This window comes from Ruminococcus sp. AM43-6 (assembly GCF_003461785.1).
Classification (GTDB): domain Bacteria; phylum Bacillota; class Clostridia; order Oscillospirales; family Ruminococcaceae; genus Hominimerdicola; species Hominimerdicola aceti.
Genome location: NZ_QTXU01000002.1, coordinates 173,015 through 230,685, shown reverse-complemented (window position 1 = coordinate 230,685; position 57,671 = coordinate 173,015). Strand labels below are relative to the sequence as shown.

Below are 57,671 nucleotides of genomic sequence, written 5' to 3'. Positions count from 1 at the left end.
AACGTAAGAGTTCGCACCGTCTGCGAATACTGTACTGATCTTCTCGCTCGCACTCTTATAGCCGTCAACGACAGTATTCATGGTCTTGCTTCTGCTTGAAGGATCCTTCTTTGAATAGTCAGAAACAAGCTTTGTTGAATAATCACCGAAGCCGATAGAAGTGAGCTTTTCATCAGTATAGCTCTCGAGCATTTCTGTGAACACATTTGAGTACTTGTTTGGTGTGAGCAGAGCAGGTGAAACTCCCTTTTCTGCAACACCGAAGGCTGGGCTGTATGATGACTGTCTTGAATAAGCATTTGAAACTCTGATAGCTGTGCTTGTAAGAGTCATATATCCCCATGAACCACTGTCCATCTTGAAGTTGTTCATTGAAGGAACGATCTTCATATTATCGTCCTTTGAGATAAGCTTATCAAATGCGCTTGAACCGCCAAGCTTGCCGGACGGAGATACCTCTGTGGATATCTTGTTCTTAATAGAATCATTTGTCCAGTCGTTATAGTTGACAGTTATGTTGTCAACTCCGCCGTCCTTGAGGATATCAAGTATGTCGGAAGCCTGATCGAAGCCAGTGATCTCTGTTTTAAGATTGAATGGGATACCAAGAATAGAAGTATCCTTCATAACGCCGCCATAAAGGTCAACGTAAAGATCGCTCTTATTTGCCTGAGCCTTAGCTGTAAGACCCTTATTATTGATAAGGTAGTTTCTGTAGACCTCAGCGCAGTCGGCGTAGTTAAGATCCTCGCCGTTATCTGAATCAACAGGATAATAACGAACTCCAAATCTCTCGGTCTTTATTCCGTTCTTCTCGAACACTGTGATCTTGTTTGAATTATCACCGCTCATGAAGAATGAGTCTGAGCTTCTTGTTTCAAACTCGAAGTAACAAGTGTTGTAAGCCTGCTTTTCCTGTCCGCATACCTGAGCGTGAGCATAAACGTTTGACTCACCGTCAGAAGCAACGCAAACAAGTCCGGATGAACCGCTTACTGTTGCAAGGACCGGCATATAAGCCTGCTGAGTGATTCTTGGAGCTGTTATTGGAACAGCTGTATAATCTCTGCCGAATACCTGCTGATTATAGTCAGCGTACTCGGTCTTGCCGTTGTTGTAGTTTATTACAGCACCGCTTCCGTCAGGAACTATCATATAGCCTGTCGCAGTTGAATCAGCAGCGCCGAAGTTAGGGCAGAACTCGATCTTTGTAAGCACCTTTCCGTCTACCTGAGAAGTGTTTTTCTCCTCGATCTCATCTGAATCGCAGTAAACATAGAGGTTATCGTCCTCAAGAACATAGTGTATCTTGAGCTTCACACCATCAGAAACGTAGTTATATGTAGCAACAACGCCGTCTGAATTTTTCTCCCATTTTACTTTTGCCTTGTTGGAGTAAACCGGAGCAGGGGACTCTGTTCTCTTTTCCTGTCTAAGGTCACCGACTCTGATAGCGGCACTTGCAGCGATCTGCTTTCTCTGGGCATTTTTCATTGCTGTGCCCTTAACTGTGTCGATAATTGTCTGGTCAGCCTGAACATTTATAGGCGAAGTCCACCAATACTTACCTGAAGCCTTTACATAAAGACAAAGTCTTTCGTTTTCTTCGTCAAGATAAAGAGCTATCTTGTCGTTCTCTGTTATCTTTTCGCACATTGCAAGAGCTTCTTCGTCAGTTATAGGCTGAACCTCGTCGTCCTTGCTTGCTGTAGTAGTTGTTTTCTCATCGGCTGCTGAGTCTTCAGCAGCTTTATCGCTGCTTTCATCGGCAGTAGCTGCTGCGTCGGAAGCGTCAGCTGAGCTTGTATCATCAGCCGCTGAATCGACACTGCTGTCAGTATCCTTTACTGCGGCGCTTGAATCAGCCTGGCTTGAACTCTCGTCAGTGGAAGAAACCACCATTGACCCCAGAGGCATCAGCATTGTAAGGCAGATAGCAAAGACAACTGCTTTCTTGTAACTTTTGTTATGCATTTATTATTTACACCACCGTTTCTGTTTTAGCCTCTGATTCTGTACATGATCTCAGTATAAACTGAGTAACCGAATACATATACCTGCTGGAACAATGAAAGGAGAAGTATCGCAAGGAACAATATAAGAAGCATTGCGAAGATCGTACCAATAATTGAAGCAAGTGTTTTTCCGAATGAATACTGGTGAACGGCTCTCATTGCCTGCACCATAAGGATAACAGACCAGCCGATGCCAAGATACTGGATAGCTGTGATCCAGATCGACTCGTCCTGTACCAGAACGTTTGAAAAGATCACTGCGATAAATGTGCAAACGATGTAAGGAACAAGAGAATATGCAGAATAGATGCAGATCTTTTTAAGTGTACCTTCACCGTCGAGAAGTGTGCATATTGCCCAGTTGCCGAGTACCCATGTGAAGAAGTAAACTACAGACTGAACGATAAGCGGAACAACGTTGAATACTTTAACGTAGCTGTCATTGAACTGAAAGCCTGTGAGCTGTCTGTCAACGACCATTGCAATAAAGAGGAAGAGAACTATTATCATAGAGATCTTTATAGAACCCTGCTTTTTCCACCTAAGGTCTTCAAAGCCCTCAACAGGGTGGAAAACGCAATGCTTGAGCCAACCTACCGGAGTAAATTCATACATATCAGTTTCCCTCCTTCTTTTTGCGCTTGATGAGCTTTATGCCCTTTTTCTTGAGAACTGCTTTTACGATGAGCAGAGCGATCAAAACGATAATAACTACCATTATCACTGTGAAGTTATCTCTGAGCCATTCTTCTCTTGCATATTTGAATGCCTTATCGTAATCGTCCTGATCGTAAGCTGTCTTGAAGTAATCCAGAGCCTTTGTATACTCGCCGTCGTTAAGGCAAGCCTTACCAAGTCCGACATAAGCCATTGCATAGCCGCCGTCTCTCTTTATAACTTCTTCCCAGTCAGCTCTTGCGTCTGAGTATCTACCCTCGTCATAGAGGAGAACTGCTCTGTGAACGACATTACCGAAAGTTGTTTCAGTATAAACTGTGATATCGTTCTTTGTTCCGTCAAGGATATAGACCTCGTTACCTCTTGCCTCGATAGCGTTTGGTCCAAGGAAGCTTCCTGCTTGATCGGATGTGGAGTTCTTTGTACCAAAGATACAAAGGAGGTTGCAAAGCTTATCATACTGGAACACTCTGCCGTTTTCATAGTCAAGAACATTTATTGTTCCGTTGTCTGAAACACAGATATCTGTGAGTCTGCACTTATAAGTTTTGTTTGTTGTTGAATCATACTCTGAAGCAACATCACCGAATGAATACTTGTCGCCGACTGCGTTATCCCAGATGTTATAACCTGCTGGGTTAAGCTTCTTAACGGCGTCGGTCGTAGTATTTGCAGCCTCAGTTACAGTGTAGATAAATCCGTCTGCGTCGATATCGAAGTTTGCATACTCGACCGGAACGTTTCTTGTCATTGCTGAGATCTGCTCGTTTGAAGCGATCTTTCTCCACAGCTTCTGAGCAATGACAGCGGCGGTTACCTCAACACGGTTAGCACCGTAGAAGCCCTGGAACTCGCCGTCCTTATTGAACTGAACAGAACCTGTGTTTACTGACTTACAAACAACGTAGATGTTCTCTGCCTTATCTGCAAGTATCTTTGAAGGGTTGAATGTTTCGGAATCATAAAGCTTTGTGTCAGGCTTTGTGTATTCCTGCACCAGAGTCATCTCTGTGCCTGACTCAACAGTGCATTTAACAGCCCTTGAATTGTCTGTATCTGCAATGTAAACATAAAGCTTATCATCAAAGATGCTCTTTTTGACATATATGCCGTTAGGATTAAGGAAGGTCGATCTTCCGTCCTCGCCCACAGATATTTCTGTAGAGCCTGTGAATCCGGTATAACAGCCTGTTACCTTAAGATCAGTATCAAGACGGAGTATTCTGTTGTTGCCTGAATCGCACACCCAGAAAGTATCGTTGTCCTGATCGTAAAAGAGGTCTTTTGCATCTGAGAGCTTTGCAGGAGCGTCATCGCTTATATAAAGCGGGTCGCTCGGATCTGAAAGCCTGTCAAGACCCATATCTGCACCTGTTACAGTCTTTTCTACACGGTAGGCACTCTGCGATGGGATCGCATCGTCCCAATAGTCGTAGTTATAGGCTGTATAAGGCTCATCTGCGAAAGCAGTCACGGTCATGGTCAGCGCCAGACCTGCTGCAAGTGCCGCAGAGATCATTCGTTTTAGAGAGATTTTATTTCTCGACACTACTTATCACCTTTTTTCCTTTTCTATAATCTAAGTTCAAATTAATCCTTCATACCTGAGTTAGCCATTGTTTCCATGACGTTGCCCTGAGCTACAAGGAATACGATCAGTGGTGGTATCAGAAGTACAACTGCTGCGGCAAATGTAACGCCCTGACGAGCAAGACCTGCTGCTGTGATCTGCTGTACAACTGTAGGTAGTGTTTTGAGCTGCTCGGAGTAGATAAGTGCTCCGCCCTGAATGTTCCATGCTCCCTGGAAAGCGAAGATGATAAGTGTCATCAAAGCTGGCTTTGAGTTTGGAACGACGATCTGCCAACAGATCCTGAACAGACCTGCGCCGTCCACCTTAGCCGCTTCCACCATGGAGTCGTGGATGGTTGTCATGCTCTGACGCATGAGGTAAAGACCCATTGATGTTGAAATGCTTGGGAGGATCAATGCCCAGTATGTATCGATCATATGGAGCTTAGCCATTACGAGGAACTGCATGATCCATGTTGCATTTGAGGAGAACAGGAGGGCAATAACGATGATCTGGTTAATGACCTTGTTTCCCGGGAATTTACACTTTGCAAGAACGAATGCTGCGCAGCAGCAAACGAAAAGGTTGCAGATACAAATTACTATTGTAATAAAGAAGCTGTTGAAGATATATCTTGACAGCGGTACCTGCCATGAGCTTGCGGCTACCTTGAACATATCTGAGAAGTTGTTGGTAGTCGGATTCAGTACATAAAGCTTTGGAGGGAATACGAAAAGTTCCTCAACAGGCTTCATAGACTGGATAACTGAGTAATACAGCGGGAACACCATGAATGCACCAAGGAGACAGAGGAATACGAAAATAACTATATCTCCGCCAAGAGAACCATTGACTCTCGCCTTTTTCTCTTTGACCTTCAGCTTTTCAATAGACTGCTGCTTTTTTCTTTTTCTAGCCATTTTATATACTCCCCTCCTTTAGTCAAGATACTTGCCTAAGAGCCAGTTGATACCCTTATTGGCAAGGAGCATTGCAGCGAACAATACGAAACATATTGCTGACGCATAACCCATTTCGTAACGAATGTTACCATAGTCTGTTGCGTGGTTCATGATCGTGTGAGCTGCATAGTCTGTTGAAGGCAGACCTACGAGGTTCTGACCAACAACGCCGACTGTGAATGATGCTGAGATCTGGATAACAGCAGCGAACAGAAGCTGTGGTCCCATTGAAGGGATAGTGATGTAGAAAAGCTCCTGCCATCTGTTCTTGATACCCTCGATAGCACCTGCTTCGTACATTGACTTATCAATGTTCTGGAAGCCTGCACGGATAGCAAGGAAGCCTGCACCCATTGACATCCAAAGCTGAACGATGATAACAACTGTAAGGATATAGTTTGTATCTGTGAGCCACTGTGCAGGTTCGTTCAGGATACCCAGATCGATAAGCACAGCGTTCAGGTAACCGTAGGAGTCACCTGACAGGATAAGCTGCCAGGTAACATATACGGAAGTTGTCATAGAAGGTGCATAGAACACGAATGTGAAGAAGGTTTTGAGGAATGCGTTCATCTCGTTTATCAGCCAAGCGATGATAAAGCTGAGGATATAAGAGAACGGTCCTGTGAATATCGCAAAGATAAGAGTGTTTCTTACTGCGATAAGGAATACGTCGTCGTTAAGGAACAGCGTATAGAAATTTGAAAGTCCTACGAACTTAGGAGTTTCGATCATGTTAAAGTTTGTAAAGCCCATTGGCAGCGACATTACGACAGGCACTACCGTGAAGATAATGAACAAAGACATGAAAGGCAGGAGCATTGCATAGCAAGCCTTGTTGGTTTTCATCATGTGCCATGTGTACTTCCACTTGCCCTGTTTTATCATAGGCGCTTCAGGATTGGTTTTGGCCATTAGTTACTCCCCTTTCATTAATTGTCGTACAGACCAAGATCTTCAAGCTTACGAGTGATCTCGTCATTGATATCCTTATTGTACCAGAACAGTGTATCACGAGCGTTGTCGTAGTCATTAACTACAGCTCTGAATGCGTTCATAACGTTTCTTGTTACACCGTAAGATGCAGGAATGATTGGGATCTCTACCTGTGAATTAAGCTGGTCAAGAAGAAGATTTACTTCTGAAGTTGTCCAAGACAACTGCTGAAGAGCTTCTTCGTTAGCTGTTGCATATCTACCCATTGTACCAAGGATAGACTCGATGTTGTTACCGTACTTGACCTGAGCGTCAGTTGAGGTGAACCACTTGATGAAGTCCCAAGCGCCCTCCTGATCTGCTGCCTTTGTGAAGATAATAGCACCTGAACCATTGGAGTTTGCTGCGTGGTTGATAGTTCCGTCTTCCTGAACGGTACCTGGAACCGGCTGGAATCCCCAGCAGCCCTTGATCTCAGGAGCGGCTACAGAAAGCTGGTTGTAGAATGTGTAGTTCTGGATAACTACTGGCATATCACCTGTTCTGAAACGTGTGAATGCATCATATGTCTGCTGGAAGCTGTATGTTGTATAGAACTTTGTCCAAGTATCGAAAGCGTTTACGGCTTCCTGAGTATCGAATGTTGTCTTTGTCTGCTCTTCGTTGTAGTAGTTAAGACCCTGCTGGAGAAGGAGCATAGCGAATGTGTTACCAGGCTCTGTGATAGCAGATACCTGAGTTGTTCCGCCTGTGCTTGTCATTACAGGGAGGATAAGACCAACTTCAAGGTAGTTTCTCTGAAGTGTTGGCAGACAGTTAAGAAGTCCGTCCCAAGTATTAAGATCTGTTGCCGGGTCGATATCGTACTCGCTGAGGATATCAGAACGATAGAACAGCATCGGGAAGGACTGGTCACATGGAAGACCGTATGTACCTCCGTTGTACTGATAAAGAACAGTAGCGTCGTCTGCAAAACGTGTCTTTACCTCGTCAAAGTCGCTGAATGTGGTGAGATCTGTAAGAACGCCACGGGCTGCAAGCTGGATAGGGAAGTCGCCGCCCATGAAGAGAGCGAGGTCAGGACCCTTGCCTGCAAATGTAGCCTCAACGATACCGCCCTGAACGAGCTTAAGATTGATCTTTGTTTTAGCTGTTGGATTGTATTCACTTGAAATGAGCTGCTGAAGAGCCTCAGCGTTATCACGACCGAGCATTACCCAGCACTCCATAGCGCTTTCGTCCTCATCGGACAGTGCGTTGTAGTCCTCGAAGAATGAACCGATAAAGCCCTTGAAGCCGAAGCCAAGTGATCCAAAGAATGACTTGTCACATGAAGTGAAATCCTGATCGGAAGTAACTACCTCGATCATATCAACTTCAAGAGGCTGCTCACGATACTGGTTTACGAAAGAAGAAACTGATGTGATGTTATCCTTGATCTGTGACATCATCTCAGGGATAAGGTCAGGCTTCTTTATACACTTATCAAGAACGATAGCCATTTTCTCAAGAGTTTCAGCCTCAGTTCCGCCTGAACCTGAAAGCTTCTCGATCTCAGCCTTCTTATCTCTCAATGTCTTAGCATATTCCTTGAAATCAGGAACGATAGAAGGGATGGCTGTGTCGATCATGTAGTTGTTGTATTCATCAGGATCAGGACCTGTGATCTGTCTGATCTGTCTATAGTAGCTGTTTATGTTATAAACAAGCTCGTCCAGATCGCCCATGATCTCACCGATCTCACCAGGAACTGCTTCCAGAGAAATAGTGTTTGTGCCTGCCTGGAGGTAGAAATAAAGATCGTCGCCATTTTCAGACTTTGGCGTTGTGATGCTCCAGTCTGTATCATAGTAGAACTTTATCTGATTAGCTTCAAGGCAAGGTACTTCGCCATTGACATAAAGTCGTCTGTTGGAGTACATACCTCTCATCTGATCCTGTCTGCCTCTTATACCTATCTTATAGTAGCCGGCCTTGTCAACGTTGAACTCCCATGTTACTGTCTGAGTTGACTGCGTCCAGCTTCCTGAACCAATAGTATTATATCTTGTTTTAGTAGGGCTTGAGCCGTTTGCGCTAGATGTGAGATAAGAGCTCTTATCTGATGTAGGATAAAGAGTTCTTGATGACTTGTAGGCAGCAGTTTCACCCTCAAGAGTGATCTTCTGTCCCTGAGCCTGCGTCAGATCGCTGTCTGATGGTGCTGTGTAGGCAGCAGGTGCTTCATACTGATAGAAAGTAAAGCTCTTGACAGCAAACTCAGCCTTTTCAGATTCAAATGTTATCGTATGTTCGCCTGCCTCCATATAGAACTCCAACGGCTCGTTAAAAAGTCCGTCGATGTCCTCCAGAGGAGTTTCCTGCCAGCATGGAGTCGATACCTGTCCAGGACGGATATCGTTCTGTCTTGAATCCTGTTTGATCTCAGATTCGTTGATCCATCTCTTGCTCAGCGTGATTCTTGACGCTGTTGCATATGGGCTTTCGCCGTCGATAAGCAACGAAAACTCAACGTCGTTTGTGTTGCTTTCAAGTGCCTCATATATCATCTTGATATTGTAGACGCCTGTTTCAGGAATGTTCACCGTCCAAGAAACTGAACCCTCCTGATTTGCCCACTGCATAACATCATTCTCTCCATCTACTGTAGTTACAGTGATCTGAGCGTCTGTTACTGAAGCAGGATCGTAATCCTTTCCCAAGACCTCGACTGTCTGGTCAGGTCTTGCAGCGTCGGCATACTTCTTTACATAGTTAGTATAAGAAGTCTGACGGATCGAATCGGTACCCGTCGTGGCAGCGGAGCTTCCGTCGCCTGTTGCAGAATCATCAGCAGTTGCCTGCGTGCCTAGAGTGCTGTCGTCCGCCGCTTCACTGTCTGCAAATGCCGGAACTGATGCGCTTGCACACAGAGCAAGTGCCAATGCGGAAGCAATAACACGCCTAAACATTGTGTCTTTCACTATGAATCCACCTTTCTAAATAAATTGCTTTTGGTTTTGCGAGAATCAAGCCTACTTAATTACATTCTAATATAAATAGTATAGAACCTCTTCATTATGTGATCCCCCACGGGAAATAAAGAAAATAAAGCTTACGTCCCCCCCGATCTGAACAGCACGAGCTTTTCGCCGTTCTCATCAAGTTCGACCTTGACCTTATCGCCGCCTTTTATCTCAAGAGCGTCCATAAAGTCCTTCGGGAGCTGCAGCCGTCCGGATCTGTCGAGGACGATAAGCTCTTCATGAGCCGTTTCCTCGCTGTTCTCAACCAGCACGATATCTCCCATTTCATTAAGCTCCTCCACATAAGAACGCTTTCTTACGATCTCAGAGCTTGTTCTTCCGTCTCTGATAGCCACCACTCTGTCGATATGGTCGGCAAGCTTAAGGTCATGGGTAACGATCACTATAGTGATCTTCTCATCTTTATTAAGCTCCTTGAATATATCAAGTATCATATTGGAAGTCTTTGTATCCACCGAGCCTGTAGGTTCATCAGCCAACAGTAATCTCGGATCGTTTGCCAATGCAATAGCTATTGCAACTCTTTGCTGTTCGCCTCCCGACATCTGGTCAAGCCTGCTGTTTTTTCTTTTCAGCAGTCCCACTCTGTCAAGCAGCTCCAGTGCTTTCTGCCGTCTTTTATGCTCGCCGTTAAGCAGCATAGGAAGCTCGACATTCTGCACAGCCGTAAGATACGGCACAAGATTTCTTGCATTATTCTGCCACACAAAGCCTACGGTGTTCCTTTTATACTCCATATAATCCTTATCAGTAAACTTCAGAAGATCCTTACCGTCCACATAAAGGTTTCCCGCCGAAGGCTTATCAAGTCCTCCAAGCATATTGAGCAGCGTCGATTTACCACTTCCTGAGTTTCCGACGATTGCCATAAGCTCTCCACGCTCCACATCCAGGTCAAGTCCTTGGAGCGCCACCACCTCAACATCAGAAGTTTTGTAGATCTTCACCAGATTTTCACACCGTATCATATATTTATCATTGTCGGCAGCTACAATAGTATCAAGTTCATCACTCAACTATCTCACCGTCCTCTAATGTATAAACCTTATCGGCTATATCTATCATGCTGGGGTCGTGAGTGGTCATTATGATTGTCATCTCATCTCTCGCCACCAGCTCTTTGAAAAGCTTTACAACGTGGAGCGCAGTTGCCGTATCAAGCTCGGCAGTAGGCTCGTCCGCAAAAATTATGTCAGGCTTATGTGCGATAGCTCTTGCTATAGCAACTCGCTGCTGTTCACCACCGGACATTTCCCCCGGTCGGTGGAACATTCGCTTTTCAAGTCCCACGCTTCGCAGACATTCCCTTGTGCGCTTATCCCTTTCTTCATATGGATATTTCGCAAGTCTTAGACCAAAGTCAACGTTTTCATAAGCGGTCATTCCCGACATGAGTGCCACAGATTGGAACACGAACGCCATTTTATACCGCCGTATATCATCTCTGGCTCTTTCAGAAAGCCTTGTAATATCCCGTCCGCCAAACATGACCTTGCCCTTTGTTGGCTTGTCAAGCGCTCCAAGAATATTGATAAGAGTAGTCTTACCGCTTCCTGAACGTCCCCTAAGGATCGTCAGCTTGCCCTTTTCTATTTCGATGTTGATATTTTTCAGCGCATTCACAACGCTTCCGTCGCCGATCTTAAAGTCACGGCACAGATCTTCAGTTGAAAGTATAGTGTCCATACCGCATGGCTCCTTTATCACATCAAACAGGATCATCGCCCTCATCTCATCCACTGTATTGGTCATTTTGACCTATGTAATATACTCAAACAAAGGTTAAAATATTTGTGCATTATTCACATATCGTGTCAGAAGCACACAACGACCACAACATATTGTATTTCTTGTACAATATGTTCAAATTTCGGGCAATAAATTATGCAAATCAGCCCACAATTTTATGTAAAATGCCAAAATGGGCTTATTTAGCTAATCTTAATTATATCAATTTCTCTGTATTTTGTCAAGGATATTAAACGTTTAAGATAACATAAAAACGAGGCTTGCGGAGGATTTAGTCACCTTAAACAAACTATAAAATCATTTTTTGTGCATTTCGCAATAAATCTTGTCAAAAAAGGTTGAAAACTCTGTAACCGTCAAGATTTTAGCTTTCAATTAATAAAAATTTTACATTTTGAAGAATAAAATCCGAAAAATTTCTACTGATATGCACAAAAAACATTTGATATATTTATTTAAAATATGCAAAAGCAAAACTGTTCTTAACATTATGTAAAAGGAGGCAAAAAAAACTATACAAAAAGGCATTTGTGCAATTTGAACCTATAAAAAAAGCCAAATGTGAAAGAAATAAGCCTGCAATATGACGTAATATTCCCGTAAAAAACATTAAACATTGTCCTATTTATCATACAGTTTTCACATAAACAAGTATAATATTAGATAACGAAACAAGAAAGCCCCACAAGGGGCGGTTAAAATTGATTACCACGGCTCACGCCGCTGACATACCAGGAGGTTTTCATCATGAATGAATACAGAAACAACAACTTCAATGATAACAATAATAACAACTTTGAGAATAGCTATACACAGCAAAACGGATATAATCAATATCAGGCTCAGGCAGGCAGCGTGAATGAGTTCACATACAATCCTAATAAGAAAAAGTCAAAGGGCAAGAAGGTGCTTTCAGGCATTATCGCAGTGCTTTGCGTTGCAGCTATCGGAACCACTTCCATTGTAGGCTACAATCTTGTTACAGGAAAGAACGCTGTAGGCTCTTCAAACAGCGGCACCGTTGTTTCAAAGGACGACAGCTCATCAAACAGTGCAAAAAGCACTGTTGACCGTTCAAATCTGCCAACTATCCAGCAGCTCTCAACTCCGTCCGACGCACTGACTATCCCTGAGATAGTAAAGAAGGTCTCACCTTCTGTTGTAGGCATCTCCTGTATCCTTTCAAACGGCACCGCAACAGGTTCAGGTATCGTAATGAGCGAGGACGGCTACATCGTAACCAACGCACACGTTGTTGATGGTGCACAGTCTATTTCAGTTGTGCTTCCTGACAGCTACAACGATACTTCAAGCAAATCAGATGACAGCAAATCAAGCTCTGACAGCAGCTCTGATGACGATGAGGACAACCTCACATACACAGCTACCCTTGTAGGCAAAGACACTCAGACTGATATCGCAGTTTTGAAGATAGACGCAAAGGGACTTACAGCCGCTGAGTTCGGCACATCTGCAGATCTTCAGGTAGGTGAAGCTTCTATAGTAATAGGCAACCCACTTGGCTTCTCACTTGCAAACTCTGTAACAGCAGGTATTATCTCCGCAACAGACAGAACGCTCACTGTTGAGGACAGGACAATGAACCTTATCCAGACAGACGCTTCTATCAACAGCGGTAACTCAGGCGGACCGCTCATCAACGCATATGGTCAGGTAATAGGCATCACCTCTGCAAAGGTATCATCATCCGTGGGCGAAGGACTTGGTTTCGCTATCCCTATCGACGAGGCGCTCCCTATTGTTGAGGATCTTATGAAGAACGGTTACGTTACAGGCAGACCTAGCCTTGGAATTTCAGGCACAGACATCACAAGCGCATATTCTTCATACTATGGTATCCCACAGGGCTTCCTTGTAAAGAGCGTTACTGAGGGAAGCGGCTCTGAAAAGGCTGGTATTCAGGAAAATGATATCGTTATAGGCATAAACGGAACTGTTATATCAAACATCAGCGAGCTGAATGAGATAAAGAATAAGTGCAAAGTCGGTGACACTGTTCAGCTTACTATATACAGAAACAAGAAAATGATAAATGTTGACGTTGTTCTCGGCGAGTCCACAGAGGACACTTCTGAGTCAAATGACAACGACCAGAACAACAATAACAATAATAATAACAATAACAACGACGGCTACAACGGCTACTATGGAAACGGTCTTGGCGGATACGACTACGGCTATGGTTTCTAAATAACAAAGCTTTCTTCATATTTTTCATATTCTTTTACTTCAGGGAAAGAGCTGTTCCGAGAGATCGGGACAGCTTTTTTCTTGACTTTCTTCTTGACAGAGGGTCAAAGCAGTGTTATTATAATAAGGTATACTATTAAGGCAACACCGCACAAAGCCCGCCTGACGGTATTGCCTTAAACGAGTACACTTCTTTATTTTGCAAAGGTCGGTGATTTTATGACAAAAGAAGAATATCTTGACTTTTGCGGCTCTATTGCAGGTGCGACATATGACCAGCCTTTCAACGAGGACTTTCAGACCACTGCACTGCGCCACTGGGACACGAAAAAGTGGTTCGGGCTTTTGATGCTCCACAATGACAGGTGGATAGTAAACTTAAAGCTAAAACCCGAAGAAGTGCTGTTTTACAGGGATATCTACAAGGGCGTGACGGAAGCTTATCACATGAACAAGGTCCACTGGATAACATTGTATCTCGACAGCGACGTGCCAACAGAGGAGATAGAAGATCTTACCCTCAGAAGCTTTGAGCTTACAAAGAGTAAAGATAAAAAGAAAACCAAAAAGCGAAAGGAAGCTTTATAAAATGAGAACTTTTTCAAAATCAAGCAAGCTTGATAACGTGTGTTATGATATAAGAGGTCCTGTTATGGACGAAGCAAATGAAATGATAGCAAAGGGAGAGAAGATATTCAAGCTCAATATCGGAAACCCTGCTCCGTTCGCATTCAATGCCCCTGACGAGATAATACAGGCAATGACAGACAATCTGAGAAACGCTCAGGGCTATTCCGACTCAAAGGGCATAACAGAAGCAAGACAGGCTATTTATGATTATGCACACTTTAAGGGCATACCTGTTGAAAGTCTTAACGATATCTACACCGGAAACGGTGTTTCCGAGCTTATCACAATGGTAATGCAGGGTCTTCTCAACAACGGCGACGAGGTCCTTGTTCCTGCCCCTGACTATCCGCTGTGGACAGCTTCCGTTACTCTTGCAGGTGGTACTGCCGTTCACTATATTTGTGATGAAAGCTCCGAATGGTATCCTGACCTTGAGGACATGGAAAAGAAGATAACAGACAAGACAAAGGCTATCGTTATCATCAACCCTAACAACCCGACAGGTGCGGTATATCCAAAAGAGATACTTGAAAAGATAGCAGACATGGCAAGACGTCATGAGCTTATCATATTCTCAGACGAGATATATGACAGACTTCTTATGGACGGCGTTGAGCATACTTCTATCGCTTCACTTTGCCCTGACGTTTTCTGCATCACTCTTAACGGACTTTCAAAGTCACATCGTATTGCAGGCTTCCGTGTAGGCTGGATGACCCTTAGCGGTGATAAGAGCAGAGTAAAAGGCTACATAGAGGGTCTTAATATGCTTTCAAGCATGAGGCTTTGTTCAAATGTACCGAGCCAGTATATAATCAAATATGCTCTTGGTGATTACACAAAAACTGACGATCTGCTCCTGCCGGGGGGACGTATCTACGATCAGAGAGAGTATATCTACAACGCACTTAACAGCATTGACGGTCTGTCGGCTGTAAAGCCTAAGGCGGCATTCTATATCTTCCCTAAGATAGACGCAAAGCGTTTCAACATCACAAATGACGAGCAGTTCGTGCTTGATTTTCTCCGTGAGAAGAAGATACTTCTTGTTCATGGCGGCGGCTTCCACTGGGAACAGCCTGACCATTTCAGGATAGTTTATCTTCCTAAGCTTGAGGATCTTGAATACTCCATGAATGAAATGAGAGATTTCCTCAAAGACTACAAGCAGAAGTAAAACTGTAGAGCGGACAGTGTTCGCCCAATATGCTTTTATGCTCATACCATACATCTACAAATACAGACACGAGGTACAACAAAAATGTCAAAACTTTGCAAATCATGTGGAAACTATTATGAGGGAGATCACTGCGACAAGTGCGGCTATGGCGACCCAAACTTAAAGACCCACGCCGCCGACAAATACAAAAAGCCCACAAAGCCTGAACGTTTCAGGACTGAGGAGGAAAAAGAGCTTTACGCCGAGTGGGAAAAGGAGAAAAAAGAGGACACTGAGATAAAGCGTCATTATGATCCCAACGCAGGCAAAAAGACCCTTGCCATTGTGGCGGTAGTTGTTATAGGCGTTATTGTGGCTGTGCTTTACAAAAGCGGAGTTATTTTCAGCTCCACAAAGACAGAGGTAATAGAAAAATACTTCAAGTCCATACAGACAAGCGATTTCGACTCATTCGTGGAGTGCTTTCCGAAAGAGATGAAGAACGAATACGAACAGCAGCGAACCGAAGGCGGATATGGCAAAGAGCAAGTTATGAAAGAAGTCCTTTACGGTGATTTCATTGAAAGCTATGGTTCTGATTACACTATCGACGTATCTTTCGGCAGAGAAACAAAGCTTAAAGAATCTGAATATGGCCTGAGCGAATACAAAAGCTTTTACGGCTCTGCACCGAATGTTTCAGAGGCTTATGAAATAGTAACGAACGTGACTTTCAAAGGCTCAAAGGGCAGTGAGGACGCAAAGCTTTACATCTATGTTGGAAAATGCAGCGGAAAATGGTGCATTTTCAATATCACGCAGGATAACGGCATTGTTGACGAGGACACGGGGCTTAAAACTTCAGAAAATTAAATAGCACAAAGCAAAACCGCCACGGAGAAAGATCCGCAGCGGTTTTTTGTTTTGCGATAAAACCTATATGGTGGGACGCCGTATTTCTGTTAAACAGAAATTGAGTCGCTCACCTACATATAAGTGGCGTAATTATACGCTTTTATGTGATATTATCTCTTCTTAAAAGCAAATGACTTTCTTGTTCTCTGCTTTCCGCCTATTGACATTGTGAATATCTTGTCGCTCATGAAGATTTTCAGTGTGACAGTCATGCACACTACAAGAAGCACTATCTGATAGATAAGTCCCCCTGCATAAAGGCTGTAGTTGCCAAACATTACGTTCTCGCTTGCCATAAAGGTATGGGTGAACGGTATAGCATAGACGATATACTTTATAACAGGTGAAAGCGTTCTGATATCAACTACCATTGCAAGAAGATATGGTATCATTGCGGAGAAGGTTATAGGCAAAAGCATTGTCTGGGCAGATTTTGCGTCTTTTGCAAGTGCTCCTAATACCATTGAGAGTGACAATGAGATAAGGATAGACACAAACATCTGTATTCCCACAAGAGCATACTGTCCGATGCTCATAGTAAGACCAAGGTTTTCCATTGCAGATTCATATGCCGAGGTATCTCCCATGCCCTCCGTAAGACCGCCTGTCATTTTGCTCATGCCGAACATATAGACCACAGCCTGCAAAGCCGCAACAACACCTGCGGCAAGCATTTTTGACGCAAGGACTGAAAGCCTTGAAACAGGTGCGGAAAGAAGCGTTTCAAGGGTCTTGTCTATTTTCTCGGTAGAGATCGCGCTAAGTATCATCTGAGCCGAGAACATTATAAGAACGAACATTATTATAGGCACTACCATGCTCTGTGCCGAGCAAAGCGACATCACTATAGAACTGCTAACTTTATCTGCCTTATCGCCAACAACCGTTGTTTCAGAAAGCAGTACAGGGTCTTCAAGCTGATTCATTTCGTCCTCTGTCATTGCGCCGCTTGAAAGCTTATCCTGATAGATAGTTGATTTTACTGCCTGCTGTATAACTGCAAGGGCAGTGTCTGAGCCTGTGTTTATATTTGACATGGTTGCAAGAGAGGTCATTCTCTGAACATATCCAACGTCTGCCTTTTTATGCTGTTTTACCTGCTCTGTAAAGCCTTTTGGTATTATCACAACGCTGTCCTGATCGAGCCTTTTAAGCTCTGCGGCATAGTCGTCAGACTTTATATCTACAACTGTTATCTTGCCGTCACCAGCCTTTGCGGTAGCTTTCAGAGAGTTTAAAACGTTTTCTGTGAACTCTGTTTTGTCAAGGTCGCAGATAGTAAGGTCGGAGGCCTTTTCGGCACTGTCGCTTATTGCCCCTGACATTGCCTGACCCGCCATAACAAGCACCACTACTGTGACTATCATTGTTATAATAGTTTGCAGGCTGAGCATTTCCTTTAATTCCTTGCGGAAAAGACTATAAAACTTCACGGTCAAGCACCACCCTTTCAAAGACTTCTTCAAGGTTCTGAGCGCCATATTTTTCAATAAGCTCCGCAGGCTTGCCTACCTCCAGCAACTCGCCCTTTGCAATTATACCCACTCTGTCTGAAACATACTCTATTTCAAGCATATTGTGGGAAGAAAGCAGAAAGCTCATGCCCTCAGAAGCAAGCTTTCTTATCATTCTTCTTATTTCAAGGGCGTTTATAATATCAAGTCCTGAAGTCGGCTCGTCAAGAATAGCCAGCGCAGGGAGCGGCATTATCGCCCTTGCAAGGAGAAGCTTTCTTGCCATACCACGGGAATAATTTGATATTTTATCGTTAAGCCTGTCACCAAGCTCGCATATCTCACAGCCACGCTTAACAAACTCGTAAGCCTGTTCTCCGTTGTCGGCATATATAGAAGCCATGAACTCCAGATATTCTCTGCCTGTCATGGTCTTATACGCACCAGCCTCGTCAGGGAGGTATGTAATGCTTTTTCTTACCATATCAGGTTCAGTGAGAATACTATGACCTGCCACGATAGCGTCGCCCTCTGTTGCCTGCAAAAGTGTTGATATCATTCTTATTGTTGTTGTCTTTCCTGCACCGTTTGGACCTATCAGCGCAAATATCTCGCCCTTTCCAACATCAAAAGTGACGTTATGGGAGGCGTAAATGCCTTTTTTGTACTGCTTTGAAAGCCCTTTGACCTGTAAAACGGTTTCCATCGTTTCCCCATTCCTTTCTTTGTCTGTATCATTGTATTTTTTGTGAATAAATCAAGTATAGCACACCACGTTCCAAATGTCAATTGACATTTGTCATGCACTGTTATGTAAATATGATTTACTAATAGTATACACTGTCTATGGCACGATGTCGATAGCGGCTTTCACCAAAACAGGCATGGTTTTTATTATTTATGCGTTAGAATGTAAAAGTCACTTACTTTGTGAGATAAAGTAAACCACGTTACACAATGATTACAAATCAAATAATATTCTGTACATTTTCAACTCTTTCAAGTACGTTTTTTTGGATATCACAATGTAATGATTTGATTACATTTTGGTTACAGACAAGGGTAAAAAAACGGACGATTGTTGAAAACTTTATAATTTTCAACACCAAATTGCTGTTATAGCATGAGTTTTAAACATTTTCAACATAGTTTTCAACATTTTCAAAAGTTTTCAACTGTAGTTTTCAACTGTCCAAAAAAGCTCTTGTTACCGTTTTTTAATCATTTGTAATTTATTCATTTTTCGTACTTCTATAGTAAATAGGGAGGATTTATTACATTTTAACCAATGAACGAATTTAAAATTTGTGAAGTATTTAAGTTTTAAAATAGGCTTTTGCTGTTTACAAATGAATGAAAATATGTTAAACTTATAATAAATATGAATGAAAAGTTACAATATTCATTATTGGAGGAAAAATTATGGGAAACTTAACCAGTCTGAAGAAAGCCGCCGCTGTGCTGCTGACTTCGGTAACACTCATGTCGGCTGCGGCGGCACTGCCTGCTGTGAACGAAACGCCGCTTCTTTCGCAGACGGCGATAACTGTCGAGGCGGCAAGCGTCGGAAAAGTCACAGGGCTTACTTCAAAAACTCTTAGCAACAGCGAGATAAAGCTTAGCTGGAAAAAGGTCAGCGGAGCTTCGGGATACTCAGTTTGTATGAGAAAAAACGGTAAATATCCGCAGATCGCAGACGTAAAAAGTGGCTCGACCCTCACATACACTGTAAAAAATCTGCCAAATGCTACCCGTGAAAACTTCAAGGTAAGAGCCTACAAGACCGTGAAAGGAAAAAAGGTCTACGGTGCATATTCCGACAACTGGAACACCGCCACGAACCCACAGCCTGCAAAGGGTCTTAAAGTATCAAGCGTTTCCTATGACAGCGTAAAGCTTTCATGGACAAAGATAGGATGCACAAATTACAGAGTATTTCAGCTTAAAAATGGTCAGTGGAAAGAGATCGCGAAGACCACAGGCACAAGCTACACTGTAAAAAATCTCAGCCAGAAGACCACATACAAGTTCAAGATAAGAGCCTGCAAGACAGACGACAAGAAAGCCAACCACTACGGAAAATATTCTGCAGAGGTATCGGCTACCACATCTAAAGCTCCTGCTGTTGTGACCCCAGTTTCACAGCATGGTCAGCTTTCTGTAAAGGGTGCGAATATTGTTGACAAGAACGGCAAGGTATTCAAGATAAAGGGTATGTCAACTCACGGCATCATGTGGGAAGATTTCTCCGATATTCTTACAAAGAACTCTCTTAAAGTGCTGAGAGATGACTGGAAGGTCAACACTATAAGAATTGCAATGTACACAGAAGAATGGGGTGGCTACTGCACCGAGAACGGCAAGTATCAGGCACAGGCAAAGCAGAAAGTCAAGACAGGCGTTGAGAACGCAAAGTCTCTTGGAATGTATGCTATAATCGACTGGCACGTTCTCAATGACAAAAACCCTAACAACCACAAAAATGAAGCTGTCAAGTTCTTCACAGAAATGGCTAAGACCTACAAGGATTACAATAACGTTATTTACGAGATCTGCAACGAGCCTAACGGCGGTGTAACATGGACAGGCGGCATAAAAAGTTACTGCCAGAGCGTTGTAAGCGCTATCAGAAAATACGACAGTGACGCTATCATAATTTGCGGTACAGGCACATGGAGTCAGGATATAGATCAGGTGCTTGGCAACAAGCTTTCAGACAAAAACTGCGTTTATGCTCTTCACTTCTATGCAAACACTCACAGAGATTGGCTGAGAAACAGACTTCAGAACTGCTACAAAAAGGGACTTCCTGTTCTTGTATCTGAGTTTGGAACTTGCGATGCAAGCGGAAACGGCGGATATAACTCAACAGAAAGCACGAAATGGCTCAAGCTTCTCGACTCACTAAAAGTGGGCTACATAAACTGGTCAGCCTGCGGAAAGAGCGAAACGGCTTCCGCATTTAAGAGCGGCACGAACCTCAAAGCTATAAAGAGCGGCACTTCACAGCTCACAGCAAGCGGCAAGTTCATTCGTGATTGGTACAGAAACCACTGATAACACAAAAGACCTCTCTTGGTGGGAGGTCTTTTTTTGCACAGAAACTAACGATAAGCGGGCGACCCAAGGTCGCCTCTACACTATAAAAACAAAGCCGAGGGGCATTTACCTCTCGGCTATTGTTATTTTATATCATATCACAAAGAACAGTGCCGTTCTTATAACGGCTGTAAAAAGCATAGCATAGAACGATGTGCCAAGCAAAAGCTGATTTGCCCAGAATATATCGTTAGGCTCGCATGGCTTTAGATTTCTGCCTATAACAGGCTTTCTTACAAGCTGTCCGCCGTAATACTCATCACTGCCAAGCTGTATACCCAATGCACCTGCACACACCGACTGAGTTTGCGCTGAATTAGGACTAGGGGATTTTCTTCTGTCTTTTTTGTATACCTGAGAAGCGTTCTTGCTGTCAAGGTGAAGATAAGAAACGTTCATTTTCATAAGCAGGGCGGCTATTCTTGCAGGTATAAAGCTGAGAACGTCGTCTAGCTTTGCAGGGAATTTGCCGAAGTTTATGTATGTGTCTGTTTTATAGCCCACTGTGTTGTCGATAATATTCACTGTTCTGTAGAGTATTCCGCCCAGACCGCCGAATATCGCAGACCAGAAAATAGGTGCGACCGCCCAATCTGTGGTGTTCTCTGCAACCGACTCCACCGTACTTTTTATAACAGCGTCAATGTTCATATCGTCGGTGTCACGAAAAGTCACTTTTTTTACCTTGCGCTGTGCCGAAGAAAGATTGCCTGCCCTTGCAGCACGCATCACTCCCCCTGCCGCAGTTTTAAGGGACTTTACAGAAAGTGCTGACCAGCACATTATGCCCTCGAGGAAGATGCCAAGTGCGGCATTTAGCTTATAGCCCACGAATAGGAGAAGCAATGCCACAGCGGCAACTATAAGAAGCACTATCACAGTCATCATAAGACCTGCCATACGCTGTGCTTCGGGGGTGTTTTTATAGCTGTTTCTGAAAGATTTATCAAGCTTTGCCACAAGCTTTTTTATAAAATACTGAGGATAGACCACTACTTCAGGGTCGCCAAGGAGCATATCCAGCGCAAAGCCAAGCGCAAGCGCCGCCAGTGAATTTATCAACATATATACATATCCTTTCTTCAGGCAATAATTACTTATGATAATTATATCACAACATTTTCTGATTTTCAATACCTTTATGCTCTGATTTTAAGGGATAAGGCACAAAAAAGGGCGGTCAGAGCCGCCCAATCAAAAGTCTTTCAAAAAAATCAGAAACTAAGGTGCGAACACTTTTTGCCCCTACACTGAATAGATATATCCATAAGCTTTTGTGATAACTGTATTATTTGCATATCTCCGAAAGCTTTTCAAGCATAAGATCCATTTCCTCGTCTGTGCCGATAGTGATTCTCAGGAAGTTATCTATTCTCGGCTTGTTGAAATATCTCACGAAGATACCATTTTCACGGAGGTATGTGAAAATCTCCTTTGCAGAGAGCTTTTCATGCTGTGCAAAGAGAAAATTCGTTTCGCTGTCAAGGACGTTGAAGCCCATTTCACGCATTTTTTCCGCTGTTCTATCCCTTGTTGCCTTGACCTTTTCAACTGTCGCCTTGAAATAATCCTCGTCAGAAAGGCTTGCAACGGCAGTTTCTATGGCTATCTGGTCGAGAGGATAAGAATTGTATGAGTCCTTCACAGCCTGCATATAGCTGATAAGCTCGGCGCTTGCGAATGCCATGCCAACTCTCATGCCTGCAAGGGAACGTGACTTTGAGAAAGTCTGTGTTACAACGAGATTATCGTACTCTTTCACAAGCTCCACGCAGGAATACCTGCCGAAATCCACATATGCCTCGTCGATTATGACGATACTGTCCTCATTGCTCTCAATAAGCTCTCTTATGAACTTCTCACCTACGCCAAGGCTTGTGGGTGCATTAGGGTTTGGTATAACAACGCCGCCGTTAGGCTCTTTGAAGTCCTCGATATTAATTACAAAATCCTCGTCAACTCTCTTAGTCTTGTATGGTATTTTCAGAAGCTCACACCACACAGGATAGAACGAGTATGTGATATCAGGATAAAGTATAGGCTTATCAGAGTTGAAAAACGCTCTGAAAGCTGTGGCAAGCACATCGTCTGAGCCGTTTCCACAGAAAACATTCTCGCTTTTCAGTCCCACACGCTCCGCAAGCGCCGCCCTAAGAACAGAAGCGTCAGCACTTGGGTATTTTCTAAGCTCTGCTATAGTTTTCCCCTCAAGTATCGCTTTTACCTTTGGTGACGGCGGATAAGGGTTTTCATTTGCATTGAGCTTTATTATCTTATCGTTTTTAGGCTGTTCCCCTGCAACGTATGGCTCTATATTTATAAGGTTTTTTCTCCAAAGCTTTTCGCTCATTTTACATTATCCTCTCTATATTTTATCATAGTAAAGCATTAATATAAAATATTATAGCACATACCGCTTATGTTGTCAAATAAAAGCCGCCTAGTTTTCAAAGTAAGCCTGTATAGACTGCAAAACGCCGTCATAGTAATATGCGTTCACGCTCATGGAATCGCTCTTCCAATCAAGAAACTGATCTTTGCCGTTTCTGTCGCTGACCTCAGGTGTGCCGAGAATCGCAGCCATCTCCTCAGGAGTTGAATTTTTTGTTATACCGAATATTGAGCAGTCGCTTTCGGTGGTGAAACTCATTCTTATCTTATGGAGGGTATGATCGCTGTTGAGCCAGAAGTCGAAGATGATAATATTATCCACAGTCGAGCTTGTTTTTCCGTAACAAAGAGCAGAATCGTATTCATCGTCAGGGGTATCCACCATTTCTTTTCTTACATCATCAATAAGCTCTGTGCCTGTGAAAACGTGGTCTACGCCCTTGTAGCTTACGCTTATATCCTTAGGCAGAGCAGCGTCTGAAGTAAGGTCAAGTGCCTTGAGGTCATCATATACCTTTACTCTGTTCTCATCAGTATTTACAGTGCTCTCGCCCGGTGTTGTTATACCTGTGTACTCAGATGTGAAAACAGCCTCTCCGTCTTTTTCATGTATTTCTTCCTGCGGATAGTTTTTGCTGTAGTATGTGAAATCGGAAACCGAGAAGTCATCAAGCACTACGTCATACTCTTCATAATTACTATATGTTTCCACCACGGTAAGTGAAATTGTATAGTCAACATTCTCCCAATACATTGTATAGCATTTGTAATCGTCCATGCCGTCATATTCGCTGTTCATATAAATGCTTGTAGGACAGCCCATTTTGTCGATTATTTTATCAAGATCTTCTTTATTGCTGTAGCTGCCGTAGCTTTCATACTCCCAGTCGGAGGTATCAACAGCCTCTTCCAAAGGTATTGTAACGCTCCAGCTGTTTTCCTTTAGAATGTCAGCCACGCTTGCGTCACGGTCAAATGGGTTTCCACTGATAAGGTCGTATTTTGTTTGGCTCTCATCTGATGAAACGAAGGTTATCTCAACGTTAGTGTTTTCACCTACCATTTTATCGATGCTCATAATATCACCAGATCTGCCAATATCGTCGCCGTACAATTCCATAGCAGCATTGCCGCCGTCTATGGCACTAAGGTCAACAGGCACTGATATTTTGCTGCCGAAAATATCCTGCGGCAAAGTATCTGACGGATCAGACCCTTTAAAGCCTGTTATCCAGTATTTATCACTGTTATCGCCTGCCGTATCAGCTTTATCGGCAGCCGAACTGCTTTCACTGCTTTTTTGTGACTCAGTCACAACGACCACGCCGTCATCATTATCATTATCCTTACTACCGTTTGAGCTGAGCACAACCGCCGCTGTGATACCTCCGCCCACAACTGCTGCGGCACAAACGCCTGCTATTACCTTTGCTTTTACTGTTGAAAACATTACTTTTCCTCCCGATATAGTTTTTGTTGATGTTACGCTATCGGGAACTGCATTAGCGGCTGAGGCTGAGCCTGTGAAAACGGTAAGTTTCGGAAGAACGGTGTTTGAAGCCTCTTTATTAAGAAGCTTTGAAAGAATAAATACAGGCACGGCAGCATGAAGTCTGTCGTTGTTGTTTTCCTCGTATATAAGCACCGCCTCCTTTATCTTTTTTCTTGCGGCACTAAGGCGGGAAGTTACTGTACCTGTGGTGCAGTTCATTACCTCTGCTATCTCAGGCACTGTGAGCATATCGAAATAATACAGTATCACCGACTGCCTTTGCTCCTCTGTGAGAACAGTGTCGATAATATCCATTATTATCTTTCTTTTAGCGTCATTGCTCACATATTCCTCCGGGATAAGACCCTCGTCAGGGATTTCCTCTATTATCTCCTCTGAGTTGTCCTCAGGGGCGGAATTGTTCCTAAAGTGCATTTTGCAGAGATTTATCCCTATCCTGTTTACCCATGCTGGAAAATTCTCAGGCTGTGCAAGAGTGCCAAGCTTTTGAAGGGCTGTAAGATAAGTTTCCTGAGTGATATCCTCTGCAAGCTGTGGGTCGCCAAGAAGCTTCCGGCAGCTAAAATACACTGTTCTGCCCGTTTCTTCATAAAGCGCACCGAACGCCGCCTTGTTTCCCTGTGCCGCCTGCAATACAAGCTTTTTGATATCATCTTTTTCCATATTTTTTTGACCTGCTCTTTCTTTCCGAATTGCCGTTTTCTCGTCCGCTGTTTTATCAGTCCCGACATTAGTTAGATGCAAAACGCAGACGATTTGTTGAGTAAATTCAGAATCTTCATATATAATTTACATATAATTAATATTTATTATTATAATATTGCAGAAATAATTATATCACATAACAAAATGCCTGTCAACAAGCAAAAAAATATCCCCCACAGATGTGAGGGATAGTTTTTTCAGAACATACCTGCAAGATACATTCTGCTTTCATAAAGCTTTTTTGAATTTGTATCGAAGGCAAAATGATATCTGTAGAGAGGTGTAAGCCCTGCGGCATTTTTCTCACCTGCAACATATGCAACGAAAACATCAGGGTCAGTGTCGCTGTTCACACAGTATGTTCCGCTCATTGACATATCGCCCTGTGAGTAAACATAGGAAAGATAGTTTCCTGAAATGCTGTTCTCGCCCTTTGAGATGCCCTGAGAAGCAAGCATATCCTGCACTGATTGTGCTGAGTAATCGTCTATGTTGTCATATATCTCATCAAGCTTCTTTGTGCTCAACACATCACTGCTCAATCTTGCAGGCATACCGGTCGGTATCCACGCAGGAGTGTAAATATCGTTTGACATAGGCGTTTCCTCTGCCCATACCACATAGCTGTCTGCCAGAGATACCTGACCGTCTGGGGCTGTTAGGTTTGTCACATAGACAGTTATCTGGTCGCCCTTCGGCTCATTTTTTGGGATAAGAGTAAGGGAATATATATCCCACCATTCGCCAGTTAAAAGACCGTCTTTGCCCACAAAATAATTAAGCATCTCGTCCTTTTTCTCTTCGTATGTGCCGTCGCTGTACATAATGTCATATTCATCGGCATATTTTGCACAGAAGTCAGAGGTCTTTTCATATCCGCCAACCTGCATGATATCACCGTTGAGCTGAACAAGACCCGACGAAAGATCAGCATTTTTTATCTCATCAGAAACAGTGTAAACAGCCATTTCAGGCTCTCCGTCAGAATCTACACCGCTTGCAGCATCGCCAGTAACATCATCTTCATTATCAGTATTTTCATCAAGTTCGTTTAGCTTATTCTCTATCTCCTGCTCATTCACATCACCTTGTGCGTCTGTCTGAACGGCTGTGTTTGGCTTATCAGCATCTGCTGTATTATCTCTGTTTGCAAGCACTGCCGCTGTGATACCTCCGCCAACTACTGCCAATACAACTACTCCTGCTATCACTTTTACTTTTACTGTTGAAAACATACCTTTTCCTCCCGATCTTCTCATTGTTGGATTTTTCTCGGGAACAATATCCTCGGCGGCTGCCGTGTTGCTGAAAACGGATAATTCAGGCAGCTTCAAATGCTGACATTCCTGCATAAATATCTTTGACAGAACAGGTATAGGCATAACAGCATGAAGCCTGTCATTGTTTTTCTTTTCGTAAATAAGCACCGCCTCCCTTATCTTCTTTCTTGCAGCGCTAAGACGGGAAGTGACAGTGCCAACAGAACATTCCATTATCTCTGCTATCTCAGCCACACTCATCATATCAAAATAGTAAAGTATTATTGTCTGACGCTGTTCGTCAGTGAGAGCGGTGTCGATAATGTTCATTATTATCCTGCGTTTTTCTTCGCTGTCGGCATAATCGTCAGGAATAAGCTCGCTGTCGGGCGTATCGTCGATTATCTTTTCCGACTCCTCCTCCGCAGTGCGGGGATTTTTCCTGAAATACATTTTGCAGTTGTTTATGGCAATGCGGTTTACCCACGCTGAGAAATTCTCAGGCTCTTTAAGGCTGTCAAGCTTTTCAAGAGCTTTCATGAAAGTGTCCTGAGTTATATCCTCTGCCTGCTGAGCATTTCCAAGAAGCTTCAGGCAGTTGAAATATACGCTCCTGCCCGTTTCTTCATAAAGCTCGCCGAAAGCTGCTCTGTCACCCTGTCCTGCCTGCAAAACAAGACGTCTTATCTTTTCCTTTTCCATTTTTTCTACCCAGCTTTCTTTTTATTATCGAACAAAAAATATCCGTTTTCAGCACTCGGTTATTGTTCCGACATCACTTAGATGTTTGCTGAAAACGGAATATTGAGCAAATATAAAACTTAATATATTGTTTACAAAATATTAATCAACATATTCTCTGACTCTGAGATGTATACCCACGCTGTCAGCAACTGCCTGAGATTTTTTTATCTCCTCTTCGCCGATTATATCCACAACAGTGAGCATTACCTCAGGCACGAACTCTTTCACTCTTTTTGCAAAAGAGAGCATTTCTTCAAAGCAGTTCACGCCCTTAAATGAGGGTCTTGTTACCTCGTCATAAGCCTTTGCGTCAGAAGCGTTAAGACTTATTGAGATTATATCAACAAGTCCCTTGAACTCAGCAGGAGTTTCACGCTTGTTGATAAGGTCGCTAAGACCATTTGTGTTGATCCTTACAGGTGTCTTTGTAACAGACTTTATATACTTTGCAGTTTCTTTGAGTATTTCAAGCTCACAGGTAGGCTCGCCATAGCCACAGAAAATAATTTCCTTGTAGCTGTCAAGGTCACGCTTTTTGATGTTGTCTATTACCTCTTCGGCAGTAGGCTGATGTTCCAGCCACAGCGGGTCAGAGCCATAAGCACCGTCACCATTGTGACGAATACAGAATGTGCAGTTGCATGGGCACTTGTTTGTGATGTTGAGATAAAGCTTATCGCCTATCTCATAAGAAATATTCATAGCTTTTATCATTATAATTACCTCTTTTTTGTAATATATCAAAGTATCAGAGCAGACAGGCGACCAAAGGTCGCCCCTACAGAGAAATCATCGCCGCAGGCGATACCTTCATTCCTCATTCCTCACTAATATCTATTCTCTTATCTGTCCATTGCCAGAGATAAGATACTTTGTAGTTGTCATTTCTCTAAGACCCATAGGACCTCTTGCATGAAGTTTCTGAGTGGAAATGCCTATCTCAGCACCAAGACCGAACATTCCGCCGTCTGTAAATCTTGTTGAGCAGTTTACATATACTGCCGCTGAGTCAACACGCTTTTGAAATTCCTGTGCGGCAAAAAGACTTTCTGTAACGATACACTCAGAATGTCCTGTAGAAAATCTGTCGATATGTTCAAGGGCTTCCGCCATGTCGTCAACGACCTTGATAGAGATTATATAGTCAAGAAACTCTGTTGCATAATCGTCATCATCAGCAGGAGTAACGTTCTCAGGACCAAGTATCTGCCTTGTAAGCTCACAGCCTCTTATTTCAACGTGGTGCTTGTCAAGTCTTTCTTTAAGCTTCGGGAGAAAATCCTCCGCAATATCCCTGTGAACAAGACAGCTTTCAACTGCGTTGCATACAGACGGACGTGAGGTCTTGCCGTTATCAACAATGTTCACAGCCATTTTTATATCCGCACTTGCGTCAACATAAACGTGACAGTTTCCGGTGCCGGTCTCGATAACAGGCACAGTGGCAGACTGTACAACAGCCTTTATAAGCTGTGCGCCTCCCCTTGGGATAAGGACATCGATATAATCATTGGCCTTCATCATATCGAGAGCGATACCTCTGTCAGTGTCCTCCACAAGCTGAATGATATCAGGACTGAAGCCTGCCCTTTCAACAGCCTTTCTCATTAGGTCAGCAAGCATTTTGTTTGAGTTTATTGCTTCTTTTCCGCCCCTGAGTATAACAGCGTTTCCACTTTTAAGGCAAAGTATAGCGCCGTCTACAGTAACGTTAGGTCTGGCTTCAAAAATAATGCCTATAACGCCCATTGGCACTCTTACTTTCTCGATTTTCATGCCGTTAGGTCTTGTTGAGCCTGAAACTACCTCGCCCACAGGGTCGTCAAGCTGTGCAAGCTCCTCGCAAGCCTTTGCCATGCCCTCGATACGGCTGTCATTGAGTGCAAGTCTGTCAAGCATTGCTTCTGACATTTTCCTCATTCTGCCGTTTTCAAGGTCCACCTTGTTTGCTTCGATAATATCGTCCTTGCAAACTCTCAGGATATGTGCGATCTCAAGAAGTGCGTCATTTTTCTGTGTTGTTGAAGCGAAGGCGATATCCTTTTTGCAAGCTTTTGCTTTCTGTCCCAAAATATCGATGTAACTCATTTTTACTATACCTCCCCGTTAGCTGTAAAAAGTGTTCCTATAGGTTTATTTTCAAATACCTTATACAAATGTCTTGGATCTCTGCCATTCATTATGATAAGATCTATTCCACCATTTTTGCATATCTCAGCGGCTTTTATCTTTGTCGCCATTCCGCCTGTGCCAAGTGAAGAACCTGCACCCCCTGCAATAGCTTTTATCTCCTCCGTTATCTCAGGCACAACAGGGATAAGCTCAGCGTCGTCATACTTATGAGGGTCTTTGTCAAAAAGTCCCTCGATATCAGACATTATTATAAGCAGATCTGCATTAGCAAGCACCGCAACATTTGCCGCAAGAGAATCGTTCTCGCCCATTTCAAGCTCCAGCTCATCAATAGACACCGTATCGTTCTCGTTCACGATAGGGATAGAGCCAAGCTCTATGATACGGTTAAGGGCGTTCTGCACATTTATGCGTCTGTCCTCAAGAAGAATATACTTTGTAAGCAGAAGCTGAGCCACATTAAGACTGTATTCAGAGAAAAGATTATCGTAAAGATACATAAGCTCACACTGACCCACCGCCGCACAAGCCTGTCTTGTGGGAGTGTCCTTGGGTCTTTCCTTTATGCCAAGCTTTGCTCTTCCAAGACCCACCGCACCGCTTGATACAAGGATTATCTCATGTCCTGCGTTTTGCAGATCGGCAAGAGTTTTAACGAGCTGTTCCACACGGCGTATATTAAGAAGCCCCGTGCTGTGTGTAAGAGTAGAAGTTCCTACCTTTACCACAACTCTTTTCTTTTTTGTCATATCTATCATTTTCATCATGTCCTTATTGTTATTTTCCGTTGACAACATTCTGTGGCGTACCCTCTATCCACATTTTCAAGTTCTGCGCAACAGTTTCAAGAAGCCTTTCTCTCGTCTGCTTTGGCGCCCACGCTATATGTGGGGTAACAGTGCAGTTCTTTGCGTTTCTGAGAGGGCAGTCTTCACCCATTGGCTCGTTTGTGAGAACATCAATTCCTGCCCCTGCAATGACTTCATTTTCAAGAGCCTGTGCAAGAGCCTTTTCATCCACAAGACCGCCCCTTGCAGTGTTGACGAAAAATGCTGACTTTTTCATCATGCCAAGGCTTTCGGCATTTATCATTTTCTCATTATCCTTTGTAAGAGGACAATGGAGCGTCACTATATCAGAGGTCTTTAGAAGTTCTTCAAGGCTTACCGCAGGCGTGCCGTCAATAATTTTCTGGGGTGAGCGTGTAAAGGTGATGACCTTCATGCCGAACGCTCTTGCTATCTCAGCAACTTTCTTTCCTATGTCGCCATAGCCTACTATACCAATGGTTTTTCCAGCAAGCTCATAGGTAGGAATACCAAAATATGAAAACAGCTTATAATTCACCCAGCCACCCTCGTCAACTTTCTCGGCATATTCTCTTATCTTGCTGAAATAGTTGAGGATAAGTGCAAAAGTATGCTGTGCCACCGCATTTGTTGAATATGCAGGCACATTGCAGACAACTGCGTCATGCCTGTCTGCGGCGGATAGGTCAACATTATTATATCCCGTTGCAAAAAGACCGACGTATTTCAGGTTTTTGCACTTTGAGAATACCTCCTCTGTTATAAGGCACTTGTTACATATAACAGCGTCAGCGTCACCTATCTTTTCTGCGACCTGTTCATTTGGTGTAAAACCATAAACAATGCTTTCACCAAGGACTGTTATACCCTCCAGCGACACATCGTTTCTTGAAACTGTTTCAGAGTCAAGTATAACTATTTTCATTCTTCATCTTCCTTTTGAGCAGTTTCCGACTTTTCCCCGGCATTCTCCAAAGCTTTCTGCTTTTTAGCAAACCTATGGGAAATAAAAGCTGTCGCCGCAAGAAGCGCTACCTCTGCACCGAAAAGCATACCGATAACAAAGCTTTTTGTGGTAAACTGAGTAACTATAGTAAGGTCGATAGCTATCATTAATGTAAGATAATGACAAGAGCCTTTCCTTATGAACTGAGTTATATATAAAAGCGTAGCGATAACGCAGAATATCATATGCACCTTAAAAGGCAAGGGAGCATAAACGTTCTGCAAGGTCGCAGTTTCCGCCGCCAGTGTTTCTATCACACTATCATCTCCTAAAGCATTATTTTATCATACTAAAATATTATACCACAGTTTTACGTCATTTGCAATAGATTTGAGCCTTTATAACGGCTTTATAAAACAAAAAGACAGAAGTATTTTTTCAAATACCTCTGCCTTTTTCGGGAAAAATTCGTCGTAATCTTTAATTTATACAGTTTTAAGATAAATTACTTGTTAGCGAAATATCTGTCAAGCAGACCCTTGAAGCCGCATCCATGTCTTGCTTCGTCCTTAGCCATTTCATGAACAGTGTCATGGATAGCGTCATAGCCAAGCTCCTTTGCTCTCTTAGCAAGCTTCATCTTGCCCTCGCAAGCACCATTCTCAGCCATATATCTCATCTCGAGATTTTTCTTTGTAGAAGGTGTTACTACCTCGCCCAGAAGCTCTGCGAACTTAGCAGCGTGCTCAGCCTCTTCATAAGCAGCCTTCTCATAGTACATACCGACCTCAGGATAGCCTTCTCTGTAAGCTACTCTTGCCATTGCAAGATACATACCTACCTCAGAGCACTCGCCGTTGAAGTTCTCTCTAAGACCTGCAACAACTTCCTCATCAAGACCCTCTGCAACGCCTACCTTATGCTCGTCAGCCCATGTGATAGCTGTTTCTTCTACTTTATTGAACTTTTCTGCTGGTGCGTGGCAGATTGGACACTCCTTAGGAGCAGCCTCGCCCTCATAAACGTAACCGCATACTGAACATACAAACTTTGACATAATTTTTGTCCTCCTTATTTAGATATCATTTTTTTACTTTTCCACAGACCAGCGTTTTCGCTTTATCTGCGTTATTCTTTGCAGCTTTTCCCTTGCTGTGATTAAAGTATACCACATTAGTGTACATTTGTCAATAGGTTAGTTTTGTCTAACAATATAAAAATATTGCAAAATTTTATGGCAAAATTTTATGCAATTTGACGTAGGCTATACTAACCAATAATACGTCTTGAAAAAAATTTAAAGCTATGCTATAATGAAAATCAACATATGACAAAAAAGGAGTTTTTTTTAAATGAATAAGGAAAAAGCAGCGGCAGCAAAGGCTCTTTTCATGGAGGGCTACAACTGTTCACAGGCGGTAGTAGGCGCATGGGCTGAGGATATAGGCCTTGACAGCGAAACTGCATACAAGATAGCTTCGGGCTTTGGCGGCGGAATAGGCAGAATGAGAGAGGTCTGCGGAGCATTTACAGGTGCAGTCATGGTGCTTGGATTGAAATTTGGCAACACCATAGGTAGTGACAGGGCGGCAAAGGGCAAGGATTATGAGCGTGTTCAGCTTTTTGCAAAGCGTTTCAAGGAAGAGCTTGGCTCTGACACTATCATCTGCCGTGAGCTTCTTGGTCTGAGCGGACCTAGTGACCCTGACCCTGCAAAGCGCACAAAAGAATACTATCAGAAGCGTCCATGTCCTGAAACTGTAGCAATTGCAAGTGGTCTTTTAGGAGAATTTATGGAGTAATTTTTTCAAAAGAAAAGCTGCGAAACTGTGGGCGATCACTGTTTTCCCCTACAAAATAACGCAAAAAAGAGCAGAGAAACGAGATCTCTGCTCTTTTCGTATATAAATTCTATTAGATTCCTGCGGAATAGTTTGGAGCTTCCTTTGTGATATAAATATCGTGTGGGTGTGACTCCTTAAGACCTGCGCCTGTTATCCTGATGAACTTAGCCTTTTCGCCAAGTTCTGCAATAGTATGACAACCGCAATAGCCCATACCTGAACGGATACCGCCAACGAGCTGGAAGATAGTATCTGAAACCGGACCCTTATAAGCCACACGACCCTCAACGCCCTCTGGAACGAGCTTCTTTGAGTTTGTCTGGAAATATCTGTCCTTTGAGCCTTTATTCATAGCGGCAAGAGAACCCATGCCTCTGTATACCTTGAACTGTCTGCCCTGATAGATCTCAGTTTCGCCTGGAGCTTCGTCACAGCCTGCGAGGAGTGAACCAAGCATTACAACGTTTGCACCGGCAGCAAGAGCCTTAACAATATCGCCTGAATACTTGATACCGCCGTCAGCAATAACAGGAATGCCATACTCAGCAGCAGCGCAAGCAGCGTCATAAACTGCAGTGACCTGAGGAACACCTATACCAGCGACTACACGGGTAGTACAGATAGAACCAGGACCGATACCGACCTTTATAGCGTCAGCACCTGCTTCGCAGAGCGCTCTGGCAGCTTCGGCAGTAGCGATATTACCTGCAATAACCGGTGTATCAGGGAAAGCGGCCTTAACTTTTTTAAGACAATTTATAACGTTCATAGAATGGCCGTGAGCAGAGTCAAGAACGAGGACGTCTACCTGAGCTTCAACGAGAGCGGCAACTCTTTCAAGAATATCGTTAGTCATGCCGATAGTAGCGCCGCAAAGAAGTCTGCCCTTTTTATCTCTTGCGGAATTTGGATACTGAACAGCCTTTTCAATATCCTTGATAGTGATAAGACCCTTAAGAACGCCGTTTGCATCAACAAGAGGAAGCTTCTCGATCTTATGCTTCATAAGTATCTTCTGAGCGCCTTCAAGATCCGTATCAACAGGAGCAGTAACGAGGTTTTCCTTAGTCATAACGTCACCGATCTTGATATTTTCAAAATCAGTGATAAATCTAAGATCTCTGTTAGTGAGGATACCCTCGAGCTTGCCATCCTCATCGACTATAGGCACGCCGGAGATCTTATACTTGCCCATGAGCTTATCAGCTTCAGCAACAGTTTTATCGGCTGTAAGAGAGAAAGGATTAACGATAACGCCGTTTTCAGAACGCTTTACCTTATCCACCTCTTCTGCCTGCTGAGCGATAGTCATATTCTTATGGATAATACCGATACCGCCCTCTCTTGCGATAGCGATAGCCATTTTTGACTCTGTGACTGTATCCATAGCAGATGTCATTACAGGTGTATTGAGGACTATATCCTTAGTGAGGTGTGTATGGATATCCACCATATCAGGTGTACAATCCGACTCGCCTGGGATAAGGAGAACGTCATCAAAGGTAAGACCCTCTTTACCAAACTTATTGTTTACATTAGTATCCAGCATAAATTAACCTCCCGCAAACATTTTGAATTCTTAATTTATTATTCTTATAATCATACAACATTTAATTAAACTTGTCAACATCATTATTGAGAACTTTTTTTTAATTTAGTCTTTGCTAATCGGAGTTACGTTGTTTTAGCCAAGGTTTACGCCATGGTTTGTTATGCCGCAAAATCGCTGCGCTCGGCTCTTTATTTTACTTATTACTTGTGATTTGTTCGGTTGGCTTTGCCATTCCTCATTCCTCATTCAATTCGTTTTTCATCACTTTCACTCTCGCAAACACCACTGACAGCACTGTTGACACAAGCCAGCCTATCGGCCATGACAGCCATATTCCCGTTGACCCATATGGTCTTGCCAACACGAACGCAAGCACTACTCTGAGTATCAAGTCCGTAAAAGTTGATATCATAAAATACTGCATTGCACCTTTACCACGAAGTGCACCGTCTGACATTATTTTTATGCCCACAAACACATAGAAAGGCGATATTATTCTCAAAAATGTTGTGCCTATCTCAACGGCTTTTGTTCCGCCGTCGTCAAGAAACAGATTTATCATAGTTTTTGGCATACAGAAAAAGCAGAGTATAAAAGGCACTGCCACGATAGCCGAGATAACAAGTCCTGCTTTATATCCGCTTTTTATCCTATCGTTCCTGCCTGCACCGTAATTCTGTGCAACAAAGCTTGAAAGCCCGTTAGAAAGCGTTGTAAAGCTTGTTATAGCAAAGGTATTTAGCTTTATTGCAGAAGAATATCCTGCGATACAAGACGAGCCGAAGCTGTTTACAAGATACTGTACAAAGATATTTCCCACTGAGATAAAGCTTTGCTGTAAAATACTTGGTATAGAGTAAAGGGTTATCTTTTTAAGTATTTTCCCTGAAAACAGCGGTGGTTTATCCTCTGTTTTAATTTCTGCGGTTTTCTTCACCAAAATAAGCAGTGAGAACACGCAAGCCACTCCCTGAGCGATAAAAGTAGCCCATGCAACGCCTGCCACACCCCATTTAAAGAACTTCACGAACACATAGTCGAGAACAACGTTTCCAACTGATGAGCCGATAAGGAGATACAAAGGGGTCTTTGAGTCGCCCATTGCGTTATAAATACCTGTACCCACGTTATAAAGAAACAGGAAGATAAGACCTGCGATATAAATTTTCAGATAAAGCTCGCCGTCATGAAAAATGTTATCGGGCGTGTTTATCATTCTCATAAGAGGGGTAGAGAACGCAAGTCCGAAAATCGTCAGCACTGTCGCAAGTACCGTACATGAAATTATAGTAGTAGTTGACGCAGTTTTTACCTTTGAGAACTCTTTTCCACCGAAAAATTGAGATATCACCACACAACAGCCAACATTGCTTCCCACTGCAAACGCCATAAATATCATTGTTATAGGATAAGACGCACCAACTGCCGCCAGAGCGTCCTCGCCTGCGAATTTTCCTGCTATGATACTGTCGAAAATGGAATACATCTGCTGAAATATCACGCTCACGAACATAGGCAGGGAAAATTTCCACAGCACTGTCCACGGTTTTCCCACCGTCAGGTCTGTCATAAAAACATCTCCATAATATAATAGTTACCATTTCATTATATCATAAAAAAACAACCTTTTTCAACGTCATTTCGCACAGACACTTTTGATATTTCTGAAGGTTTTTTTAGCATTTTACGCTATTTGTGATCTATTAATAAAATTCTCTAAATATTATTAGCTTACCCTCTTGCTGAAATTATCTGTAGAGAATAAAGTCACAATGTTTTTTTTATTGACAAAAAAGTGCGGATATTTTATACTTGTATAAGAGGTGATAAAATGAGCAGTCAAGCAGACCACGGCGGTCACAGAGAGAGAATGAGGAAGCGTTTCAAAGAATCGGAAAATTTCAAGGGCTTTTCCGAGCATGAGATACTTGAAATGCTTTTATTTTACATTGTGCCGAGAAAGAACACCAATGATATTGCGCACGAGCTTATAAAAAAGTTTGGAAGCTTAAACAGCGTTCTTAACGCTTCTGTGGAGGAGCTTTCTTCTGTAAAGGACATGGGCGAAAGCTCTGCAAACTCACTTTTATTTTTCAGAGAGCTTATAAACTACTGCTCCACTGTCACAGACAGCAGGATAGACATTAGAAACATATCTGCGGCGCTGAGTTTTGTAAATAATTGTTTCAGAAACGAAAAGCAGGAGAAGTTCAAGGTAATTTGTATCGACTCCGGCTTTCACATAAAGAGCGTAACAGACATATCCGCGGGCGGTGCGAGATTTACCCCTGTTGATTTTCGTGAGCTTACAAAAGCCGTTCTCAACAGCGGCACTGATATTGTTATCCTTGCCCACAATCACCCTGACTCACCCAACACCCCCTCTCAGGAAGACGTTACTCTCACCCGTGAGGTCATGAGATATATGAGATGTTTAGGTGTGACAGTTCTTGACCATTATATAACAGGCAATAACGGAACTATCTCCATGCGAAACTGCGGACTTATCCATGATATGGAGTGTTAAAAATAGAATATCACATAAAAAAATGGACGATATGTTTAACATACCGTCCATAAAATTTTATCTTCTTGAAGTCTTTTTCTTTGTGCTGCCTGTTTTTGAACCTGAATGTGACTTCTTTGCCTGATGTTTTTTCCAATGTACCCACAGTGTAGGTGCGATACAGTTAGAAGAATAAACACCTGATATCATACCGATGATAAGTGGGAAAGCAAAGCTCAGGATAGATGTTACTCCGCAGATTATGCAGACGATACAAACTGTAGCCATAGCAAGAACTGTTGTAACAGTTGTATGGATAGAACGTCCCATTGTCTGTGTGATAGAGAGGTTTACAAGATCCTCAAGCTCCATTTTGTTGCCAAGGAGATTTTCATTCTCTCTTATTCTGTCGTAAATTATGATAGTTGCGTTGATAGAATATCCAAGGATAGTCAGCAGAACTGCCATAAAGTTTGCGTTGATGTCAAATCTGCATATTACAAAGCAGCCATAGACCATGCACATATCGTGTGCAAGGGCAACTACTGAGAACACACCTGCTGAGATACCGCCTATCTTCTTAAATCTGAAGCCGATATAGATGATAGTGATGACCATTGCAAGGGCACAAGCAGCAAGGCACTTGAAGAAGAAGTTCATACCGCTTGACGCTGCAACGTCGTTTGACTCGTAAACTTCTATGTTATTATCAGGAAAGTCCTTTTCAAGGGCTGTTTTCAGGGTATTCTGCTTATCATCGCTTATACCCTTTGTTGATGAGAACTTTATCTCTACTGTCTTTCCTGCGTTTCCTGTGTTTTCGCCAAGAGTTACTGTACATTTATCTCCGATACTGTCAGAAACGGTATTTGAAACGTCAGAAGTCTTTATATCGCCCTCATATGTATAAGTCAAAACTGTACCGCCTTTGAACTCGATAGCAACGTTAAGACCTATAACGAATGTAAGAATGATAAAAATTGCGATAAGTGCGCATGATATGGAATAAAATAACTTGCTGTGACCCACAACATTCAGGGTCTTTCTTTCTTTACTCATTTATTTCAGCACCTCCGTAAAGCTTGCGTTTCTTAAAGCACTTGAACTTTGAGAGGGACGAAAGCATAAGTCTTGAACAGAAGATACCGAATACAAAGTTCAGGAGGATACCTACAAGGAGAGTATATCCAAGTGAATAGATAGTACCTGCTGTGCTTGCGCCGAATACTGAGAATACAGGGCTGAGAAGTGTTCCGAAAACGCTGTCTGTAGGTCCGAAGGCACCCATAAGGATTATTGCAACGAATACGACTGTGATATTTCCGTCGAATACTGCGCTCCATGCTCTCTTATAGCCAAGCTCTATAGCTCCGTTAAGGGTCTTGCCGTTGTTGAGCTCTTCCTTTATTCTCTCGGCTGTGATAACGTTAGCGTCAACGCCCATACCGATAGAAAGGATAATACCTGCGATACCAGGGATAGTCAGCGTAAAGCTGTCGATATTTCCAAAGAAGCCTGTGATGCAAGCAATAGAACCTATTACCTGACCTATAAGTGCGATAGACGCAACAAAGCCAGGCAGCTTATAGATAACGATGATATATGCAGCGATAACGATAAATGCGATAAGTCCTGCAAGCACCATTGCATTTTTTGCACCCTCGCCAAGTGTAGGTGAGATGATGTTTGTGCTTGTTGTTTTAAGGTCAAATGGGATAGAACCTGCATTTATCTTATCTGAAAGAGCTTTTGCAGAATCATATGTGAAGTTGCCCTCGATAACGCACTCGCCGTCAGTAATAGCTGAATTTACGCTTGGGGCAGAAATGCACTTATCGTCCATCCAGATAGAGATAGAGCCTTTTCCGGCAAGCTCAGTTGTAGCATCGGCAAAAGCTTTTTTACCGCTGTTATTGAGTGTCAGGCTTACAACATACTTGATATTTCCTGTAGTTTCGTCCTGAGTTTGTCTTACCTCAGCCTTTTTAACGTCATTTCCTGTAAGCACCTGCTCGCCTTTTTCTTCTTTACCCTTTCTGAATACAAGCTTTGCAGTTTCGCCAAGCTCAGAAACGGCAGCCTCAGGGTCAAAGCTTTCTTCGTTAGCCTGCCATGGGAATGAAACCATTACCTTATTTTTCTTATAGTCTACATAGACCTCGCTGTCTGTGATATTAAGGCTTACAAGTCTTTGCTCGATAACAGCCTTTGCAGCGTCCATTTCTTCCTTTGTGGCGTCGTAATTATCGGCAGGTTCAAACGTAGCATTTACGCCACCCTGAATATCGATACCCCAGCGGATATCTTCAACGCCCTTGATATAGCTTGTTTTTATATCTCCGTACTGAGTATGTATTCCTGCATAAGTGAGATAACCAAATGCAATTATACACAAAAGCACGATAAAAAACACGGGTTTTTTAACTTTTCGCACCTTTAATCCTCCTGATAAATTTATTAAGCCCAGAGGCTTTTCTGCCGTCATGGCACAATACGCCCATAACGAACACATTCACCTTATAATTATAAAACGTTTGATACAAAATGTCAATAGTTTTTATGAAATTCGCACTGTTACTTATATCATGATAGTATTTTATCTATGAAATAAGTTCTCTCAAAACCTGTTTCAAAAGCCTGTTTTAAAGGGGCTTTGTCTTGACAAAATCTCCTTTTAGTGATATTATTAAAAGGATAAATATTGCGACGTAAAGAAATTTTTTTGCGTCAGCTAAAAGGAGTATGTAAAATGATAGATATTAAGCTTATCCGTACAAATCCTGAGCTTGTCAAGGAAAACATCAAGAAGAAGTTTCAGGACGAAAAGCTCGTTCTTGTTGACGAGGTAGCTCAGTTTGACGAGGAATACAGAGCAGCCAAGACAAAGGCTGACGAGCTGAGAAATAAAAGAAAGGTAATGAGCAAGCAGATAGGCGGTCTTATGGCTAAGGGTCAGAAAGACGAAGCTGAGAAAGTAAAGGCTGAGGTTTCCGCTATCGGTGCTGAGCTTGACGCTATGGCTGAAAAGGAAAAGGAGCTTGAAGCTAAGATCCGTGAGAGAATGCTCGTTATCCCTAACATTATCGACCCAAGCGTTCCTATAGGCAAGGACGACAGTGAGAACGTAGAAATTGAAAAATTCGGAGAGCCTGTTGTTCCTGATTATGAGATCCCATATCACGTTGACATTATGGAAAGCTTTAACGGCATTGATCTTGACAGTGCAAGAAGAACATCAGGAAACGGCTTCTATTATCTTATGGGCGACATTGCAAGACTTCATTCTGCAATTCTTTCATATGCCAGAGATTTCATGATAGACAGAGGTTTCACATATTTCATTCCTCCTTACATGATACGTTCAGACGTTGTTACAGGCGTTATGAGCTTTTCTGAAATGGAAGGCATGATGTACAAGATAGAGGGAGAGGACCTTTATCTCATCGGTACTTCTGAACATTCAATGATAGGCAGATTTATTGACACTATCATTCCAGAGGGCGAGCTTCCAAAAACTCTTACAAGCTATTCGCCATGCTTCAGAAAAGAAGTTGGCGCACACGGCATAGAAGAGAGAGGCGTTTACAGAATACACCAGTTTGAAAAGCAGGAAATGATAGTTGTCTGCAAGCCTGAAGATAGCATGGCATGGTATGACAAGCTGTGGCAGAATTCTGTTGATTTCTTCCGTTCACTTGATATTCCTGTAAGAACACTTGAGTGCTGCTCAGGCGACCTTGCAGACCTTAAGGTAAAGAGCTGTGACGTTGAGGCATGGAGCCCAAGACAGAAGAAGTATTTTGAAGTTGGTTCATGCTCAAATCTTGGCGACGCACAGGCAAGACGTCTTGGCATAAGAATAAAGGCAGAGGACGGCACAAAGTATTTTGCTCACACTCTTAACAACACAGTTGTTGCACCTCCAAGAATGCTTATCGCATTCCTCGAGAACAATCTCAATGCTGACGGAACAGTTAATATCCCTGAGCCACTGAGAATGTACATGGGCGGCAAGGACAAGATAACAAAGTAATTTTGATATGCAAAAAGGTGAACGGTCATGTGCCGCTCACCTTTTTTTGTATGCTTATTATATCTTCGTTCCAATCTCTAAGAATATTTGAATCAAATAATCTTTGTATTTGTCTCATATAATTTGAAATTGAATATACACTATTTTTTATATCTATTTTTATAAGTTCACCTACTTCTTGTGAAATTTCTTGGCTTGTTTTACTTATTATTGCATTATTATTTTTAAGTTCTAACATTTTTTGCTTTTCAATATTTGAAATATATCCATTATTCATATAGGTTATTAAATTTTCTAAATTATCAAATATCTTTACAAACCCCATGGTTGGTGAATTATAAAATGTCACCTTTTGATCAAGTGGATTTATCATAATATGATTGCAAAAATCTAAATCTACAATACAACCATGTACATCTCCACAATAACCTAAGGATTTTACTTCACTCGCCATTTGATTTATATATTTCCAATAAGGTGCAAATAGTTCTATATATTTATTTACCATTTTATTGAAAATTTTATCAAAATGTTCAATATCACTACAATTACTAATCGTTTTTATTTTTCCACCAATACAAATTTTAGTGTTTATATGGCTTATAAGGAAAAATACATACTTACCTTTGTGTTTTATCATATAAAACTTTTCCCCATAGTTTTTTATTTGATTTTCTATGAGTCTTGTTCCTTGAATACGCTCTTTTGAATAATTATAAAATTTTGCATAATCTTCAGTGGTTATAATATGATAGCCGTCTTTATAGTCGAAAAATGGATTGCTAGCTACACCTAAATTTACTGATTTCATTTTAAAACAATTATTATAGTATCCTATTTGATTATCTGCATAAATATTCTTTTGCAATAAATTTTGATTTTGATGAGTGTGTCCTGTAAAATAAGAACAATGCAAATCAGTCACATAGTTTAGCGACCAATCTCTTACTGGATAATGACTTACTACTATTAATTTTTTCTTTTGATTTATAGCATTATCTAATCTATTTTTATACTCCTTAAAAAACAAATCTGATTCTTTTATTTCTTCTTTTCTCGAAAATAATCTGGGTCCACACAAACTATCTGCATTATATCTTTCATTATACTTAGCAAAACCTATACCACCAAAAATAATATAATCATCATTTTCATAAGAATTATTATGCAAAAGCTTAATTCCAAGTGAATCATAAAGAGATTTATAATAATTATACGCTTGACTTAAAGTATCAAAGTTTGAGATTTCATGATTTCCTAACGTTACAAATATAGGAAGTTTTGTTTTAATAAAAGTGAATTTTTCTCTTTTTTCAACATATGGAATAATATAATCATTTATAAACCTTATTTTATCATCACATTTCGTAATTTTTTTTATAATATTTATAACATATTCAGGCAATTTCATTTTTTTGATACTTTTATCAAGATCAGAAATGTTTAATGACAGAAGTTTTTCACATAGATTTTTCTTTTTATATAATTTTCCAATTTTATTTAATCTATCTATTTGCTGATCTCGAATTTTTTCATATGCTTTTACTTCTTCATCAGGTAATATCTTAGATTGATTTACTTTATATCTTTTATAAAGTACATAATTCCACCTAAGGATAAACTGATTAAAAAATAATGACACAAATTCTGCATTATCAGCGATATCTCCATTAAATAAAACAACTAAATTATTCATTGATAAATCTGATTTAAAATCATCACTAAATAAATCTTTAACTATTTTATTTATTTGCTTTTGAATGGATATCTCATAATTAAAATGATGTTCTAAATGCATATCAGATATATAATATACCTTTAGTTTTTTTTCATCACTAAATGGTTTGTCTTCTTTAAATAAAGATAATCCATTCTCAACTTCGCTAATGTCAAAAATTTGTGTCATATTATTCATTCTTTATTCTTCCGTGTTTTCAGAATACTCATTCTCAACGCTTTCGGTATTCTCTTCAATGACCTCAGCATTTTCCTCAGCCTGAGCTTCAGCTATCTCCTCGGCAGTAGCCTTTTCCACCTCTGCCGTTTCAACATCATCATCATGCTCAGTTCTTGTGAATGAAACCACTCTGCCGTCCTCGCCGACTCTCATAAGTCTTACGCCACGGGAGTATCTGCTCATCATGCTGATATCGCAGGCTCTTATTCTGATAACAATGCCGTCTGTGGATATCATGATGATATCATCTTCATCATCAACGACCTTTATTCCGCATACTCCGCCACTCTTATAGTTCATAAGACCGTAGCCGCCTCTGTTCTGTACCTTATAAGACTCCAGCGGAACACGTCTGCCAAGACCATTTTCTGCAACAGTGAGAACGCTTGCACCCTCTCTTACTCTTGCCATTGATACAACATAGTCGCTGCCCCTGAGTTTTATAGCCTTTACGCCATGTGCAACTCTTGACATCTCTCTTATGTCAGTTTCTCTTATCCTGATAGCATAACCATTATGCGTTGCAACGATAACCTCATTGTCACCAAAGGTCATTCTTACTCCTGCTATCTCGTCGCCCTCATCAAGACCGATTGCAATAAGACCGTTCTTTCTTACATTTCTGTAGGAAGTCAGCGGAGTTCTCTTTATCTTGCCGTTCTTTGTTACCATGACGATATACTTGCCCTCGTCAAAATCGGCAGTTTTTATCATTGCGGCTATCTTCTCGCCCTCTCCCAGTTCAAGAAGATTTACTATATTTGTGCCTCTTGAAGCCTTTGAACCCTCAGGAAGCTCATAGCATTTGAGCTTATACATTATGCCCTTATTGGAGATAAAGAGTATATTGTCATGTGAAGAACAGGTCTGAAGCTCGTCGATATAATCGTCCTCACGCTGTTTCATACCCGTTACGCCACGTCCGCCACGCTTCTGAGCCTTATACTCTGAAACAGGCATTCTCTTTATATATCCTGCATTTGTATAGGTAACAACGCTTTCCTCAACAGGGATAAGGTCTTCGATATCAACTTCACCGCTGACATTTTCTATCTGAGTTCTTCTCTCGTCACCGAACTTATCCTGAATAGCCTCGACCTCTTCAATGATTATATCAAGTATTCTCTGATGATTTGCAAGGATATCTTCAAGGTCAGCTATCTTGACTTCGATCTCAGCCAACTCGTCTATTATCTTCTGTCTTTCCATACCGGTCAGACGACCGAGGGTCATATTTGCGATATGGTCAGCCTGAATATCTGTAAGACCAAAACGCTGATTAAGTCTTTGCTTAGCCTCAGGGATATTCTTAGAAGTTTTCATTATCTCGATAACTTCGTCAATATTGTCAAGTGCGATAACAAGACCCTTTAAGATATGCTCTCTTTCCTTAGCCTTGTTAAGGTCGAACTTAGTTCTTCTTGTGATAACATCCACCTGAAAGTCTATATACTGCTCAAGCATTTCCTTGAGGGTCAGCACCTTAGGGATACCATTCACAAGTGCGAGCATTATAACGCCCACAGTATCCTGAAGCTGTGTATAGCTGAACAGCTTGTTGAGAACTACCTGCGGATTAGCGTCCTTTTTAAGCTCGATAACGATCCTCATTCCGTCCTTGCCGGATTCATCGTTGATATAATGTATTCCGTCGATACGCTTTTCCTTAACAAGATCAGCGATAGATTCAACAAGTCTTGCCTTATTTACCATGTAAGGTATCTCAGTGACAATAATGCAGTTTCTGCCCTTTATCTCCTCGATAGAGGTCTTTGAACGCAGTGTTATCTTTCCTCGACCTGTGCCGTAAGCCGCTCTGATACCGGATCTGCCCATGATGATACCGCCTGTAGGGAAGTCAGGACCCTTTATGCTCTGCATAAGCTCATCAAGTGTGCAGTCAGGGTTTTTCATGACAGTTTTCATGCCCTCGATAACTTCATGGAGGTTATGAGGAGGGATATTCGTTGCCATGCCCACAGCGATACCTACTGAGCCGTTACAGAGAAGATTTGGAAATCTTGACGGCAACACAACAGGCTCTTTAAGTCTGTCATCATAGTTTGACTGAAAATCAACAGTTGTTTTGTTTATATCTGTCAGCATATTTACTGACATCTTAGCCATTTTAGCCTCAGTATAACGGTAGGCAGCCGGAGGGTCGCCGTCAACAGAACCAAAGTTTCCGTGACCGTCAACAAGAGGATATCTCATTGAGAACTTCTGAGCAAGTCTTACAAGTGCGTCATAAACTGATGCGTCACCGTGTGGGTGATATTTACCAAGCACAGATCCGACCGTATCTGCACATTTTCTGTAAGCTTGATCAGGTGTAAGACCATTTTCATACATGGTATATAAAATTCTTCTGTGAACAGGTTTAAGTCCGTCCCTTACATCAGGTAAGGCTCTGGATACAATTACCGCCATTGAATATTGAATGAAAGATTCTTTCATTATCGCTTCAACATCAGTGTCAATAACGTTATAATCGCTCACTTTATCCACTCCTTTTTAACCTTTCGGTTTACTTTGAAAAGAACATATCCTGTTCTTATTTATTATCTATCATTTCATAATCGCTATCAAGCAGCCCTGAAAAAGTTTTTCTCAGTGTTTCCTGCTGCTGCTCGTTCATAACTCTTTTTGCAAGCACATAAATAGTTTCTTTTTTGAGTATTATAATAAACATCTCGTCATTTTCCAAAACGTTTAGTGAGATATCCTCAAAACCAACTATCCTCGGTGGAACAGGAGTAAAGTCCTCCTCCTGCTTTTCCTCCTCTGTTGGCAGCGTTTCTATTTTGAAGCTGTCATCATAGAGGGTGAAAACATACTTGTCGTCCTCAAGAGGTTTAAGTGCCTGCATAAGATATTTTCTTATTCTTCTGGTGTTATACCATGTGAGAACGATTATTGCAAGGCATATGAACGCCAGCACCCAGTTAAGATATCCCGAAGGGTTTCTCACTATGGACACTATAAAAAGCACCGCAACAACGCCGAAAGCCGCTGTTATCTTCCAGTTATGCGCATAAACGAATTTCTTCTGAAAGGCTAAAAAAGCTCTTTCCTCTTCCTCGTTTTTCACATCATACTCAAAGCTCAAAACAGGCTCTTTTTCTATCTGTGCTTCTTCTGCCTCATCAGCATTATCCACAGCTTTCTCAACCGTTTCAACGGTTTCCTCTGTCTTTACCTCTTCAAGCTCTTTTTCCTGATTTTTATTTTCGTTGTTATCCAAAGCAGTATCCTTTCTTTAAACGTCAAGATCCTTTACATACTCTGCATTTTTCTCTATAAATTCTTTTCTCGGTGCGACCTTATCGCCCATAAGAATAGTGAATATCTCGTCCGCCTTAACAGCGTCCTCCATTGTCACCTTTATCATAGTTCTTCTTTCAGGATCCATGGTTGTTTCCCAAAGCTGTTCAGGGTCCATCTCACCAAGACCTTTATATCTCTGAACGTTTACTTTCAGATTGTTTTCACCTGAAAGCTCAGAAATATACTGATCTCTCTCTGCGTCTGAGAAAGCATATCTGACTTGCTTGCCCCTTGCGACCTTGAAAAGCGGTGGCTGAGCAAGATAGATATGACCCTCCTCGATAAGAGGACGCATAAATCTAAAGAAGAATGTAAGCAGAAGCGTTCTGATATGAGAACCGTCCACATCGGCATCGGCCATGATGATAACTTTGCCGTAACGGAGCTTTGAAAGGTCAAAGTCCTCGCCTATTGATGTTCCCAGTGCGGTAACAACAGGCATAAGCTTTTCATTGCCGTATACCTTATCTATCCTGGCTTTTTCAACGTTGAGCATTTTTCCCCACAAAGGAAGTATAGCCTGATATTTTCTATCTCTGCCTTCCTTTGCAGAGCCGCCCGCAGAATCTCCCTCGACGATATAAATTTCGGTGAGTGAAGCATCTCTCTCTGAGCAATCTGCAAGCTTGCCGGGAAGTGAAGAGGATTCAAGAGCAGATTTTCTTCTTGTAAGCTCTCTTGCTTTCTTTGCGGCTTCTCTTGCCTTTTGTGCCTGAACGGACTTATCAAATATAGCCTTTGCTACAGTAGGGTTTTCCTCAAAGTAGTTCATAAGCTTTTCGGTAACTATCTTGTCAACGAAAGGCCTTACCTCAGGATTGCCAAGTCTGCCCTTTGTCTGTCCCTCAAACTCACAGTTTGTGAGCTTAACGGAAACTATAGCCGTCAGACCCTCTCTTACATCGTCGCCAAGAAGCTTATCGTCGTCTTTAAGATAGCCGAACTTCTTACCGTAGTTATTTATTACCTTTGTAAGAGCATTTTTGAAGCCTGTTTCATGAGTACCGCCGTCAGGAGTATGGATATTATTAGCAAATGAAAGTATAAGGTCATTATAAGTATCGTTATACTGCAAAGCTATCTCGGCGAAAGTGTCGCCCTCCATGCCGTTGACGTAGATAACTTCCTCAGAAAGTGGTGTAACACCCCTTGTCTTGTGGATATGCTCCACAAACTGTCTTATACCGCCCTCATAATGGAGAGTTTCGCCCACAGGCTCGGCTTCATTTCTCTTATCAGTGAATATTATCTTTATACCGGCATTAAGGAATGCCTGTTCTCTAAGTCTTTTAAGCAGTGTTTCATAGTCAAACACTGTTGTTTCCTGAAAGATCTCAGGGTCAGGCTTGAAAAGAACGGAAGTACCTGTTTTATCAGTATCGCCGATTATTTTCAGCGGCTCTGAATAATTACCTCTGTCAAACCTCTGAAAATGAATATGTTTTCCGTCATAAACTGTAAGCTCAAGATATTCCGAGAGGGCGTTTACTACAGACGCACCAACGCCGTGAAGTCCGCCTGCTACCTTATATCCGCCGCCGCCGAACTTTCCGCCTGCGTGGAGAATGGTATAAACTACCGTTGCAGCAGATATTTTCTCCTTTGGGTGTATACCTGTAGGGATACCACGTCCGTTATCGGTAACTCTGATAATGTCCCCGGGAAGTATCTCTACTTCTATCTCAGTGCAATATCCTGCCAATGCCTCATCGATAGCGTTGTCAACTATCTCGTAGACAAGGTGGTGAAGTCCCTTTGGACCTGTTGATCCGATATACATACCAGGTCTTTTTCTTACCGCTTCAAGACCCTCCAGCACCTGTATCTGATTTTCATTATAATCATTTTGCTTATCCACCATGGATATTTCCTCGGTGTTCTGGATCTCGATCTCGTTGTTATTTTCCAAAAAATAACCCCCTCATCACTTGGTTTTTTATCTTATCATCTTATTTCTTTGATTTATCATTCAGGCATTCTTTTGCTTCTTTTCAAAAGTGTGGCACAGCTCATCTGACTTATATACACAGTTTCCGTAAAGTCTTTATCAAGGCACACCACAAAGCTTTTAGGCATTTCATATGTGCAGTTCACAACACGTCTGTTTTTTGCCGCAAAATTAAGAAATTCCTTTGTGTTGGCAGAAACAGAGGTGTTCTCTATATCGAAGATCCCTATTATATCTTTAGTATTGACTAAATAGTTATTTCCTAAATGCAGAAACATCACTTATTCTCCTGAACTATCATTCCGTTTTCTATATTGAATATCTTTCCATGGCTTTTCTCGTCAAAGGGGATATTCCTGTCACAGCAGGTTATAAAGACCTGCATATCGTGTATTTTCGAGATAACGAACTTCTGCCTTGAGAGATCAAGCTCGCTCAAAACATCATCGAGAAGTATACACGGGCTGTCGTCTATCTCCTCGGCAAGTATATAAGCCTGCGAAAGCTTCAAAATAAGTGCAAGAGAGCGGTGCTGTCCCTGAGAAGCGAACTGTCTAACTGCCAGTCCGTTTATTTTTCCCGCAAGATCGTCTCTGTGAACGCCTTTCTGCGTAAATCCTGCTCTTATATCGTCATCAAGATTATTTTGCAGACAGTTTAGATACTCCTCAGCCATATCTCCTGAATAATCTTTTCTGCCTTCCAGATTGGAATACACAGTGGAATAATATTCAAGCTCCAGCCTTTCTCTGCCCTCTGATATATCCTCATAAAGCTTTTTTGCGAACATATCGAGTTTTTTTGTATAATTATATCTTAAAAGCGAGATATAAGCCCCAAGCTGAGCAAGCTGGATATCCCACACTTCAAGCTCTTCTCTTTTTGATCTGCCGTAACAGATATTTTTTAACAATATATTTCTCTGCTCTATAAGATCATCATATTTTGAGATAACAGAGCTGTAGGAATTTTTTATCTGTGACACTGAAAGGTCAAGAAACTGCCGTCTGTTTTCGGGAGAGCCTTTTGAAAGCTCCAGATCCTCAGGAGTAAAGATAACACAATCAAGGCTTCCGAAAAGCTTTGAGGGAGTTTTCAGTTTTACGCCGTTCAAGGTGACGTTTTTTTCTCTCACATTAGGTCTTGCCATTGCAAAATGTATATCCTGACTGCGGAAGCTGTTTTTAAATGAAATGTCGATATTCATAAACTGTCCGTTTATATCTATCATTTCTCTGTCTTTTGTGTTGCGAAAAGACCTCACTCCGCTGCAAAGCCATATAGCTTCTATAAGATTTGTTTTGCCCTGAGCATTCTTTCCGCAGAAAATATTCATTTTCTCATGAGGATATATCTCGACTTTTTTGAGATTTTTAAATCCGTCTGCGGAAATTTTGGTTATCACCATTTTATTTTACCACTATCTCTGTAGCTATCTCGTCTATCTGCACCTTATCCCCGGGGCGGATCTTCTTTCCCCTCATTGTGCAGACCTCACCATTTACTTTAATTCTCTCCTCGAGGATTATCTCCTTGCCAATGCCGCCTGTTTCCACAACGCCAGCATATTTAAGCAGAGAATCGAGCTTTATAAACTCTGATTTTATATTTACATCTATCTGTTGATATTTCATATTCTTATTCCTTTGCTAGTCTTACAGGGAGAACGAGGTAAGTATAAGCGTCGCCCTCACACGGAACTATCTTCATAGGCAGCAGACTTCCGCTCATCTGCAATTTGACCTTATCTTCCTTTATGACCTTCAGAGGGTCAAGAAGATATTTGCACTTGAAGCCTATCTCGATAACAGGACCTGCTATATCAGCCTTTATCTCGTCTGTTATCTTTCCAACGCTTGTTGAGCAGTTTATTTTTATAGAATTATTTTCAAAATAGCATCTTGCAGGTGACGGTGTTCTGTCACTTATAAGTATCAAACTTCTTTCAAGAGCGGCAATAAGCTCTTTCCTGTCAACAATGACCTCAGTTGTGCAAGTAGTCGGTATAGCTGACTTATAAGGGTGGAACTCGCCCTCGATAAGTCTTGAATAAACAAGATAGCCGTTTAATTCAAACACAACATGATTTTTTGAGAGATAAACGGAGGCTGTTTCTTCGTCATTATCTCCCAGAAGTGCTGCTATCTCAGAAAGAGTTTTTGCAGGCACGACGAATTTAAGACTTCCGTCATACTTTATAGGCTCATATCTCACAGCAAGTCTATATCCGTCAAGGGCAACAAGAGTAAGAGTACCGTTTTCAATCTCAAAAAGCTCTCCCTTAAGAACAGGCTTAAGGTCTGTAACAGCCACGGCAAACTTTGTCTGATTTATCATATCCTTAAGAACAGGCTGAGAGATAGTTATCTTGTTTTCTTCCTCTTTCTTAGGAAGTGCAGGATATTCCTCTGCTGATGTTGCAGGGATATTGAATGTGGTAACTCCTCCTGAGATCGTTACCTGAAAATTTTCAGAAACCTCTATCAGGATCTCTTCAGAAGGCATTTTCCTTATCATTTCAGCAAAAAGTCTTGCATTAAGTATAAATTCTCCCGAATCGTCGCTCTTTACCGGAATAACAGTTTTTATACCTATCTCAAGGTCATAGCCGGTAAGTTCCAGCATTGAGTTTTCAAGCTTGAATTTTATTCCCTCAAGAGATTTAAGTGCAGCACGTTCTGACACTGCTTTTGAAACATTTGTTACTGCTCCGCAAAGTGAAGCATTATTACACAGAATTTTCATAGCAATTTCCTTTCTAAAAAATTACATTTATCTGACTTTTGTTTTTTCAACATATGAATTTCTCAAATTTATATTTTTTGCTCTGATAATATATAAATAAATCAATATTAAATTAGTATTAGTAGTAGAGTGTGTTGAAATAGTTGAAAAGTCATTCAAAGCCTTTTGCAGACTTGTTTTGCTTTTCAAGTTTATTTTAACATCACTTCAACTGTGTTTTCAAAAACTTTTTTTGTGTTTGAAAAGTTGAAAAAATGTTTGTTGAATGTTTATTATTATCGCAAAAAATGTTGAAACCTGAAAATCGGTGTTTGATTTTATAACACCATGGTTTAAACTTCATTGTGCAAAGTTTTGAAAAACATTCCGCAAAGCTTTATATATCCAAGTCCGGATATTCAACAAAATTGTTGAAAACTATGTTGAAAATGTTGAAATAGTCCGTTTAATTGTCCTTGAGGTTTTTGATTATGTCGTCAACGGTATCTTTTAGCTGTTTGTTCTCTTTAAGATTTTTAACAACGTCCTGATAGTGTATGGTCATAGTTGAATGGTTTTTGTTAAGCACATTTCCTATCTGTATAAAGGTCATGCCCTTTACGTCCTTGAAGATATAGATCGCTATTTTTCTTGCAAGGGATACGTTTGCACGTCTGTTTGTTGACTTTATGTCGTCAGCAGTAACGTCAAATGCCGCCGCTACCTCCTGAAGTATCCTGTCAACCGTTATCTCAGCAGGGTGATTTTCAATGATTATTTCCTTGATTATCCTCTGAGCCATAGATATGGACGGGCTTTCATTTGTATAAATGGTAAGAGCCTTTATTTTGTTTACAGTTCCCTCAAGCTGACGTATGTTCGTCTTTATCTTCTCTGCTATTATCCTTACGACATTGTCAGAAAGCTGTAAGTCCAGCATATCAGCCTTTTTCTTTACGATAGCCATTCTTGTTTCAAAATCAGGCGGTGTAACGTCTACCTGAACGCCCAGTGAAAATCTGGTAAGTATCCTGTTTTGAAGCTTCGATATCTTTGACGGCGCAATATCCGATGTGAGAACTATCTGCTTGCCCGCATTGTAAAGATCGTTGAAGGTATGGAAAAATTCCTCCTGCATACGCTCCTTGCCTGCAATGGTCTGTATATCGTCTACCATAAGATAGTCGGCATTCCTGTATTTATCATGAAATTTATTAGTTTCCTTTGACTCGATAGCTTTAACGAGCTGGTTTATAAAGGATTCACCTGTGGTGTAAATAATTTTCAGCTCAGGGTGATTTTTCTTTACCTCATGCTCGATAGCTTTCATAAGGTGAGTTTTTCCAAGTCCCGAATCACCGTATATGATTAGAGGGTTGAATATAGTATTTGTGTTAGACGGTGTTTTCTGATCTTCGTCATACTTATGTGCGACAGCCGTGCTGAAAGCATAGGCAAGATCATTCGATTTACCTTTGATAAAGTTATCAAAAGTAAGATTGTTGTTTTCTTCATCAGAAAAGTCAGCCACCTTGACTTCTATATCCTTTTCCTCAGTTTCATTAACTTCTTCTTTGTCTTTAACAAGTATTTTTATATCTACCTCAAAGCCCAAAGTGTTGAGAAAAGCTTCTTTTAAAAGATTCTCATAGGCGTTCATAGTGATATCTCTTGAAAAATCAGAATCAGTGAGCAAATAAGCCACATTGTTTTCAAGCTTCATCGGTTCAAGTATCTTTATCCATTTGTTATATCCCGGCTCGCTGATACTTTTGCAGTTTCGGCAATATTTCAGGACCTCCTGAAATACGTCATTAAAGGAATCCATTGTTTCTCCATAACCTCCTAGAAAATAGCTCTGCCTGTGCGGTGTTTCCGCTGTCCGCCGTGACCCCTGTCAAACAGACGGCAGGTCAGAGTTTTAAAAAAAATATAAACAGGCATAATTAATCAATTCTATACTATTATAGCACACTTGACTTAAAATTTCAAGTCCTATATATTATATATAAGGAAAGAAATAAGAATAAAAAGTATGTTTTTCAAAGATAAGAAAAAACACTTAATACAGATAAAATTTATATTTGGCACACAATATATTGTATGCTCATTAAAAAGGAGAACGTAAGCGGCAGGTTTTTCGGACAGTAAGCCCCTCAAAGCAAAGAAAAATAATATCAAAAAAAATATAAAAATATTATGAACAGGCTTGACAAATGGTGTGTGAATGAGCTATAATATTAAATTACAAGGGCTTTTTTCATAGCGATATTGTAATTTGCTGTGACCCTATAAGTTTAAACATCTCCGAGAACGTTTTTTTGTATAAAATGACGGAGTGTTGAAAGCGGAAGGAGGAGAATTCGATGAAAAGAACATATCAGCCTAAAAAGCTTCAGAGAAAGAAAGTTCACGGCTTCATGAAGAGAATGTCTACTGCTAACGGCAGAAAGGTACTCGCAAGAAGAAGAGCAAAGGGCAGAGCTAGACTCAGCTACTAAGAGATACAGGCAGTTTCTGATGATAAGTCTGACAGGCATTATTCAGGCGGTTAGTTACGCCTGAATCGATGTCCCTAGGCAGTTGTATTTAAGCGTCGTTGGACGCTGCCTCAGATGACCTATATACCATTCATTGATTTGCATGGTATTGGGTCTTTATCTTTTTTTGGCAAAATTGCCGTGAAAAGGCGAAAAGAGTAAAAACAGTACACAATGGGGAAATGAAGATGCTGTTCACAACGGTTTTAAAGGATAACAAGGCATTTTTAAGGTGCTATAAAAAGGGAAGATTTTGTGCAGACAGTTTTGTAGCAGCATATTTTTATCCCAACGGCAGCCCGTATAACAGGCTCGGCATAACGGCAGGCAAAAAGCAGGGCTGCGCAGTAACGAGAAACAGGATAAAGAGAATAGTAAGAGCCGCCTACAGACTTAACGAGGCGGAATTTCCGCTGGGCTATGATATAGTTTTTGTGGGAAGAAACGATATAGGGGAAAAGAAAACTCAGGATATTGAAAGATTTATAAAAAAAAGACTCATAAAAGAGATGAATAAGCCTGTTCCAAAGAATAACAGGTCAGGCAGGGCAAAGAGAAAGTAAAATGAGTAAACTGGCTCAGCTGCTGATAAGGTTTTATCAGCGATTTATAAGTCCTCTTTTCGGACCAAGGTGCAAGTATTATCCAAGCTGTTCGGCATATGCGCTGGAGGCTTACAGAAAGCACGGCTTTTTTAAAGGCACGCTGCTTACTGTATGGAGACTGCTTAGGTGCAACCCGTGGAGTCTGGGAGGGGTTGACTATGTTCCTGACAAGCTTACCACTGAGTATTTTAAAATCAGAAAAAAATAAGCCTGAGAGCTTAATCAGATATATAGGTTATCAATATGACAAATAATTGATCTGGAGGATATTAAATGGGTATTATTGCGACCCCTTTGGGCTGGATAATGAAGGGCTGCTATTTTGTATGCAAGAACTACGGAATAGCACTGCTGCTTTTCACTATCCTTACAAGACTTATAGTATTTCCGCTTAACGTCAAGCAGCAGAAGAGCACGGCAAGAATGACCATGCTTCAGCCTGAGCTTGAAAAGATAAAGAAGAAATACGCTAAAAATCAGCAGAAGATGCAGGAAGAGCAGATGAACCTTTACGCCAAGGCGGGCGTAAACCCTATGGCAAGCTGCTTGCCAATGGTCATCACAATGGTCATTCTGTTTGCTCTTATCCCTGTTATTTACGGACCTCTTACCTACGTTTCAAACGCAGATAAAGAGGAGCTTACAGACTCAAACAACATGATATCGAATCTTTATGTTGTCAGTGCTGAGGTAAAAAGCAAGGATACTACAATAGAAAAGCTTATTGAAAAGTTTGAGAAAGACGGTGCTACTGAGGACGAAGCTTATGATAAGCTTGAAAAGCTTTTTACAGACAAGGACAAGTATCCAAAGTCTGCAAAGGCACTTTCTAATGACAACAAGATATCTAACGTTATGGATGCTATTAAGGCTCATAATGATATAGATACTTTTATTCTTAACGAGAATTACTTCTCCACAAACCTCATTCAGTCAAGACCTGAGCTTATGACTTTCGTTTTCACTGAAAAAGAGGGCGGACAGTATGCAGATGTGCTTCCAACAAGCGTAAAGGCTGCGGCTGAAGATTTCAACTACAGCATTTTCGGACTTTTCCTTGGAAAGATACCAACAATGAAGGATCTTTCCTGCATTATCCCTATTGTATCAGCACTTTTGCAGCTTATAGTGACATTCGTTTCACAGCATTTTGCAAAGAAGAACAATCCTGACGCTGCAAATATGGGCGGAATGGGAATGAAGATAATGCTTTATGGTATGCCTATCTTCTCACTGTGGATCGGTTTCAGCTATCCGGCAGGTCTTGGTCTTTACTGGTGCTATTCTTCACTGTTTGCACTGGGACAGACTATCGTACTCAATAAGATCTATACACCTGAACACGTTGCAGAGCTTGTTCAGAAGGATATAGCAAAGCAGAAAAAGAAGGGCAAGCCTACTCTTATGGAGAAAATGGCTGAGGCTCAGATGATACAGGCTGGTAAGGATCCTGCTGAGATCAGAAAGTCACTTTCTGACGATGAGGATTACGATGAGCCTAAGAAGAAAACAAAGACGGAGCTTAAAGACGAGCAGAGAAGACGTCTTAACGAAGCCAGAAAGAGAATGGCTGAGAAATATGGCGACGAATATGACGATTCACAGGATTGACCTGTTGTTGACTAAACTTTTTTAGCGAGAGGAGCAGAAAAAAATGAAACAGATCTTTACAGCCGCAACTGTAGACGAAGCAAAGAACAAGGCGGCAGTTGAATTTGGAACAGAAGTAGAAAAGATCACTTTCACAGTTCTTGAAGAGCCTAAAAAGGGCTTTTTCGGAAAGATCAAGGGTGAGGCAAAGGTAGAAGCTGAATATGAGCCTGAAACAAAGGTAGAAACTGTAACTGAAGAAACAGAGGCTGTTGAAGAAAAGGCAGAAGTTCAGGAAGAAGTCAAGGCAGAGGCAGAGTGGAGCGACACTTTGCAGAAAAAGGCTGACTGTGCAAAGGAATATATACTCAATGTTATAAAGGCAATGGGCATAGAAGACACAGAGATCGAGGTAACAAAGCTTGAAAACGGCGCACTTTTTGAGATAAAGAGCGAAGAGTTCGAGAAGCTTATCGGCAAGAAGGGCGATATCCTCGATTCACTTCAGTATCTTGCATCACTTGTATGCAACAGGATAGACAGAGAATATTTCAGAATATCCACAGATTGCAATGGTTTCAGGGCAAGAAGAAAGACCCAGCTTGAAGAGCTTGCAAGAAAGATAGCAAACAACGTAAAGAGAAGCGGTCGTTCATCAGCTCTCGAGCCAATGAATCCATATGAGAGAAGAATCATTCACGCTGCTGTATCAGAGATAGAGGGTGTAACATCTCAGTCAAAGGGTGAAGAGCCATGGAGAAAGGTAATAATCAGCTCTACAACACCTAGAAAGTATGACAACAGAGGCGGCTACAAGAAGAACGGTGGCAGAAGAAGAAACAATAACAATCGCCGCTCAAAGGGTTTTGACATCACAACAAGCTTTGAAAAGGACTACAAAAAGCCAAAGCCAGAGGACACAATGAAGGATTCAGGTCTTTACTCAAAGATAGAGTTCTAAATTAAAAATGACAATAAGAAAACACGCTGAACAAAAATTCAGCGTGTTTTTTTGCTATTTTGCTTGTTTTTTATTGTAGGGGACGGCGCCCCCGACGTCCCGCTTATCTATGTTTCGGTTTCAATATCATTTGTATTTTTTTACAAAATGTTCGGTGCAAAAATTTATAACATTGTCTGCTTCTTTTCATTCGTGACCAATCCAAGTCTAGCCGCTTCGATATAGGGCTGTCGAGGGCGCCAGCCCCTACACATTTGTGTCTACAGTTTGTACGCCGCAAAATCGCTGTCGCTCTTTGCGGTATTTACTTTGTATAAGAAACTACAAAAGCGGTGCAGAGATTTGTTCTCCGACACCGCTATGTATTTTGCTTTAGTTCGTATTATAATTTTTTCTTTTTCATTTGACCCTTGTTGCGTGGATATTTCTCAGGTGTTTCAGATACTTTTCTTATGAGGATAAGCGTTCTGCCGTCACCTGTTGGAAGTTCATAGTCAAAGACCTCTTCGACCTTTCCTCCCAGTATCTTAATAGCATTTTTAGCTTCTTTCAGCTCGTCATTTCCTCCTGAGCCTTTCAATGCAACGAAATATCCTCCGACTCTTACAAAAGGCAGGCAATACTCGCATAGGTCGCTGAGGTTTGCCACCGCTCTTGCTGTGGCAATGTCAAATTGTTCACGGCACTCCATGCTTCTGCCAAGCTCCTCTGCTCTGCCGTGTATGCAGGTCGCACCAAGGTCAAGACTGTCTGAAAGCTGTGCAAGAAAATTTATCCTCTTATTAAGGCTGTCCAAAAGTGTAAGCTTTATATCGTCACGGACGATTTTCAGTGGACAGGACGGAAATCCTGCTCCTGTGCCGACATCTATTACCGTTGCATTTTCTTTTACCTTGAAAAGTGTGAAAGGATAAACGCTGTCAAAAAAATGCTTTATTGAAATTCCCTCAGGGTCAGTGATAGCAGTAAGATTTATTTTCTCGTTCCATTCACAAAGCAGATCTGCATAAGCTTCAAAGCGTAAATAATCACTGTCAGATATTGTTATATCATAATTATCAAAAAGCTTTATAAAATCGTCCTTAGAAATAAGCTTTGACATACTATTCCTCCCTATGGTCATTCTTTGATGAGAGCCATACCAAAAGTACACCCACGTCAGCAGGGTTTACTCCGC

48 protein-coding genes (2 of these 48 running past the window's edge) are annotated in these 57,671 nt (G+C 41.6%); 13 read left to right on the top strand and 35 right to left on the bottom strand.

Going from position 1 to position 57,671, the window contains the following annotated elements; translation table 11 throughout:
* From DW938_RS02765 to DW938_RS02730, 8 genes are all read right to left on the bottom strand, one after another.
* Positions 1-1,974 carry the 5' portion of a DUF5696 domain-containing protein gene (locus DW938_RS02765; protein WP_118123809.1) on the bottom strand. It extends 504 nt beyond the left edge of the window, so the window shows 1,974 of its 2,478 coding nt (coding positions 1-1,974); it begins with the start codon at positions 1,972-1,974; the stop codon falls past the left edge of the window.
* A 26-nt stretch (positions 1,975-2,000) separates the two neighbouring features.
* Entirely contained in the window at positions 2,001-2,630 is a 630-nt protein-coding gene (locus tag DW938_RS02760) for a Yip1 family protein (protein ID WP_117896615.1), read from the bottom strand.
* A 1-nt stretch (position 2,631) separates the two neighbouring features.
* The gene (locus DW938_RS02755) at positions 2,632-4,242 is read right to left on the bottom strand and encodes a tetratricopeptide repeat protein (protein ID WP_147342354.1); all 1,611 of its coding nucleotides are present in this window, start codon (positions 4,240-4,242) and stop codon (positions 2,632-2,634) included.
* A gap of 41 nt (positions 4,243-4,283) precedes the next feature.
* Positions 4,284-5,186: a carbohydrate ABC transporter permease gene (locus tag DW938_RS02750; protein ID WP_022287236.1), complete on the bottom strand. Its 903-nt coding sequence runs from the start codon at positions 5,184-5,186 to the stop codon at positions 4,284-4,286.
* Between the two features lie 18 nt (positions 5,187-5,204).
* The gene (locus DW938_RS02745; RefSeq protein ID WP_022287235.1) at positions 5,205-6,143 is read right to left on the bottom strand and encodes a sugar ABC transporter permease; all 939 of its coding nucleotides are present in this window, start codon (positions 6,141-6,143) and stop codon (positions 5,205-5,207) included.
* Between the two features lie 17 nt (positions 6,144-6,160).
* Positions 6,161-9,127, bottom strand: a complete 2,967-nt coding sequence (locus DW938_RS02740; protein ID WP_242992339.1) for an extracellular solute-binding protein — start codon at positions 9,125-9,127, stop codon at positions 6,161-6,163.
* Between the two features lie 131 nt (positions 9,128-9,258).
* The gene (locus DW938_RS02735) at positions 9,259-10,206 is read right to left on the bottom strand and encodes an ATP-binding cassette domain-containing protein (protein ID WP_022287233.1); all 948 of its coding nucleotides are present in this window, start codon (positions 10,204-10,206) and stop codon (positions 9,259-9,261) included.
* Positions 10,199-10,876 carry an ABC transporter ATP-binding protein gene (locus DW938_RS02730; RefSeq protein WP_117896617.1) on the bottom strand — a complete coding sequence of 226 codons (678 nt, stop codon included), beginning with the start codon at positions 10,874-10,876 and terminating at the stop codon, positions 10,199-10,201. Before DW938_RS02730 ends, DW938_RS02735 begins: the two co-directional genes overlap by 8 nt.
* Before the next feature lie 810 nt (positions 10,877-11,686).
* Between DW938_RS02730 and DW938_RS02725 the strand changes: the two genes are divergently transcribed.
* The 4 genes from DW938_RS02725 to DW938_RS02710 all read left to right on the top strand — a co-directional run bounded on the left by DW938_RS02725 (position 11,687) and on the right by DW938_RS02710 (position 15,812).
* Positions 11,687-13,150 (top strand): trypsin-like peptidase domain-containing protein, encoded by a 1,464-nt coding sequence (locus DW938_RS02725; protein ID WP_118123807.1) that lies wholly within the window; start codon positions 11,687-11,689, stop codon positions 13,148-13,150.
* 219 nt (positions 13,151-13,369) lie between these two features.
* Positions 13,370-13,738, top strand: coding sequence for an MmcQ/YjbR family DNA-binding protein (locus tag DW938_RS02720; protein ID WP_117877532.1), 369 nt, complete (start codon positions 13,370-13,372; stop codon positions 13,736-13,738).
* Between the two features lies 1 nt (position 13,739).
* Entirely contained in the window at positions 13,740-14,957 is a 1,218-nt protein-coding gene (locus DW938_RS02715; protein ID WP_022287229.1) for a pyridoxal phosphate-dependent aminotransferase, read from the top strand.
* Positions 14,958-15,041: 84 nt separating this feature from the next.
* Positions 15,042-15,812, top strand: coding sequence for a hypothetical protein (locus DW938_RS02710; protein WP_118123806.1), 771 nt, complete (start codon positions 15,042-15,044; stop codon positions 15,810-15,812).
* Between the two features lie 152 nt (positions 15,813-15,964).
* On the opposite strand, the gene DW938_RS02705 is transcribed toward DW938_RS02710, so the two are convergent.
* Together DW938_RS02705 and DW938_RS02700 are read right to left on the bottom strand one after the other, a co-directional pair.
* Complete coding sequence (locus tag DW938_RS02705) at positions 15,965-17,287, bottom strand: ABC transporter permease (protein WP_118123805.1); 1,323 nt, start codon at positions 17,285-17,287, stop codon at positions 15,965-15,967.
* Positions 17,274-18,014, bottom strand: a complete 741-nt coding sequence (locus tag DW938_RS02700) for an ABC transporter ATP-binding protein (RefSeq protein ID WP_022287226.1) — start codon at positions 18,012-18,014, stop codon at positions 17,274-17,276. The genes DW938_RS02705 and DW938_RS02700 overlap by 14 nt, the downstream gene beginning before the upstream one ends.
* Before the next feature lie 716 nt (positions 18,015-18,730).
* Between DW938_RS02700 and DW938_RS02695 the strand changes: the two genes are divergently transcribed.
* Positions 18,731-20,365, top strand: a complete 1,635-nt coding sequence (locus DW938_RS02695; protein ID WP_118123804.1) for a cellulase family glycosylhydrolase — start codon at positions 18,731-18,733, stop codon at positions 20,363-20,365.
* A gap of 135 nt (positions 20,366-20,500) precedes the next feature.
* Here DW938_RS02695 and cbiB read toward each other — a convergent pair whose 3' ends face one another.
* The 10 genes from cbiB to DW938_RS02645 all read right to left on the bottom strand — a co-directional run bounded on the left by cbiB (position 20,501) and on the right by DW938_RS02645 (position 31,964).
* Positions 20,501-21,472, bottom strand: a complete 972-nt coding sequence (gene cbiB, locus DW938_RS02690; RefSeq protein WP_022287224.1) for an adenosylcobinamide-phosphate synthase CbiB — start codon at positions 21,470-21,472, stop codon at positions 20,501-20,503.
* Positions 21,473-21,695: 223 nt separating this feature from the next.
* Positions 21,696-22,757: a histidinol-phosphate transaminase gene (hisC, locus tag DW938_RS02685; RefSeq protein ID WP_118123803.1), complete on the bottom strand. Its 1,062-nt coding sequence runs from the start codon at positions 22,755-22,757 to the stop codon at positions 21,696-21,698.
* Between the two features lie 90 nt (positions 22,758-22,847).
* Positions 22,848-24,974 carry a sigma-70 family RNA polymerase sigma factor gene (locus DW938_RS02680; protein ID WP_118123802.1) on the bottom strand — a complete coding sequence of 709 codons (2,127 nt, stop codon included), beginning with the start codon at positions 24,972-24,974 and terminating at the stop codon, positions 22,848-22,850.
* Between the two features lie 239 nt (positions 24,975-25,213).
* Complete coding sequence (locus DW938_RS02675; protein ID WP_118123801.1) at positions 25,214-26,977, bottom strand: RNA polymerase sigma factor; 1,764 nt, start codon at positions 26,975-26,977, stop codon at positions 25,214-25,216.
* A 141-nt stretch (positions 26,978-27,118) separates the two neighbouring features.
* Positions 27,119-27,733: a TIGR04100 family radical SAM protein gene (locus tag DW938_RS02670; RefSeq protein WP_242989158.1), complete on the bottom strand. Its 615-nt coding sequence runs from the start codon at positions 27,731-27,733 to the stop codon at positions 27,119-27,121.
* A 120-nt stretch (positions 27,734-27,853) separates the two neighbouring features.
* On the bottom strand, positions 27,854-29,107 hold the full coding sequence (locus DW938_RS02665) for a glutamate-5-semialdehyde dehydrogenase (RefSeq protein WP_022287219.1): 1,254 nt from the start codon (positions 29,105-29,107) through the stop codon (positions 27,854-27,856).
* A 5-nt stretch (positions 29,108-29,112) separates the two neighbouring features.
* On the bottom strand, positions 29,113-29,910 hold the full coding sequence (gene proB / locus DW938_RS02660; RefSeq protein WP_022287218.1) for a glutamate 5-kinase: 798 nt from the start codon (positions 29,908-29,910) through the stop codon (positions 29,113-29,115).
* Between the two features lie 19 nt (positions 29,911-29,929).
* A complete protein-coding gene (locus DW938_RS02655; RefSeq protein WP_117927902.1) occupies positions 29,930-30,886 on the bottom strand; it encodes a D-2-hydroxyacid dehydrogenase in 957 nt (318 codons plus the stop codon).
* Positions 30,883-31,224, bottom strand: a complete 342-nt coding sequence (locus DW938_RS02650) for a hypothetical protein (protein ID WP_117877510.1) — start codon at positions 31,222-31,224, stop codon at positions 30,883-30,885. Before DW938_RS02650 ends, DW938_RS02655 begins: the two co-directional genes overlap by 4 nt.
* Positions 31,225-31,412: 188 nt before the next feature.
* Positions 31,413-31,964, bottom strand: a complete 552-nt coding sequence (locus DW938_RS02645) for an NADH peroxidase (RefSeq protein WP_022287215.1) — start codon at positions 31,962-31,964, stop codon at positions 31,413-31,415.
* 295 nt (positions 31,965-32,259) lie between these two features.
* Here DW938_RS02645 and DW938_RS02640 point away from each other — a divergent pair, with 295 nt between their 5' ends.
* Entirely contained in the window at positions 32,260-32,709 is a 450-nt protein-coding gene (locus DW938_RS02640; RefSeq protein ID WP_022287214.1) for a C-GCAxxG-C-C family protein, read from the top strand.
* Between the two features lie 112 nt (positions 32,710-32,821).
* Here DW938_RS02640 and guaB read toward each other — a convergent pair whose 3' ends face one another.
* Positions 32,822-34,300: an IMP dehydrogenase gene (guaB, locus tag DW938_RS02635; RefSeq protein WP_181984350.1), complete on the bottom strand. Its 1,479-nt coding sequence runs from the start codon at positions 34,298-34,300 to the stop codon at positions 32,822-32,824.
* Between the two features lie 238 nt (positions 34,301-34,538).
* Entirely contained in the window at positions 34,539-35,873 is a 1,335-nt protein-coding gene (locus DW938_RS02630; RefSeq protein WP_118123800.1) for an MATE family efflux transporter, read from the bottom strand.
* Positions 35,874-36,134: 261 nt separating this feature from the next.
* On the opposite strand from DW938_RS02630, the gene DW938_RS02625 reads away from it, so the two are divergent.
* Positions 36,135-36,830 (top strand): JAB domain-containing protein, encoded by a 696-nt coding sequence (locus DW938_RS02625; RefSeq protein ID WP_118123799.1) that lies wholly within the window; start codon positions 36,135-36,137, stop codon positions 36,828-36,830.
* 57 nt (positions 36,831-36,887) lie between these two features.
* Here DW938_RS02625 and secF read toward each other — a convergent pair whose 3' ends face one another.
* Complete coding sequence (gene secF, locus DW938_RS02620; RefSeq protein WP_118123798.1) at positions 36,888-37,868, bottom strand: protein translocase subunit SecF; 981 nt, start codon at positions 37,866-37,868, stop codon at positions 36,888-36,890.
* A complete protein-coding gene (locus DW938_RS02615) occupies positions 37,861-39,243 on the bottom strand; it encodes a SecD/SecF family protein translocase subunit (RefSeq protein ID WP_117938280.1) in 1,383 nt (460 codons plus the stop codon). The genes secF and DW938_RS02615 overlap by 8 nt, the downstream gene beginning before the upstream one ends.
* 315 nt (positions 39,244-39,558) lie before the next feature.
* On the opposite strand from DW938_RS02615, the gene serS reads away from it, so the two are divergent.
* The gene (gene serS / locus DW938_RS02610; RefSeq protein ID WP_117905308.1) at positions 39,559-40,842 is read left to right on the top strand and encodes a serine--tRNA ligase; all 1,284 of its coding nucleotides are present in this window, start codon (positions 39,559-39,561) and stop codon (positions 40,840-40,842) included.
* Between the two features lie 25 nt (positions 40,843-40,867).
* Here serS and DW938_RS02605 read toward each other — a convergent pair whose 3' ends face one another.
* From DW938_RS02605 to dnaA, 9 genes are all read right to left on the bottom strand, one after another.
* The gene (locus tag DW938_RS02605; protein ID WP_118123797.1) at positions 40,868-42,757 is read right to left on the bottom strand and encodes a metallophosphoesterase; all 1,890 of its coding nucleotides are present in this window, start codon (positions 42,755-42,757) and stop codon (positions 40,868-40,870) included.
* A gap of 3 nt (positions 42,758-42,760) precedes the next feature.
* Positions 42,761-45,307, bottom strand: a complete 2,547-nt coding sequence (gyrA, locus tag DW938_RS02600) for a DNA gyrase subunit A (RefSeq protein WP_118123796.1) — start codon at positions 45,305-45,307, stop codon at positions 42,761-42,763.
* A gap of 46 nt (positions 45,308-45,353) precedes the next feature.
* On the bottom strand, positions 45,354-46,043 hold the full coding sequence (locus DW938_RS02595) for a YcxB family protein (RefSeq protein ID WP_118123795.1): 690 nt from the start codon (positions 46,041-46,043) through the stop codon (positions 45,354-45,356).
* A 15-nt stretch (positions 46,044-46,058) separates the two neighbouring features.
* Positions 46,059-47,987 carry a DNA topoisomerase (ATP-hydrolyzing) subunit B gene (gene gyrB, locus DW938_RS02590; RefSeq protein ID WP_117863704.1) on the bottom strand — a complete coding sequence of 643 codons (1,929 nt, stop codon included), beginning with the start codon at positions 47,985-47,987 and terminating at the stop codon, positions 46,059-46,061.
* A gap of 104 nt (positions 47,988-48,091) precedes the next feature.
* Positions 48,092-48,352 carry an extracellular matrix/biofilm biosynthesis regulator RemA family protein gene (locus DW938_RS02585; RefSeq protein ID WP_022287192.1) on the bottom strand — a complete coding sequence of 87 codons (261 nt, stop codon included), beginning with the start codon at positions 48,350-48,352 and terminating at the stop codon, positions 48,092-48,094.
* Complete coding sequence (gene recF / locus DW938_RS02580) at positions 48,352-49,482, bottom strand: DNA replication/repair protein RecF (protein WP_118123794.1); 1,131 nt, start codon at positions 49,480-49,482, stop codon at positions 48,352-48,354. Before recF ends, DW938_RS02585 begins: the two co-directional genes overlap by 1 nt.
* Position 49,483: 1 nt before the next feature.
* Entirely contained in the window at positions 49,484-49,708 is a 225-nt protein-coding gene (locus DW938_RS02575) for an RNA-binding S4 domain-containing protein (RefSeq protein ID WP_022287190.1), read from the bottom strand.
* Between the two features lie 4 nt (positions 49,709-49,712).
* Positions 49,713-50,819, bottom strand: a complete 1,107-nt coding sequence (dnaN, locus tag DW938_RS02570; RefSeq protein WP_022287189.1) for a DNA polymerase III subunit beta — start codon at positions 50,817-50,819, stop codon at positions 49,713-49,715.
* Between the two features lie 445 nt (positions 50,820-51,264).
* Positions 51,265-52,626 (bottom strand): chromosomal replication initiator protein DnaA, encoded by a 1,362-nt coding sequence (gene dnaA / locus DW938_RS02565; protein ID WP_117877494.1) that lies wholly within the window; start codon positions 52,624-52,626, stop codon positions 51,265-51,267.
* 538 nt (positions 52,627-53,164) lie between these two features.
* Here dnaA and rpmH point away from each other — a divergent pair.
* From rpmH to jag, 5 genes are all read left to right on the top strand, one after another.
* Positions 53,165-53,299, top strand: a complete 135-nt coding sequence (gene rpmH / locus DW938_RS02560) for a 50S ribosomal protein L34 (RefSeq protein ID WP_022287187.1) — start codon at positions 53,165-53,167, stop codon at positions 53,297-53,299.
* A gap of 227 nt (positions 53,300-53,526) precedes the next feature.
* Positions 53,527-53,901 carry a ribonuclease P protein component gene (rnpA, locus tag DW938_RS02555; RefSeq protein ID WP_038672794.1) on the top strand — a complete coding sequence of 125 codons (375 nt, stop codon included), beginning with the start codon at positions 53,527-53,529 and terminating at the stop codon, positions 53,899-53,901.
* A 1-nt stretch (position 53,902) separates the two neighbouring features.
* Positions 53,903-54,151: a membrane protein insertion efficiency factor YidD gene (yidD, locus tag DW938_RS02550; protein ID WP_022287185.1), complete on the top strand. Its 249-nt coding sequence runs from the start codon at positions 53,903-53,905 to the stop codon at positions 54,149-54,151.
* A gap of 65 nt (positions 54,152-54,216) precedes the next feature.
* Positions 54,217-55,554 (top strand): YidC/Oxa1 family membrane protein insertase, encoded by a 1,338-nt coding sequence (locus tag DW938_RS02545; protein ID WP_046439590.1) that lies wholly within the window; start codon positions 54,217-54,219, stop codon positions 55,552-55,554.
* Between the two features lie 43 nt (positions 55,555-55,597).
* Positions 55,598-56,494 carry an RNA-binding cell elongation regulator Jag/EloR gene (gene jag, locus DW938_RS02540; RefSeq protein WP_118123793.1) on the top strand — a complete coding sequence of 299 codons (897 nt, stop codon included), beginning with the start codon at positions 55,598-55,600 and terminating at the stop codon, positions 56,492-56,494.
* 382 nt (positions 56,495-56,876) lie between these two features.
* Here jag and rsmG read toward each other — a convergent pair whose 3' ends face one another.
* Positions 56,877-57,596, bottom strand: a complete 720-nt coding sequence (gene rsmG, locus DW938_RS02535) for a 16S rRNA (guanine(527)-N(7))-methyltransferase RsmG (RefSeq protein ID WP_118123792.1) — start codon at positions 57,594-57,596, stop codon at positions 56,877-56,879.
* 1 nt (position 57,597) lies between these two features.
* Positions 57,598-57,671 carry the end of a tRNA uridine-5-carboxymethylaminomethyl(34) synthesis enzyme MnmG gene (gene mnmG, locus DW938_RS02530; RefSeq protein WP_181984349.1) on the bottom strand. The gene runs 1,810 nt beyond the window's last position, so only the last 74 of its 1,884 coding nucleotides appear in the window; its start codon lies beyond the right edge, outside the window; the stop codon is at positions 57,598-57,600.

What these genes read in the sequence shown, in the direction of transcription:
- DW938_RS02585 (WP_022287192.1), bottom strand. Translation starts at nt 48,352, where the DNA reads ATGTTTCTGCATTTAGGAAATAACTATTTAGTCAATACTAAAGATATA.
- DW938_RS02695 (WP_118123804.1), top strand. Translation starts at nt 18,731, where the DNA reads ATGGGAAACTTAACCAGTCTGAAGAAAGCCGCCGCTGTGCTGCTGACT.
- DW938_RS02720 (WP_117877532.1), top strand. Translation starts at nt 13,370, where the DNA reads ATGACAAAAGAAGAATATCTTGACTTTTGCGGCTCTATTGCAGGTGCG.
- DW938_RS02760 (WP_117896615.1), bottom strand. Translation starts at nt 2,630, where the DNA reads ATGTATGAATTTACTCCGGTAGGTTGGCTCAAGCATTGCGTTTTCCAC.
- DW938_RS02700 (WP_022287226.1), bottom strand. Translation starts at nt 18,014, where the DNA reads ATGGAAACCGTTTTACAGGTCAAAGGGCTTTCAAAGCAGTACAAAAAA.
- DW938_RS02545 (WP_046439590.1), top strand. Translation starts at nt 54,217, where the DNA reads ATGGGTATTATTGCGACCCCTTTGGGCTGGATAATGAAGGGCTGCTAT.
- hisC (WP_118123803.1), bottom strand. Translation starts at nt 22,757, where the DNA reads ATGAGCGAAAAGCTTTGGAGAAAAAACCTTATAAATATAGAGCCATAC.
- yidD (WP_022287185.1), top strand. Translation starts at nt 53,903, where the DNA reads ATGAGTAAACTGGCTCAGCTGCTGATAAGGTTTTATCAGCGATTTATA.
- rsmG (WP_118123792.1), bottom strand. Translation starts at nt 57,596, where the DNA reads ATGTCAAAGCTTATTTCTAAGGACGATTTTATAAAGCTTTTTGATAAT.
- dnaN (WP_022287189.1), bottom strand. Translation starts at nt 50,819, where the DNA reads ATGAAAATTCTGTGTAATAATGCTTCACTTTGCGGAGCAGTAACAAAT.
- guaB (WP_181984350.1), bottom strand. Translation starts at nt 34,300, where the DNA reads ATGCTGGATACTAATGTAAACAATAAGTTTGGTAAAGAGGGTCTTACC.
- DW938_RS02625 (WP_118123799.1), top strand. Translation starts at nt 36,135, where the DNA reads ATGAGCAGTCAAGCAGACCACGGCGGTCACAGAGAGAGAATGAGGAAG.
- rnpA (WP_038672794.1), top strand. Translation starts at nt 53,527, where the DNA reads ATGCTGTTCACAACGGTTTTAAAGGATAACAAGGCATTTTTAAGGTGC.
- serS (WP_117905308.1), top strand. Translation starts at nt 39,559, where the DNA reads ATGATAGATATTAAGCTTATCCGTACAAATCCTGAGCTTGTCAAGGAA.
- DW938_RS02630 (WP_118123800.1), bottom strand. Translation starts at nt 35,873, where the DNA reads ATGACAGACCTGACGGTGGGAAAACCGTGGACAGTGCTGTGGAAATTT.
- DW938_RS02745 (WP_022287235.1), bottom strand. Translation starts at nt 6,143, where the DNA reads ATGGCCAAAACCAATCCTGAAGCGCCTATGATAAAACAGGGCAAGTGG.
- gyrB (WP_117863704.1), bottom strand. Translation starts at nt 47,987, where the DNA reads ATGGTGGATAAGCAAAATGATTATAATGAAAATCAGATACAGGTGCTG.
- cbiB (WP_022287224.1), bottom strand. Translation starts at nt 21,472, where the DNA reads ATGTTGATAAATTCACTGGCGGCGCTTGCGCTTGGCTTTGCGCTGGAT.
- DW938_RS02675 (WP_118123801.1), bottom strand. Translation starts at nt 26,977, where the DNA reads ATGGAAAAGGAAAAGATAAGACGTCTTGTTTTGCAGGCAGGACAGGGT.
- recF (WP_118123794.1), bottom strand. Translation starts at nt 49,482, where the DNA reads ATGGTGATAACCAAAATTTCCGCAGACGGATTTAAAAATCTCAAAAAA.
- DW938_RS02640 (WP_022287214.1), top strand. Translation starts at nt 32,260, where the DNA reads ATGAATAAGGAAAAAGCAGCGGCAGCAAAGGCTCTTTTCATGGAGGGC.
- DW938_RS02665 (WP_022287219.1), bottom strand. Translation starts at nt 29,107, where the DNA reads ATGAGTTACATCGATATTTTGGGACAGAAAGCAAAAGCTTGCAAAAAG.
- DW938_RS02645 (WP_022287215.1), bottom strand. Translation starts at nt 31,964, where the DNA reads ATGTCAAAGTTTGTATGTTCAGTATGCGGTTACGTTTATGAGGGCGAG.
- rpmH (WP_022287187.1), top strand. Translation starts at nt 53,165, where the DNA reads ATGAAAAGAACATATCAGCCTAAAAAGCTTCAGAGAAAGAAAGTTCAC.
- DW938_RS02750 (WP_022287236.1), bottom strand. Translation starts at nt 5,186, where the DNA reads ATGGCTAGAAAAAGAAAAAAGCAGCAGTCTATTGAAAAGCTGAAGGTC.
- DW938_RS02655 (WP_117927902.1), bottom strand. Translation starts at nt 30,886, where the DNA reads ATGAAAATAGTTATACTTGACTCTGAAACAGTTTCAAGAAACGATGTG.
- jag (WP_118123793.1), top strand. Translation starts at nt 55,598, where the DNA reads ATGAAACAGATCTTTACAGCCGCAACTGTAGACGAAGCAAAGAACAAG.
- DW938_RS02680 (WP_118123802.1), bottom strand. Translation starts at nt 24,974, where the DNA reads ATGGAAAAAGATGATATCAAAAAGCTTGTATTGCAGGCGGCACAGGGA.
- DW938_RS02725 (WP_118123807.1), top strand. Translation starts at nt 11,687, where the DNA reads ATGAATGAATACAGAAACAACAACTTCAATGATAACAATAATAACAAC.
- dnaA (WP_117877494.1), bottom strand. Translation starts at nt 52,626, where the DNA reads ATGGATTCCTTTAATGACGTATTTCAGGAGGTCCTGAAATATTGCCGA.
- DW938_RS02715 (WP_022287229.1), top strand. Translation starts at nt 13,740, where the DNA reads ATGAGAACTTTTTCAAAATCAAGCAAGCTTGATAACGTGTGTTATGAT.
- DW938_RS02575 (WP_022287190.1), bottom strand. Translation starts at nt 49,708, where the DNA reads ATGAAATATCAACAGATAGATGTAAATATAAAATCAGAGTTTATAAAG.
- DW938_RS02670 (WP_242989158.1), bottom strand. Translation starts at nt 27,733, where the DNA reads ATGATAAAAGCTATGAATATTTCTTATGAGATAGGCGATAAGCTTTAT.
- DW938_RS02710 (WP_118123806.1), top strand. Translation starts at nt 15,042, where the DNA reads ATGTCAAAACTTTGCAAATCATGTGGAAACTATTATGAGGGAGATCAC.
- DW938_RS02730 (WP_117896617.1), bottom strand. Translation starts at nt 10,876, where the DNA reads ATGGACACTATACTTTCAACTGAAGATCTGTGCCGTGACTTTAAGATC.
- secF (WP_118123798.1), bottom strand. Translation starts at nt 37,868, where the DNA reads ATGAGTAAAGAAAGAAAGACCCTGAATGTTGTGGGTCACAGCAAGTTA.
- DW938_RS02605 (WP_118123797.1), bottom strand. Translation starts at nt 42,757, where the DNA reads ATGAATAATATGACACAAATTTTTGACATTAGCGAAGTTGAGAATGGA.
- proB (WP_022287218.1), bottom strand. Translation starts at nt 29,910, where the DNA reads ATGATAGATATGACAAAAAAGAAAAGAGTTGTGGTAAAGGTAGGAACT.